Below are 57,671 nucleotides of genomic sequence, written 5' to 3' on the forward strand. Positions count from 1 at the left end.
GTCACCTGGTGCTCTCGTCGCTGTTCGAGAGCGCCGGTGACACCCTCTCGGCGCTCGACCACGCGGTGCGTGCGATCGACCTGTGCGACGACCAGACTCCCCCTCGCACCCGCGGGAACTACCTGCTGCGCCTGGCCGATGCCCTGGCCATGACGGGCTCGACCGACGAGGCCCGCGCGCGCTACGGCGAGGCCGAGATCCTCTTCGCCGAGCTCGGTGACCGGGAACGGCGTCTGAACGTCCTGAACAACCTCACCGTCCTCGAGTACGAGACGGGCGCGTCCTCGGCCGCGCTGGTCACGGCCGAACGGCTCTGGACGATGTCCGGTCCGGACGAGCTCAATGCGGCCTGCGCCGACACCATCGGGCGGGCTCGTCTCATGGCCGGAGACCTGGTCGGCGCCGAGGAGGCCGTACGGCTCGGGCTCGAGCTGTGGCGCCGGCACGGCGACGCCCAGGCCGCCACGCCGGCGGAGCTCGGCCTGACGCTCGCCGAGGTGCTCATCGCCGGAGGACGGCTCGACGAGGCGACCTCCGAGCTCGACTGGTGCCTGGAGGTGTGCCGGCAGCGGGACCTTCGTGGCATGCACGTCGAGACCCTCCGCGTGCGAGCCGAGCTTCTCGCCGCCCGACGGGACTTCGAGCGCGCGTACGCCACGCATCGCGAGTACCACACCGAGTCGGTGGCACTGCGCGTCCACCAGCTCGAGACCGGCACCCGCACCCGCCACGCCCTGTTCGAGACCGCGGAGGCGCGACGCGAGGCGAGCCGCTTCCGCATCCAGGCGCGTACGGACGCCCTGACCGGCCTGCCCAATCGTCGGCTCGTCAATGAGGAGCTCCCCGGCTCCTCCGGGACCTGCCGGACCGCCCGGGCTGCCTCGCCGCGGCCATCATCGACGTCGACCACTTCAAGGCGATCAACGATCGGTTCTCCCACCAGCTGGGCGACGAGGTCCTGCGACGTCTGGGGATGGTCCTCGCGCACGCAGTCAGTCCCGACGGCATCCGCCCGGATGCTGCCTGGCCGGAGCTCGCCGCCCGGCTCGGAGGCGAGGAATTCCTCGTCGTGATCTGTGCACGCTCCGCCGCCGACGCAGCGAACCGCATCGAGCGCCTCTGTACGGCGATCGCGAGCCACCCGTGGCGAGACCTCGTCCCGTCCCTCCAGGTCACGGTGAGTGCCGGGCTGGTGTTCGCGACCTCCGCGGACGACCAGGCCACGCTCCTGGGCCGCGCCGACGCGCACCTCTACTCCGCCAAGGAGCAGGGCAGGAATCGGATCGTCGCCGACGGCCTGCCACCGGCGGCGCGTGAGCACGGGCCGACGGTCGCAGGGTGAGGGCTCGGTCGGTAGACGCGCGGTGACCACCGATTCGCATCGATGCCGGCAAGAACCAGGGCCTCGCCGGGTGACGTCCCGCTGCGTGGTGGAGTCTCTCGACACCGTGCGGGTCAGTGATCAGATCACGCCGTGAGGAGTTCGGTGTGGTCGACCTCCTGTGTGGTGGGCGTGGCCGAGAGGCGTCACACCGTGTCCATCCCGACACGCTCGCCGACGGTCAGGTCACTCCGTCGGGCTCGACGAATGGTGGTCGCGGCGAGCTCCGTGATGTCCGTCTGGAATCGGGCGTCCTCAGCTGCCGCGACCATGGCCAGGGCGGCGTTCAGGACGCTTGTGTCGTGGTCCCAGGAGATCTGCACCAGCGCGCGCGACGCGTCCTTCGCGTCGCAACCCAGGCTGGACATGAGCAGACCCCTTGCCCGCTCGATCACCATCCGGTTGCCGATCGCATCACCTGGACCGGCGGCCCCCACCTCGAGAACACCCAGGCCAGCTCGCTCGACCTCGGCATGAAGCACTGCGCCGTCAACGGTTCCTTGTGCCCGCGGGAGTGTGCGTACGTGCTCGTCACGTCGCGCGCAGGGGCGTGTCGCCGGCAGTCGCGCATCCCACGGTGTCCTCACGGCGTGGGAGGCCCGGTGACGTCCTCGGTGGTCACTGTCGATGATCCCGCGGTCGGCTCCGCGACGTGCGTCCGGCGAGTCTGGGTGACCGTGCGGCGCCGGGGTGCGAACACGGCCAGCGTGAGAACGAGCCCTAGGACACCGGCCGCCATCAGGACGATCCCGACGACCTTGATGTCCAGTCCGGCGACCGTCGCGTGGACGGCGAACGTGAGGATTGCCCCGACTGCCAGCAGAAAGGTGCTGAAACCGATACCCATGATGTTCCTTCCTTCGGGGGAGTTGACCTCCCACCTGTACGTGCGCGTGCGGATCAGGCGCGTCGATCGTCGGATCCCGCGCCGGTCGACCATCGAGGTCCGATGACCGGATCAGGTGCGATCACCAGTAGTGGCGGCGACCACCAACCGCGCGGCCCATGCCGCCCAGGATCGCCAGAACGACACCGGCGACGACGAGGATCACGCCGATGGTCTCGAGGATGGGGATCGGAACGAGGAGCCCCACGATGAACAGGACGATGCCGAGAGTGATCATGACGCCTCCGTACTGTCGTGGCCCCGTGCGGGGCCGGTGCGATGACGGTGCTAGGGAATGGCGATGTGTACACCGAACAGGAGCAGGGGCCACAGGGCGATCGCCAGGAGCGCGGAGACGATGGCGCCAACGGAGCTCAGGTGGGCCAGGTATCCGTCATTGACGGCAACGACGACCCCGACGACCAGGTAGACCACTGGAAGGATCCGACGGCGCACGGGGTCACCGTCCCGTTGGCGGCGGAGCAGGGGTCCCGGAGAGCCGGACGATGGTGATCATGGTGTGGCCTTCCTCCGCTGCGCGAGAGGCTCCGCCACGAGTCCCGCCGGTCCGTCTCGAGACCGAGATGGACTTCACCATCGTAGATCTACGGTGTAGACCTCAGTGAACGCTGACCGAAGGGGTACTGTCAAGGCGTAGCGCTACACCGTCGTTCTACGGAGTAGTCAACCGATCGGCAGAATCAGCTGAACCCCGGGGGTAGAGGCGCACGTGACACCTCGCACCGTTCGACGGACCCGCGACTCCTCAGGCCTGAGCCGCGAGTCAATACTGCGCGCCGCGCTGGAGATCATCGACGAGGACGGCATCGACGGGCTCTCCATGCGCCGGCTCGGGCGTGTACTCGGCCGCGACCCGATGTCGCTCTACCGCCACGCGGCCAACAAGGCGGAGCTGCTCGACCTCGTCGCCGAAGCGGTCCTGGTGCACCTGTCCGTGGACACCACCGACACCGACTGGGCGGGTCAGCTCCGGACCGTCGCCCGCCAGTTCCGCGGTCTGGCGCTCGCCCACCCGAACGTTGTCCCGCTCCTGGTCACCCGGCCGCTGGCGACCCCGATCGCCATGCGACCGCTGGGCACCCTGCGACCACTGGAAGCCATCTTGGAGCTGCTCATTCGCGCCGGCTTCTCCGAGGTCGACGCCCTGCACGTCTATCGCTCGTTCTACGGCTTCATCCAGGGCCACGTCCTCAACGAGCTCCAGGAGATCGTCGAGAACCGCGAAGAGACCGACGACCTGCTCCGCCTGGGCCTGCACCGGTTGCCGATACACGAGTTCCCCCAGCTCCGCAGCCTCGCACCTGTCCTGGCCGCCTACGACGGGGCTACCGAGCTCGAACGAGGCATGGACATCCTGCTCACCGGCCTGCGCGCCCAGCTGCGCCCCACCACCCCTCCCCCGGCGTGAACGAACACCACATCGTCGCCACGGAGAGAACGAGCGGCGAGGCGGACAACAGGTCGCGCGGTCCTTCGGCGGTGGCACGCCTGGCACGGGCCTCCTGGTTCACTCGGACAGGCCCTCGACGGTGGCCCGCCCGCCCTGCGCCACCTTCGGCAGTCGATGTCGTCCAGCCCTGGTTGCCACGGTTCTGAGCGACGCGCACACTCGAGCCATGTCCCAGCTGGCCGAGCAAGAAGCCGTCGAGCAAGTCTTCGAGCGACTGACCAGTCGCTTCCCCGACGTGCCTGCGGAGACTGTCCGACAGACAGTGCACAAGGTCTACGACGAGCTCGACGGCCGTGTACGCGTCTACGTGCCCCTCCTGGTCGAGAACGCTGCCAGGAATGCTCTCGACACCGTCTCCGGGCGTGCGGGCGCGCCGACCTCGTAGGGCTGATGGCACCTGAGAGTGCGAACGACACACTGGCGGCCTGATGGTGGTGGTCGCGTCGTTGCCCGGCGGATACCCGCATCCCCGGGTGGCGGGCGCCGTGCTCGTTGCCGCCAGCTGCAGTGGAGGTGAGCCAATCGCTCCGTGGATGAGCGCGAGATCGTAGAAGCCGGTGCCAGCGAAGGCCGGGAAGCACACGGCCCGCCGGGCCTCCGGTGGACACGCCTACCGAGACCGTTGCCCCGGTTCGCCAGCGTCGGGCGCCTGACCCCTTGGCGATCTGCGGGCCCGGATCCGGCCGAACACCATCAGAGCCCCACCGGAGGTTTCTCCGGCGAGGCTCTGACCTGCTGCTATACCGTCGGGATGACAGGATTTGAACCTGCGACCCCTTGACCCCCAGTCAAGTGCGCTACCAAGCTGCGCCACATCCCGATGCCCCGTGGGGCCGTGCAAACTCTACCGCACGTGGACGGTCGACTCCGTCACCACTCTCGCGCGGACCAGCGCGTGCTCGTCGTCCGGCGCGCAGGCCTCGGAAGCGATCGCCGTGGGCGTCGCAGCGACCGGCAGGTGCGCTCGCCACGCCGTAGCGACCACCGTGAGGCAGCCGAGCGCGATCACGAACCCCGCGCTGAACATCTGCGGATAGGTCCACTCGGCAGCGAGCATCGCGAGCACGGCTGGGATGAAGAACCCGAGATAGGCCACGGAGTAGTACACCGCCGTCAGCCCGGCGAGATCGTCGGGTCCGGCGATGCGCTGCACCTCGCTGAGCCCGGAGACCAGAGCCAGCCCGTAGCCCATCCCGAGCACGGCTGCAGCCGCCAGCGTGAGCGGAAGGGTGAGCAGCTCCGATGCCATCGCACCGAGTCCCATTCCGGCCACGACAAGCACCAGAGCGACGACGGAGGCCCGCGCACTACGGCCCGTGTCGATCGCGCGACCGAGTACCTGGATCCCGATGCCGCACCCGAGGGTCAGCACCGTGAGCAGCGCGGACAGCGCGATCGGCATCCCGCCTGCATGGTCCTGCATGAGCCCCGGCAGGACGGCGTACGCGCTCCCCGCACACCCGAACACCCAGGGCGCGAGCGGCACGACGACCCGGAGGAACCGCCGGTGCCCTGCGGAGGGGATCGTGAGGTCGTCCCGCAGTCGCACCTGACTGCCGGACCCGCGAGGAACGCGCGTCTCGGGCACCGCCAGCAGCCATAGTCCTGTGATGACGGTCAGGACGACGTGCACCGCGTAGGCGGTCCCCGTCCGCCACGGACCCCACTGCGCGAGCGCGCCGGCGGCCCCCGCACCTGTCAGGAACCCGAGCGTCAGCGCCAACGACGCCCGGCGGGCACCCGCCGCCTGATCATCCTCTTTCGCGGACAGCTCCTTGATCCACGTCGTGCCCACGGCCATGACGAGCCCGAGCGCCAGCCCGCACAGGATCCGCCCGATGGCGAGCAGCATCGGCGACCCAGGTCCGAGCGCGAGGACCACCGAGCCGACGAGGCTCAGCGGCGCCGCGGGCAGCAGCAGCGGGCGTCTCCCGAAACGGTCGGACAGCGGCCCACCGACCAGCAGTGCGGGGATGATGCCCAGAACGTAGGCGCCGAGCAGGACGTCCACGGTCACGGCCGAGAAGTGACTCACCTGGCGGTACATCACCAGCAACGGCGTGAACTCGTTACCTCCCCACGCGATCGCGAACATCGAGGCGGCGATCGGCAGCCACAACCTCCGCTGCCGTGTCTGTGCGCTCACCGCACTCCTCCGACGGCTGCCGCGCGCTCCGGCAGGTGCGCATCGTGCAGGTGACGGCGCAGGCCCTCCTCGAACTGCTCGGTGGCGCCCGCCGCGACGAGGTCGGCGAGGCGTTGGTGGTCGTCGATGAAGGCCAGCGCGTGGTGCTCGTCGCGCCACAGCGAACGTGCGACCATCCGACGTTGTCGTTCACGGAGCGTGACGTAGAAGCTGGTGAGCAACGGGTTCTCCCCCGCCGCCACCACCGCCAGGTGGAACTCGACGTCATGTTCCGCGTAGGCGTCGAGGTTCCCCGCGTCGAGAGCCTCACGCTGGCGCTGCACCAGCGCGCTCAGACGTTCGGCCAGCCGCTCCCGACTCAGCGGATCGACGATCGACTGGATGGCGTGGATCTCCAAGAGCAGCCGGGCATCGACCACCGACTGCGCCTCTCCTGGGCCCACCGGAACGACGAGCGCCCCACGCTTCGGGTACAGGCGGAGCCAGCCCTGCGCCTCGAGACGCAGGAACGCCTCACGCACGGGAGTCCTGCTCAGCGAGAGCTGGCCGGCGATCTCACCTTCGCTGATCATGGTGCCCCCGGGGAGGCGGTCGTCCAGGATCAGGCTCTTGGTATATCGGTAGGCGACCTCTGCTGCTGCGGGGGTCGCTGCCGAACCGACGGGGTCGGGTAGATGCGTTGACGACATAGACACAAGATGAGTCTAAGCCGATGGCGACACCCCCATCGCCCACCCGGAGCGCGTCACGGCGCAGCCGGTCCCGAGGGCGTCAGCGCCGACGCTTCTCGCGCACCCGGATCGAGATCGAGATCGGTGTGCCCTCGAAGCCGAACGTCTCGCGCAGGCGCCTCTCGATGTACCGGCGGTAGCCGGCCTCGATGAACCCGGTGGCGAAGATGACGAACCTCGGCGGCCGCGTCGAGGCCTGGGTCGCGAACAGGATGCGTGGCTGCTTGCCCCCACGCAGCGGGTGCGGGTGGGCCGAGACGAGCTCCCCGAGGAACGCGTTGAGGCGTCCCGTCGGGATCCGCGTGCCCCAGGACTCGAGCGACCGATCCAGCGCAGGGACGAGCTTGTCGGTGTGCCACCCGGTCTTCGCCGAGAGGTTCACACGCGGCGCCCACTGCACCTGCACGAGGTCCTGCTCGATCTCGCGCTCGAGGAACGGTCGACGGTCCTCGTCCATGAGGTCCCACTTGTTGTACGCGATGACCAGGGCGCGCCCGGCGTCGACGACCTGACTGATCACGCGGGTGTCCTGCTCGGTCATCTTGGTGCTGGCGTCCACGAGCACCACCGCGACCTCGGCCTTCTCGATCGCGGCTTGGGTGCGCAGCGATGCGTAGAAGTCCGCTCCCGAGGTCTGGTGCACCCGTCGACGGATACCGGCCGTGTCGACGAACACCCACGGGCGCCCGCGCAGCATGACGAGCTCGTCCACCGGGTCGCGCGTCGTTCCGGCGACGTCATCGACCACGACCCGCTCGGCACCGAGGACCTTGTTGAGCAGCGACGACTTCCCGACGTTCGGTCGTCCGACGAGGGCGACCCGACGCGGGCCGCCCTGCGGGATCGGCAGGCCGTGCGCCGACTCGGTCGGCAGGGCGTCCATCGCGGCGTCGAGCAGGTCACCGGTCCCCCGGCCGTGCAGCGCGGACACGGGATAGGGCTGACCGAGCCCGAGACTCCAGAGCGCCGTCGCGTCGGCCTCGACCCGAGGACCGTCGACCTTGTTGGCGCACAGCACGACGGGCTTGCCGGACTTTCGCAGGAGCTTGACGACGCGCTCGTCCGTCGATGTCGGCCCGACGGTGGCGTCGACCACGAACAGCACCGCGTCCGCCAGGCTGATCGCGACCTCGGCCTGCTCGGCGACCCGTGCCTCGATGCCGGCGACGTCCACCTCCCAGCCGCCGGTGTCGACCAACGTGAAGTCGCGGCCGTTCCAGTTGCCCGGGTAGCTCACCCGGTCACGCGTGACACCCGGCTTGTCCTCGACGACCGCCTCGCGACGGCCGAGGATCCGGTTGACCAGCGTCGACTTGCCGACGTTGGGGCGTCCGACGACGGCGAGCACCGGGAGCGGCTTCGACCCGTCGTCTCCCCCGTCACCCTCCTCGTTCTCGCCGAGCAGCACGAGGTCCTCGTCGTCGAGCTCGTAGTCGGAGAGACCTGCCCGCAGGGCACGTTCGCGCTCCTCGTCCGTCACGCCGTCCTGCGGCTCCCAGCCGGGCCCGAGCCCGTCGTCGGCTGCGTCGCCCAGGTCGAGCTCGGGGGCATCCGGGTCCGGTGCGGTGTCGGCGGGCACGTCGTTCTCCACCGGGGCCGTGGGGAGAAGGTCGTTCCGGGGCGTCCGGGTTCGACGTCCGGTCAGTGGGGCTCATGCCCCTATCCTCCCAGCCCGATGCCTCCGTCGACGAACCGGCCGTCGTGCGGAGGCGTCAGGCGCTCGCCGAGGTGCCGCTGGCAGCGGGCCCGTCGGCCGGGAGGCTCAGCCCGGTGCGCGCCGACGCGGACGTCACCAGCTCGGCCAACGCCACCCGGATCGCATCGTTCGCGGCCTCGGTGGCGGCCTTGCCGGTCGACCCGTCGGTCCTCTCGATGATGATCGGTTGACCGAACTCCACGACGCACCGGCGACGCAGCCCAGGGATGTGACCGACACTCTCCCCGGTGCGCCGGGTGCCCAGCACCGCGACGGGCACCACGGGCGCCTGCGCACGAAGCGCCAGCCACGCCACCCCGGGGCGAGCCGCCGCCGCGTCGCCGCGTCCCCGGTTTCCCTCTGGGAACACCCCGACGACGCCGCCACGCCGCAGGACGGCCAGTGCCGCCTGCAACGCGCCACGACCCGAGTCCCGATCCACCGGGATCTGACCCGCTCCCCGGAGCACGGCGCCCACTGGGCCCCGGAAGGCCTCCGCCTTGACGAGCACGTGGGTGGGCCGAGGTGCCGCAGCCATGAGCAGCGGGCCGTCGATGACTCCGGTGTGGTTGGCCGCGAGGAGCACCGGACCGTCGGCCGGCACGTTCTCCACTCCCACGACCTCGGTGCTCCACAGGACGTGCGCCATGAACCAGGCGAGCCGTCTGCCCCATCGCGGCCCGCGCGTCCCCGGGTTCGTCGACGGGACCTGCGATCCACCGCGGGCCGGGGTTCTGCTCATCGGACCTCGGCAGCCTGGACGTCGGGCGAGTCGGTGCCGGCTGTGCTCACGCCGGTCGCACGACCGGTCACGGTCCCGATGATCTCGATCACCGCGGCGATCGTGCCATCGAGGTCGAGCGCCGAGGAGTCGAGCGTGACGACGCCGTCCGCCGCCTGATGGAACTGCACGACCGTCGAGTCGTCTGCGTCACGTCGCAGCACCTGGTCACGGGTGGAAGCCAGGGACTCCGCGTCGGCGTTCCCGTGGATCTCCCGTGCTCGGCGTGCGAGGCGCGCCTCCTCGCTCGCGGTGAGCAGCACGCGCACGTCCGCGTCGGGGGCGACCACGGTGGTGATGTCACGGCCCTCTGCCACGACGCCACGGCCGCCGGACACCGACCCGACGTGCCGCTCCGCCTCGATCAGGTCGCGCTGGCGTCGCCGGAGCTCCGCGCGGACGTCGAGGTTGGTCGCGACGGCGCTCACCGCCGCGGAGATCGCGGTCGCCCGGATCTCCTCGGCCACGTCGGTGCCGGCGACGACGACCGTCGGCGCGGACGGCTCGAGCCCTTGGACGAGCGGAAGGTCGCGGACGGCGGCCGTCACCGCCGCCTGGTCGGCGAGGTCGAGACCGAGGTGCAGGCACCACCACGTCGCCGCCCGGTACATGGCGCCGGTGTCGAGGTACGCGAGCCCGAGTCGGCTCGCTACCCCGCGTGAGACGCTCGACTTCCCGGAGCCGGACGGTCCGTCGATCGCGACCACGAGGGGCCGTGGCGCACCCGCACCCCGGCCGTCGCCCAGCGGGGCGGTGGGGCTGTTCTGTCCATGCTCGTCCGGCATCGTCATCCTCTGTTCGCCACTCGCCACCCGCGTGCGACGAGCTCTCGCTCGAGCGCCTCGGAACGGCCCATCAGGACCGAGATCATCGCGAGCCCCACCGGCTGCCGGGGCGAGTGCTCGAGCTGGAGGTCCTCGATGTTCACCCCGGCGTCACCGACGTCCGCGAACAGCCTCGCCAGCTCACCGGGAGCGTCCGGGACCAGCACCGTCACGACCTCGTAGTGCCGCGGGGCGCCGCCGTGCTTGCCGGGGATCCTCGCGACCCCCAGGTTCCCCGCGGTGACCGTGCGCGCCAGCGCTCCCAGCGCCCCGACCGCCGCGGTGCCGTGCGGGGCGGCTGCGTCGGCCTCGGCCAACGCGTCGATCACGACGTCCAGGTCGCTCCGCAGGTCCATCAGCACCGACCGCACCGCCGTGGCGTTCGCCGCGAGGATCGACGTCCACAACGGAGCGTCGCTCGAGGCGATCCGGGTGACGTCACGCAGACCCTGGCCCGAGAGGTCCAGCGCGGCTGCCGGTGCATCGGCCAGGCGCGCCGCGACCAGGCTCGCGATCACCTGCGGGACGTGGGAGACGACGGCGACCGCCGCGTCGTGCTCCCGCGCCTCCATCGTGACCGGCGTCGCGCCCAGGTCCACCGCGAGCTGGCGCACGGCCAGCACGGCGTCCTCCGACGAGTGCCCCGACCCGGCGATGACCCACGGGCGCCCGGCGAACAGGTCCGCCCGGGCCGCCGTCGGCCCAGACCGTTCTCGCCCGGCCATGGGGTGCGACCCGACGTAGCGCGACAGATCGGCGCCCGCGGCGACGAGCTCGTCGAGCACGGCGCCCTTGACGCTCGCGACGTCCGTCACGACGGCCTCCGGGTGCGCCGCGAGCTCCGCGATGACGACCTCGGCCGTCACGTCAGGGGGCGCCGCGACCACGATCAGTCGCATCGCCTCGTCGCGGTCCGACGGCAACCGGCCGGCGCCGACGTCACGCGCGAGGGCGAGTGCGGTCCGTGACGAGTCGTGCAGCACCACGTCGACGCCGCGGGTCGTGAGGGACAGCCCGATGCTCGCCCCCAGCAACCCGGTGCCGACGATGCGCACCGGCCCTGTCGTCGCGACCGGTGGGAGCGCCCCGAGGCTCATGCGCCGCCTCCTGCGACGCCGACCGTCGTGCTCACATCCCGACCTGTGCCATCAGCGTCCCGACCTCCGTCTTGCCCAGCACACGCGTGCGGCCCGACTTCAGGTCGCCGAGCCGGATCGGGCCGATCTGGGTCCGCACGAGCTGCATGACCGGGTGCCCGACCTCGTCGAAGAGCCGACGCACGATCCGGTTGCGACCCTCGTGGAGGACGACCTCGACGAGCGTTGCCTGCGGGGTCTGGTCGATCACCTTGTACGACGCGAAGCTCGCCGGCCCGTCCTCGAGCTCAACACCCCGCAGCAGCGCCTTGGCGGTCTGTGCCGAGACCCGGCCCTCGACGTGCGCCATGTACGTCTTGGCGACGCCGTGCGACGGGTGCGACAACCGGTTGGCCAGCTCGCCGTCGTTCGTGAGCAGGATCAGGCCCTCGGTGTCGGCATCCAGGCGTCCGACGTGGAACAGCCGCTCCTCGCGGTTCGCGACGAACTGCGCGAGCGACGGACGGCCCTCGGGGTCGTGCATCGTCGACACCACGCCGAGGGGCTTGTTCAGGGCGATCGTGATCACCGACGTGTCGAGCTGGACCCGCAGGCCGTCGACGTGGATCACCGCGCTGTTCGGGTCCACCCGCACACCGAGCTCGCGGACCAGGACGCCGTCGACGGTCACCCGCCCTGCGGTGATCAGGTCCTCCGCCGCCCGGCGCGAGCCGTACCCGGCGCTGGCGAGCACCTTCTGCAGCCGCACACCCTCCGGATCGTGCACGTCCCGCGGCGGGACAGCTGGTCCCGACCGCGCCGGTGCGGCCGGCCGACGACCCGTCGCGCGCGCCGGACGTGCCGCGCCGGTGCGGCCACGCGTGGCGCCGGCACCGCCACGCGCAGCACCCTGACGGGCACCACCGCGCCGGTCCCCCGACCCCTGCCTGTCGCTCCCGGACCGTCCGCTGCTCTCGCTCATCGCCTGTCTCCTTCTGCTGTGTCCACGCCGTCGAGCGCATCGATCTCGGGGAGGTACGGGGCCAGTGGCGGCAGCTCGTCGAGACTGCCGAGACCCATCCGCTCCAGGAAGTACCCGGTGGTGCCGTACAGCACCGCTCCGGTCGTGGCATCCGTGCCGACCTCGGCGACAAGCCCACGCGTCGTGAGCGTCCGGACGACGCCGTCGACGTTCACCCCGCGCACTCCGGAGACCTGACCGCGGGTCACGGGCTGCCGGTAGGTGATCACCGCGAGGGTCTCGAGAGCCGCCTGCGTCAGCCGGGCCGACTGCCCGTCAAGGACGAATCGTCCCACGACGGCGCCGTACGCGGGCGCCGAGTAGATCCGCCAGCCCGCACCCACCTGCCGCAGCTCGAAACCCCGGGGCCGTCCCGTGTCCCCCTGGTAGTCGCTGACGAGCTCGGCGAGCAGGCGCTCGACCTCGGCGGTCGGGAGCGCCAGCACGGTCGCGAGCTGCACCGCGGACACCGGCTCGTCGGCCACCATGAGGACGGCCTCGAGCGCGCCGAGGGCACCGCCCGGAAGGTCGGCCACGTCGAAGGCAAGCTCGTCCGGGACGGTGGCCTCCGGGTTCACCGGGTCGGGTGCTGCGGCGGACCCTGCTGCGTCGGGTCCGCCCGCGACGCCCTCCGTGTCCTGTGTCATACCGTCCCATCCTCCTCGTCGAAGTCGTCCGAGACGACCACGTCACCGTTCTCCGCACCCATCCACCGCACGGTGAGCTCGCCCAGCGGGACCATCTGGTCGAACGACACGACGCCCTCCCGGAACAGCTCGAGCAACGCGAGGAACCGTGCGACCACGACGAGCGTCGACTCGGCATCAGCGGTGAGGGCACGGAACGACGTGGCCGTGGTGTGCCTCAACCGGTCGACGAGCAGCGCCGCCTGCTCGCGGACGCTCACCGTCGTCGCGTGCAGGTGGCTGAGGTCGACGCCCGGGGGCAGCGGCTTCGGGGCGATGGCCTTCGCGGCGAGCTCGGCGAGCTGCGCCGGGCCGACCTGCCACACGAGCTCCGGCAGGAGGGCCGCGAGCTGCGGCTCGAGCGTGACGGCCCGTGGGTAGCGCCTGCCCTCGCTCACCAGCTTCTCCGCGATCGCCGCAGCGACCTCCTTGAACGCCCGGTACTGGAGCAGGCGCGCGAACAGCAGGTCCCGGGCCTCGAGCAGCTCGAGGTCCTCGGCGTCCTCGACGTCACCGGAGGGCAGCAGTCGCGCGGCCTTGAGGTCGAGCAGCGTGGCTGCGACCACCAGGAACTCGCTCGCCTGGCCCAGGTCCCAGCCGGATCGTCCGTCCGCGGTCGTCCCCGCCGCTCGGATGTAGGCGATGAACTCGTCCGTGACCTGGCCGAGCGCGACCTCGGTGATGTCCAGCTTGTGCTTGGTGATCAGCCCCAGCAGCAGGTCGAAGGGACCCGTGAAGTTCGCCAGATGGACCGAGAAGCCGGTGCTGCCGACCGGTGGGAGCGCGGTGCCGGTCTCGTCTGCGGGGGTCGTCGACGCCACGGGGGCGGCGTCAGGCCGCGTCGCCACGGGAGATGAGCTCGCGTGCGAGCTGGCGGTAGGCGACGGCGCCCGAGTGCGTCGGCGCGTACGTGGTGATCGGCTCGGCGGCGACGGACGCGTCGGGGAACTTCACGGTGCGCCCGATGACCGTGTGCAGCAGGGCGTCGCCGAACGCCTCGTTCACGCGGGCGATCACCTCGCGCGAGTGCAGGGTGCGAGGGTCGTACATCGTCGCGACGATGCCGTCGACCTGGAGCCTCGGGTTGAGACGATCCCGCACCTTCTCGATCGTCTCGACGAGCAGCGCGACACCACGAAGCGCGAAGAACTCGCACTCGAGCGGGATCAGGACGCCGTGCGCTGCGGTCAGGGCGTTGACCGTCAGAAGGCCGAGCGACGGCTGGCAGTCGACCAGCACGACGTCGTAGTCGTCGAGGACGGGACGCAGCACGCGTGCCAGCACCGACTCGCGCGCGACCTCGCCGACGAGCTGCACCTCGGCCGCCGAGAGGTCGATGTTCGCAGGGAGCACGTCGAGGTTCTCGAAAGCCGTGCGGCGGATGACCTCGTGAATCGTGGCCTTGCGCTCCATGAGCAGGTTGTAGACCGTGAGATCCAGCTCGTGCGCGCTGATCCCGAGCCCGACCGACGCGGCACCCTGGGGGTCGAAGTCGACGATCAGCACACGCCGGCCGTACTCCGCCAGCGCCGCACCCAGGTTGATCGTGGTCGTCGTCTTGCCGACGCCACCCTTCTGGTTGCACATGGCGATCACGCGCGCCGGGCCGTGGGACGCGAGCGGCGCAGGGTCAGGGAGGTCGGGGATGCGGCGACCGACCGGGTCAAGGCTCCGGGATGCCGTCGACGTCGCGTCGGGGGCGTTGCTGCTCACGCGGCCCAACCTACCGTAGCGAGGCGGCCGAACCCGGCACCTGGGCGGGTGTGGATGAGGTCCGACGGGCACCCGTCCGGCCGCGTCCCGGTCACCGGGTGCGACTAGCCCAGTGCCCGCGGGTGCGACGCCGCGTAGACCTCGCGCAGCGTGTCCACCGTCACCTGCGTGTAGATCTGCGTGGTCGTCACCGACGCGTGACCGAGCAGCTCCTGGACGACGCGCACGTCCGCACCCCCGGCCAGCAGGTGCGTCGCGAACGAGTGGCGCAGCGTGTGCGGCGAGACGTGCGCGGCGACCGGGAGGTCGGCCCGGACCGCCGAGGCCCGGAGCACGGCCCACGCGCTCTGGCGGGTGAGCCGCGCGCCGCGCGTGTTGAGGAACAGTGCCGGCGTCCCCCGACCACCGACGGCAAGCGCGGGCCGCGACCGCACCAGGTAGGCCTCGACCGCCTGCACGGCGAACGACCCGACCGGGACCACGCGCTCGCGACGACCCTTACCCATCAGCCGCACCGAGGCGCGCTCGGGATCGAGGTCGAGGTCGTCCACGTCGAGGCCCACGGCCTCCGAGATCCGGGCGCCCGTCGAGTACAGCAGCTCCAGGAGGGCGCGGTCACGCAAGGGCACGGGCCCGTCGCCGACGCTCGCCGCCTCGAGGAGGCGTTCCACCTCGTCCGTCGAGATCGCCTTCGGAAGACGCCGCGGCTGGCTCGGTGGGTGGACCGACCTGGCCGCGTCCTCACCGGCGAGGCCTTCCCGCGCACAGAAGCGGTGCCACCCGCGGACGGCGACGACAGCACGTGCCGCCGAGGACGCCGACAGCACCGCGGATCCGTCGGACCCCGTGCGCAGCACCAGCACGAAGTCCTCCACGTCACGCTCCGTGACGTCGGTCGGGCGCGTGCGGCCTGCGGCGTCGAGGTACCCGAGGTATCGCGTCAGGTCGCGCCGGTAGGCGTCCACGGTGTTCGGGGCGAGCCCGCGTTCGACGGCGAGGTGTGCGAGGTAGTCCCGCGCGGCGTCGTGCAGCAGGTTGCCCGTCACACCAGGTCTCTCGGGTCGGAACGCCAGGGTCAGAACGGGAGGAAGACGTCCACCGCGATCGCGACGGACAACAACGTCAGGTAGGTGATCGAGGCGTGGAAGACCTTCATCGCGCCGAGCTTGCCACGCGACGGGTCCTGGGCGCGGCGCAGCAGCCCGACGCACGAGCTGAGGAACCACAGACCGAGGGCCAGCGCGACGACGCCGTAGACCCACGTCATCCCGGCGACCGGGACCAGCGCCAACGAGCACGCGACCATGGCGACCGCGTAGGCGATCATCTCGCGGGCGACCTTCGTGTCGGCTGCTACGACCGGGAGCATCGGCACGCGTGCGTTGGCGTAGTCACGGCGGAACTTCATCGACAGCGGCCAGTAGTGCGGCGGGGTCCAGAAGAAGATGACACCGAACAGGACGATCGGCGTCCAGCTCACGCCCCCGGTCACGGCCGACCAGCCGATCAGCACCGGCATGCACCCCGCCGCACCGCCCCAGACGATGTTCTGCGGTGTCCGACGCTTGAGGATCATCGTGTAGCCGACGACGTAGATCGCCATCGCCACGAACGTGAGCCACGCCGACGCGGCGTTGACCAGCACCGCGAACCAGACGAGCGACCCGATCGCCAACGTGAACCCGAAGATCAGCGCGTTGCGCGGCGAGACCTCACCGGTGACGAGCGGGCGACGCTTCGTCCGGTTCATCACCTCGTCGATGTCGCGGTCGAGGTAGCAGTTCAGGACCCCGGAGGCACCCGCCGCGCCCGCTCCCCCGACCATCGTCGCCAGGACCAGACCGATCGGCGGGAAGCCCCGCTGCGCCAGCATCATCGTCGGCAGCGTGGTGACGAGCAGCAGCTCGATGACGCGCGGCTTGGTCAGCGCGACGTAGGCGCCGACGACGTGCCAGGCGTTGCGCGCCGCGCGGGTGAGCTCGGCACCGCGCCCGACGGCAGGCGACATCGCCCCGCTCACCTGGGAGAGATCGCTCGGCGATCGAGGGTCATCGAGCACGATCGGGCTGCTGCTGCGCACGCGAAGGGCACTTCCGTTCGTCATCCGGGCCGATGCCGCCGACACGTCAGACGCGCCCGCGGCGTGGGACGTCGAGCGCCATCGTACGGCTCCTCCGCACGATCGCGCCCAAGCGCTAGCGGATTCGACACCACCAAGACTGTGACTTTGGTCCCGAATATCCCCCTCAGCGCGACCCGTCAGCACCCGAGAACGGTGCTTCGGCACCCCCTCCGTCCACCGTCCGGTCGATGCGGCGAGCGACTGGGTGCACGTATAGGCTCGCTCGGTGGGTAGAGCGGCGCTCGCCACGCGGCCGCCGACCCCCTGCCGGACTCCACGATGGAGCCGTCGGACGCGATTCAGGCGAGGTCCCGGGACCCGACTCCCGGGCGGGAATGAGGTTCGGTGAACGCGCAAGCCCCCACGGCGACACGGATCGGTTGGAACGAGCTCGACCGACGCGCTGTCGACACTGTTCGTGTCCTGGCAGCCGATGCGGTCGAGAAGGTCGGCAACGGCCACCCCGGAACCGCGATCAGCCTCGCACCGGTCGCCTACCTGCTCTACCAGCGGACGATGCGCCTGGACCCGACGGACCCGACGTGGCTCGGTCGCGACCGGTTCGTGCTCTCGTGCGGCCACTCGAGCCTCACCCAGTACATCCAGCTCTACCTGTCCGGCTTCGGTCTCGAGCTCAGCGACCTCGAGGCGCTGCGCACCTGGGGATCGCTGACCCCCGGCCACCCCGAGTACGGCCACACCGCAGGCGTGGAGATCACGACCGGCCCGCTCGGTCAGGGCGTCGCGAGCGCCGTCGGCATGGCGATGGCCGCACGCCGCGAGCGTGGGCTGTTCGACCCTGAGGCGCAGCCGGGCACGAGCCCGTTCGACCACACCGTCTACGTGCTTGCCTCCGACGGCGACCTGCAGGAGGGCGTCTCGGGTGAGGCGTCCTCGATCGCCGGGACCCAGAAGCTCGGGAACCTCGTCGTCATCTGGGACGACAACCACATCTCGATCGAGGGCGACACCGACATCGCCTTCACCGAAGACGTCGTGGCCCGCTACGCGTCCTACGGCTGGCACGTCCAGTTCGTCGACTGGACCGCCGGACCGGACGGCTACGTCGAGGACGTCGATGCGCTCGACGCCGCGATCGCGGCCGCCGTCGCCGAGACGGACAAGCCGTCGTTCATCGCCCTGCGCACGATCATCGCCTGGCCGTCCCCGACCAAGCAGAACACGCACGGCTCGCACGGCTCGAAGCTCGGGACCGCGGAGGTCCGCGGTCTCAAGGAGGTGCTCGGATTCGACCCCGAGGCATCGTTCGACGTCGACCCCGAGGTGCTCGCCCACGCGCGCAAGGTCGTCGACCGCAGCGCCGCCGCGCGCGCCGAGTGGGAGGTCGGGTACCAGGCCTGGCGCACCGCCAACCCCGACCGCGCCGCCCTCCTCGACCGGCTGCAGGCTCGCGCGCTGCCGACAGGCTGGGAGGCGTCGCTCCCCGTCTTCCCGGCAGGTACCTCCGTCGCGACCCGTGCCGCGTCCGGTGAGGTCCTCAGCGCGCTGGGCGACGTCCTGCCCGAGCTCTGGGGCGGCTCGGCCGACCTCGCCGGCTCGAACAACACGACCATGAAGGGCCAGCCGTCCTTCATCCCTGCCGAGCGGTCGACGCACGAGTTCGCCGGGAACGAGTTCGGTCGCACGCTGCACTTCGGCATCCGCGAGCACGCCATGGGTGCGATCCTCTCGGGCATCGCGCTCCACGGCCCGACCCGTCCCTACGGCGGCACCTTCTTCACGTTCAGCGACTACATGCGCGGCTCCGTCCGGCTGGCCTCGCTGATGGGTGTCCCGGTCACGTACGTCTGGACCCACGACTCGATCGGCCTGGGCGAGGACGGACCCACCCACCAGCCGATCGAGCACCTGGCCGCCGTCCGCGCGATCCCGGGGCTCTCGATCGTCCGCCCCGCCGACGCGAACGAGACCGCCGAGGCGTGGAAGGCGATCCTCGAGCGCGACTCCGGCCCCGTCGGTCTGATCCTCACCCGCCAGAACGTGCCGACGTTCCCGCGCGGCGAGGACGGCTTCGCCCCGGCGAGCGGGCTCGCGAAGGGCGCCTACGTCCTGCTCGAGTCGAGCACGCCCGTGCCCGACGTGATCCTGCTGGCGACCGGTTCCGAGGTGCAGCTCGCCGTGAGCGCGCGCGCGACGCTCGAGGCCGACGGCATCGGGACGCGCGTGGTCTCCGTGCCGTGCCTCGAGTGGTTCGCCGAGCAGGACCAGGCCTACCAGGACGCGGTCCTGCCGCCCGCGGTCAAGGCGCGGGTGTCCGTCGAGGCCGGGCTCGCGCTGAGCTGGTACCGCCTGCTCGGCGACGCCGGTCGTGCGGTCTCCCTCGAGCACTACGGGGCCTCCGCCGACGCGAACCGCCTCTTCCAGGAGTTCGGCATCACCGCTGAGGCCGTCGAGGCCGCCGCGCGCGAGTCCCTCGCCGCCAGCCGGTAGTCGATCTCCGCAGACGAGCGCTGTGCCGGACCACCAGGTCCGGCACAGCCTCGTCATTCAGACTGCACCTCAGCGCCGCCTCAGTCACCGAGCACGGGAGGACCACCATGACCTCGAGCATCTCGACACCGCTGGACCGGCTCACGGCTGCCGGAGTCGCCGTCTGGCTCGACGACCTCTCGCGTGAGCGGCTGCGCACCGGGAACCTCGCCGACCTCGTGCGCACCCGCCACGTGGTCGGCGTGACCACGAACCCGACGATCTTCGCGTCCGCGCTCTCCTCGGGCGACGCCTACGACGAGCAGCTCGGCGAGCTCGCTCGTGCGGCCGTCGACGTCGAGGAGGCCGTGTTCACGATCACGACCGACGACGTCCGGCAGGCCTGCGACGTGCTCCGGCCGGTCTACGACGCGACCGGCACCGTAGATGGGCGGGTCTCGATCGAGGTCGACCCGCGACTTGCCCGGGACACCGAGGCGACCATCGCAACGGCGCGCAGGCTCTGGGCGACCGTCGACCGACCGAACCTGTTCATCAAGATCCCGGCGACGGTCGAGGGGCTTCCCGCCATCACGGCGGCCATCTCCGAGGGCATCAGCGTCAACGTCACGCTGATCTTCTCGATCGATCGGTACCGCGCGGTCGTCGACGCGTTCATGACGGGCCTCGAGGCAGCCAGGACCGCCGGCATCGACCTGGGCCCCGTCGCATCCGTCGCGTCGTTCTTCGTCTCCCGCGTCGACTCGGCGATCGACCCCCGGCTCGACGCGCTCGGTTCACCCGCCGCCGCCCAGCTGCGCGGGCGCGCCGCGATCGCGAACGCCCGCCTCGCGTACCAGGTGTTCGAGGAGAGCCTCGCCACCGACCGCTGGCGCTCGCTCGCCGCGTCCGGCGCCCTCCCCCAGCGTCCTCTCTGGGCATCGACAGGGGTCAAGGACCCCACCTACCCGGACACGCTCTACGTCGACGAGCTCGTGGTCCACCACGTCGTCAACACCATGCCGGCAGCGACCCTCGAGGCCGTCGCCGACCACGGTGCCGTCGACTCGCCCGACACCGTGACCGGCGCGTACGCCGACGCGACCGACGCCCTCGCCGGGCTGGCCGCGCTGGGGATCTCGATCGACGAGGTCACGGAACATCTCGAGATCGAGGGCGTTGAGAAGTTCGAGGCCAGCTGGGAGCAGCTGCTCTCGACCGTCTCCGCAGGGCTCGCCCGCCAGGGGCCTGCCTCGCGGTAGGTCCGCAACCCCAGCAGACCGGTCCCACCTCACGGTGCCCGTCTCTGCTCAGCACCGCCCGGGACGCCGCCGCGTCTGCACCGCCCGGGACGCCGCCGCGTCCCACCGACCACTTGGACCGCCCATGAGCCCCTCGAAGATCACTGCCGACCACAATCCCCTGCGCGACGTCCGCGACCGTCGCCTTCCGCGGATCGCCGGTCCGTGCGGTCTCGTGATCTTCGGCGTCACGGGTGACCTGGCACGCAAGAAGCTGATGCCGGCGGTCTACGACCTCACGAACCGGGGGCTGCTCCCCCAGGATTCGCCCTCACCGGCTTCGCGCGCCGCGACTGGGAGACGCAGGACTTCGCCCAGATCGTCCACGACTCCGTCAAGGAGCACGCGCGCACACCGTTCCGCGAGGCGACCTGGCGGCAGCTGGCGGAAGGGATCCGGTTCGTCCAGGGAAGCTTCGACGACCCGGAGGCCTTCGAGAAGCTGAGCTCGACGGTCCACGAGCTCGACGAGAAGCGTGGGACCGGAGGCAACCACGCCTTCTACCTCTCGGTGCCGCCGAGCGCCTTTCCACTCGTCTGCCGTCAGCTCGCCTCGTCGGGCCTGTCGCAGCCGAAGGAGAACACCTGGCGCCGTGTGGTGATCGAGAAGCCGTTCGGCCATGACCTGAAGAGCGCCGAGGAGCTGAACGACGTCGTGTCCGAGGTCTTCCCGCCCGACTCGGTCTTCCGGATCGACCACTACCTCGGCAAGGAGACCGTCCAGAACCTCCTTGCTCTGCGGTTCGCGAACCAGATGTTCGAGCCGATCTGGAACTCGAACTACGTGGACCACGTCCAGATCACCATGGCTGAGGACATCGGGATCGGCGGCCGGGCCGGCTACTACGACGGCATCGGTGCCGCGCGCGACGTCATCCAGAACCACCTGCTGCAGCTCCTCGCGCTCACCGCCATGGAGGAGCCCGTCTCGTTCGACCCGCGGGACCTCCGCGCGGAGAAGATCAAGGTGCTGTCGGCCGTCCGCGTGCCGAAGGACCTCGCGCGTCATACCTCACGCGGCCAGTACGCCGCCGGATGGCAGGGCGGCGAGGAGGTCTGCGGCTATCTCGACGAGGACGGCATCCCGGCGTCCTCGACGACCGAGACCTTCGCTGCGATCCGGGTCGACATCGACACCAGGCGATGGGCAGGCGTCCCCCTTCTACCTCCGGACCGGCAAGCGCCTCGGCCGACGGGTCACCGAGATCGCCGTCGTCTTCAAGCGCGCGCCGCACCTGCCGTTCGAGTCGACGGCCACCGAGGAGCTCGGCAAGAACGCCCTCGTCATCCGGGTGCAGCCCGACGAGGGCGTCACCCTCCGGTTCGGCGCCAAGGTCCCCGGCACGGCGATGGAGGTGCGCGACGTCACGATGGACTTCGGCTACGGTCACGCGTTCACCGAGTCCTCCCCCGAGGCATACGAACGCCTGATCCTCGACGTGCTTCTCGGCGACCCGCCGCTCTTCCCCCGCCACGAGGAGGTTCAGCTCTCGTGGAAGATCCTCGACCCGATCACCCAGTTCTGGGCCAGCAAGGGCAAGCCCGACACGTACCGGTCCGGTACCTGGGGACCCGAGTCGGCAGACGCGATGCTGGCACGCGACGGTCGCACCTGGCGGCGGCCATGACCGCACCCACCTTCCCGCACGTCCAGCGGCCCGGAACGGAGTCAGCGGCATGATCATCGACCTGCCCGGTACCACCACGAACGACGTCAACAAGCGGCTCGTCAAGCTGCGCGACGAGGGTGGTGCGGTCGCGCTCGGCCGTGTCCTCACCCTCGTGATCGATGTCGGCGACCGCGACGTCGAGGAGGCCGTGGCGGCCGCCAACGAGGCCAGCCACGAGCACCCGTGCCGCGTGATCGTGATCGCGCCGAGGTCGGCCGAGACCGGCCGCACGCTCAACGCCGAGATCCGACTCGGCGGGGACGCCGGTGCGAGCGAGGTCGTGGTGCTCCGGCCGTCCGGCGACCTCCCTGCGCACGGAGACACGCTGGTCATCCCGTTGCTGCTCCCGGACGCCCCGATCGTGATCTGGTGGCCGTACGAGTCTCCGGCGAACCCGTCGGAGAGCATGCTCGGGAAGATGGCACAACGGCGGATCACCGATGCGAGCGAGTGCGCCCATCCTTTCGAGACGCTCCGGCGCCTCAGCACGGTGTACACGGCCGGGGACACCGACCTCGCCTGGACCCGGATCACCCTCTGGCGGGGGCTGCTCGCCGCCGCGCTCGACCAGCCGCCGTACGAGCCCGTCCAGCGGGTGGTCGTGGCCGGCGAGAGCACGCACCCGTCAGTGGACATGATCGCCGCGTGGCTCGCGCAGGAGCTGCGCTGCCCGATCGAGATCCGTCGGGAGCCCGACGCTCCCGCGATCACCGAGGTGCGGCTGGAACGTCGATCCGGTGACATCGTGCTGTACCGTCCGGACGGCAAGACGGCGGCCCTGCGCCAGCCCGACCAGCCCGAGCACCGGATCGCGCTGCCCATCCGCCAGCTTCAGGAGTGCCTCGCCGAGGAGCTCCGTCGCCTCGACCCCGACGACGTCTACGGCGAGGTGCTGACCAAGGGGCTCGCAAGGCTCGACGCATGAGCACGTCGCGGGTCGTCGCCCACCCCGACGCGGACGCCGTCGCCCAGGTCACCGCGGCGCGGCTCGTCGTCAGGCTCGTCGACCTCCAGTCCGTCCGGACGCCGGTCCATGTGGTGCTCACCGGCGGGACGGTCGGCATCGGTGTCCTCGCCGCGCTCCGGGATCACCCGGGTCGGGACGCGATCGACTGGTCCGGGGTCCACCTGTGGTGGGGGGACGAGCGGTTCCTCCCCTCCGGCCACCCGGATCGCAACGAGACACAGGCGCGCGGCGCCCTGCTGGACGAGCTGGCGCCACTCCTCCCGGCCGCGAACGTCCACCCGTTCCCCGCTGCCGGGTCGGACGGGATCACGTCGGCGGAGGACGCCGCGGCCGCCTACGCGGCCGAGCTCGCCGCGCATGCGACCGTCGGGGCTCCGCGCCCCGCAGTCCCCCCGTTCGATGTCGTCCTGCTCGGCATGGGTCCGGACGGTCACGTCGCGTCGCTGTTCCCGGGGAACACGGCCGAGCTCGCCTCGGGTGCCACGGTCGTGGCTGTTCACGACGCGCCGAAGCCACCCCCGGACCGTGTATCGCTCACGAACGAGGCGATCTGCGTCGCCGAGGCCGTGTGGCTGGTCGTGGCAGGTGCCGAGAAGGCACCCTCGGTCGCGGCAGCACTCGCAGGCGCCGCGCTTCCGGCCGCTCGGGTGCGCGGCCAGGTCAGCACGCTGTGGCTGCTCGACGCGGCCGCTGCGGCCGAGATCGCCGTGCCGGCACCGTCCTCGACACCCTCACCGAGCTAGGCGCAGTCGTCCTGGTGACGGGGCCGAGCTCGCCGAGCAGACTACCTTCGTCGAGCCCCGGGCTCTCGCGGCGGGGTCGTCGCGAGTCTCAGTTGCCGCGGCGTGCTCGGAGCGCGGCGAGTGCCTCGTCCAGGATGTCGACACCGTCCTGGTCGCTCCGACGCTCCTTGACGTAGGCCAGGTGCGTCTTGTACGGCTCGTTCTTGACCGGCTCCGGCGGGTTCAGCTGCTCCTGACCGGCGGGGAAGCCGCACCGCGGGCAGTCCCACGTCGCGGGTGCGTCGTCGCGCGCCTCCGCGGCGAAGCTGGGGCGCGTCTCGTGCCCGTTCGCGCACCAGTAGGAGATCGAGACCCGCGGGGCCGTGTCCCCGCGCTCGGCCTCGCCCATGGGTCCGGCACCGACGCGGGATCCTCTGATCGCACTGCCACTAGCCACGATGATCCTCCGAAGTCACGGCGCGACGCGCTCGAGAAGCCCGAGCAGGATGATGATGACCGCCCACACGAGCGCGACGATGACGGTCAGTCGATTCAGGTTGCGCTCGGCCACGCCGGAGCTCCCGATGTTGCTCGTGACACCGCCGCCGAACATGTCGGAGAGACCGCCGCCCTTGCCCTTGTGGAGCAGGACCAACGGGATCAGCAGCAGGCTGGTGAGGCAGAGCAGCGTCAGAAGGGTGATACGCAGGGCAGACACGGTCTGAATCGATCCTCACGGGACGGGAGCGACCGCGGTGAGCGGTCGCAGTCAAGGGTAGGCGACGTGGAGCCGATCCGGCCAACGAACCGCGACTCCCGACGGACCGGTGTCGTCCCGGTGCCCAGGTGGCACCGGGACGACACCGTCGATCACTGCCTTGCCAGGTCAACGACCTGGCCGGCGAGGCCGGTACCTCAGAGACCCACCTGGTGGGACTGGTACCGGGCGATCGCCGCGAACTCCTCGGCGTCCAGGCTCGCACCGCCGACGAGGGCGCCGTCGACGTCCGGCTGCGCCATGATCGACGCCACGTTGCCCGACTTCACCGAACCGCCGTAGAGGACGCGGACACCGTCGGCGAGCTCCTGGCTGTACAGCTCGGCGAGCTTGCCTCGGATGGCCGCACAGACCTCCTGCGCGTCCTGCGGAGTCGCGACCTCACCGGTCCCGATCGCCCACACCGGCTCGTACGCGATCACGACGCTGGCGGCCTTGTCGGCCGGTAGTCCCGCGAGCGATCCCTCGAGCTGGGCGAGCGTGTACTCGACCTGCTGGCCCGCCTTCCGGACGTCGAGGCCCTCGCCGACGCACACGATCGGCACGATGCCCTCGCTGAACGCTGAGGCAGCCTTGGCCGCCACTGTCGCGTCGTCCTCGGCGTGGTACTCGCGACGCTCCGAGTGCCCGACGACGGCGTAGGTCACCCCGAGCTTCGCCAGCATCGCCGGCGAGATCTCGCCGGTGTACGCGCCACCGGCGTGCGCCGAGACGTCCTGCGCCCCGTAGACGATCTCCAGCTTGTCGGCGTCGATCAACGTCTGCACGCTGCGCAGGTCCGTGAACGGCGGGATGACCGCGACCTCCACGGAGCTGAAGTCGTGCTTGGCGTCCTTGAGCGTCCAGGCGAGCTTCTGCACCAGCTGGATCGCCTGGTGATGGTCAAGGTTCATCTTCCAGTTGCCCGCCATCAGCGGGATACGGCTCGTTGCCACGTCAGTCCTTCGTTCGGGTGGAGGAAGCGGTGAGGTGAGCCGTCGCTCAGCGGTCGAGGACGGCGATGCCGGGAAGGGTCTTGCCCTCGAGGTACTCGAGGCTGGCGCCCCCACCGGTGGAGATGTGGCCGAACTTGCTCTCGTCGAAGCCCAGCAGGCGCACGGCCGCGGCAGAGTCGCCGCCACCGACGATGCTGAAGCCCTCGGTGTCGACCAAGGCCTGGGCGACCGCGCGGGTGCCGCCGGCGAACGCAGCGAACTCGAAGACGCCCATCGGTCCGTTCCAGACGATCGTCTTGGCGTCCAGGATCTTGCTCGCGAACAGCTTCTGCGAGTCGGGGCCGATGTCGAGGCCGATCTTCCCGTCGGGGATCGCGTCGGCTGCGACGACCGCGTGCGGTGCGTCTGCGGCGAATGCGTCCGCTGCGACGATGTCCGTGGGGAGGACGATCTCGACGCCCCTCTCCGCTGCCAGCGCGAGGTAGCCCTTCACCGTCTCGATCTGGTCGGACTCGAGCAGCGAGTTGCCGACCGAGTGGCCCTGCGCGGCGAGGAACGTGAAGACCATCCCGCCCCCGACGAGGAGCCGGTCAGCCTTGCCGATGAGGTTCTCGATGACGCCGAGCTTGTCGGAGACCTTCGAACCCCCGAGAACCACGACGTACGGGCGCTCCGGGTCCTCGGTCGCCCGCTTGAGCGACTCGACCTCCTTGAGCACGAGGCTGCCCACCGCTGCCGGGAGCTTGAGCGCGATGTCGTACACGGATGCCTGCTTGCGGTGCACGACGCCGAAGCCGTCCGACACGTACACGTCGGCCAGAGCGGCGAGGTCGTCGGCGAGCGCGCCGCGCTCCGCCTCGTCCTTGGACGTCTCCCGCGGGTCGAACCGGATGTTCTCGAGCATCGCGACCTCGCCGGCGGACAGCGCCGCGACGGTCGCCTTGGCGGAGTCGCCCACGGTGTCCGCGGCCAGGTGGACCGGGACCTCGAGGAGCTCTCCGAGACGCACGGCGACGGGCGCGAGCGAGTACTTCGCCTCGGGTGCGCCCTTCGGGCGGCCCAGGTGCGCCGCCACGACGACCTTGGCCCCTGCGGAGAGCAGTGCCTTGATCGTCGGCACGGCGGCCCGGACCCGGCCGTCGTCGGTGATGGTCGTGCCGTCGAGAGGCACGTTGAGGTCGGAGCGAACGAGCACCGTCTTGCCGCTCAGGTCGCCGAGGTCGTCGATCGTCTTCATGCTGCACATCCTCGCTGTGAGGTCGTTCGGGGGTGACATGACGGAGTCCACGGGCCCCGGACGACCCGGAGGTCGCGCGGGGCCCGTGGACTCACGTCAACTTCTTGCAGGTGCGACGAAGGTCAGAGACGCTCGCCGACGTACGTCGTCAGCTTGACGAGCGAGTTGGAGTAGCCCCACTCGTTGTCGTACCACGCCACGACCTTGACCATGTTGCCGATGACCTTGGTGAGGCCGGCGTCGAAGATGCTCGAGGCCGGGTCCGTCACGATGTCGGTCGACACGATCGGGTCCTCGGTGTAGGTGAGGATGCCCTTGAGGCCCTCGGTCTCCGAGGCAGCCTTGATCGCCGCGTTGATCTCCTCGACCGTGGTCTCGCGCGAGGCCGTGAAGGTCAGGTCGGTGGCCGAGCCGGTCGGGGTCGGCACGCGCATCGCGAAGCCGTCGAGCTTGCCCTTGAGCTGCGGGAGAACCAGGGCGACCGCCTTGGCCGCACCGGTCGAGGTCGGGACGATGTTGATCGCCGCCGCACGCGCACGACGCAGGTCGCGGTGCGGACCGTCCTGCAGGTTCTGGTCACCCGTGTAGGCGTGGATCGTCGTCATCAGGCCACGCTCGATGCCGACCGTCTCGTCGAGGACCTTGGCCATCGGCGCGAGGCAGTTCGTCGTGCAGGACGCGTTCGAGATGACGTGCTGCGTCGCGGCGTCGTACGTGGTGTGGTTCACGCCGACGACGAAGGTGGCGTCCTCGTTCTTCGCCGGAGCGGAGATGATGACCTTCTTGGCACCGGCGTCGATGTGCGCCTTCGCCTTGGTCGCGTCCGTGAAGAAGCCGGTCGACTCGATCACGATGTCGGCACCCAGAGCGGCCCACGGCAGGTTCGCCGGCTCGCGCTCGGCGAGCACCTTGAACGTCATGCCACCTGCGGTGATCGAGTCCTCGTCGTACGAGACCTCGCCGGCAAGCCGACCCAGCACGGAGTCGTACTTGAGCAGGTGCGCCAGCGTCTTGTTGTCCGTGAGGTCGTTGACCCCGACGATCTCGATGTCTGCTCCGGACGCCAGGATGGCGCGGAAGAAGTTACGTCCGATCCGACCGAAGCCGTTGATTCCGACGCGGATGGTCACAGAGCCCTCCTCGGCACGCGCCGACAGCGTCGGCGCACACATTTACGTTGATGGTGAGCACGCACGCCGATGTGCGCTACCGAGGCCTTGCCGAGAGCACGACGCGATGTCGGTCCCAGGACCACCGGCATTGCCGAGCCTATACCCGAAGGGGGTGCTCCTGCGGGACCAAGGTCGTCTTGCGGACAGTCCGTCAGAGGTCGAGCAGGTCCGGGCTGAGACCGGCTTCCGTGTCCGGAATGCCCAGCTCGTTCGCCCTCTTGTCCGCGGTCGCGAGGAGCCGTCGGATCCGCCCGGCGACGGCGTCCTTGGTCAGTGCCGGTTCGGCCAGCTTCCCCAGCTCCTCCAGTGACGCCTGCTTGTGCGCGAGACGCAGCTCGCCCGCCTCGCGCAGGTGCTCGGGCAGGTCCGGGCCCAGGATCTCGAACGCGCGCTCGACCCGCGCTCCGGCGGCAACGGCCGCGCGCGCCGACCTGCGCAGATTCGCGTCGTCGAAGTTCGCCAGTCGGTTCGCGGTGCCGCGCACCTCGCGGCGCATGCGCCGCTCCTCCCAGACCATCATGGCGTCGTGCGCACCCAGCCGGGTCAGCATCGCCGCGATCGCGTCGCCGTCCCGGATCACCACCCGGTCGACACCGCGGACCTCTCGTGCCTTCGCGGAGATGCCGAGCCGACGAGCGGCTCCGACCAGGGCAAGGGCGGCCTCCGGGCCCGGACAGGTGACCTCGAGAGCGGCCGACCTCCCCGGCTCGGTCAGGGACCCGTGCGCGAGGAAGGCGCCACGCCACGCGGCCTCGGCCTCCCCCACCCCGGCGGACACCACCTGGGGGGCAGTCCTCGAACGGGCCGACCGCGGTTGTCCAGGAGGCCGGTCTGCCGCGCCAACGACTCACCGTCCTTGACCACGCGGACGACGTAGCGACTCCCCTTGCGGAGCCCGCCCGCGGAGACGACCACGACGTCGCTCGAGTGCCCGTACACCTCAGCGATCGCCTGCCGCAGCCGGCGCGCGGCGATGCCCGTGTCGAGCTCCGCCTCGATGACGATCCGGCCCGAGATGATGTGCAGGCCACCGGCGAACCGCAGCGTGGCCGACACCTCCGCCTTACGGCACGAGGTCTTGTCGACAGTCAGCCGTGCGAGCTCGTCCTTCACCTGTGCCGTCAGAGCCATGGCGACATCCTGCCACTACCTCGAGGGTGTTCCGACGTCGCCGAAGAAGTCCTCGAAGACGTCCCGGTACGCCGCCGCAAGCCGCAGCGGGTCGTGACGCGCCGACCCGTCACCCGTTCTGACCTGCCGCAACAAGAGCCTCGCGCCCATCGACTCCGCCTGGTCGATCACCGGTCCGACGTCCGGCACGGAGCTCGGGTCGGCGACGACGGCATCGATCCGCAGCTCCGGTGCGTGCTGGGCGAGCGCGCGCAGGTGGTCGGCGGCCCCCATCCCTGCGGTCTCCCCCATCTCCGGTGAGAGGTTGAGCGTGACGAGCCGACGTGCACGGGTCTCGTGGAGCGCGGCAGAGAGCTCAGGGACCAGGAGGTGCGGAAGGACCGACGTGTACCAGGACCCGGGTCCGAGGATGATCCAGTCGGCGGCCCGCACCGCCTCGATCGCCTGCGGGCATGCCGGCGGACGGTCCGGGAGCAGCCGGATGTGCTGGATGCGCGAGCGGGTGACCGCGACGGTGCTCTGCCCGCGGACGGTCTGCGTGGCTCCGTCCGCGTCGACGACGTCCGCCTCGATCTCGAGCGGGACTGCGGCCATCGGCAGGACCCGGCCGCGTGACCCGAGCAGGCGGCCCACCAGGTCGAGGCCCTCGACCGTGTCCCCCAGCAGCTCCCACAGGGCGACGATCAGGAGATTGCCGACGGCGTGCTGGTCGAGGCCTCCGGACGAGCTGAACCGGTGCTGGAGCAGGTCACGCCAGGTTCGGCCCCACTCCGAGTCGTCGCACAGCGCCGACAGCGCCATCCGCAGGTCGCCCGGCGGAAGCACCGCGAGCTCCGACCGGAGCCGTCCGGACGAACCTCCGTCGTCGGCGACCGTGACCACCGCCGTGATGGCCTCGGTCATGAGCCGGAGTGCCGAGAGCGTGGCCGACAGGCCGTGACCGCCGCCCAGGGCGACGACCGCCGGCCCCGTGGGACTCCCCGGTCTCATTCCTTGCCGAGGTCCCGAGCCGCGACGGTGACCCGTTGACCTCGCTCTCGCAGTCGGGCTGCGATCGCCTCGCTGATGGCGACCGATCGGTGCTTGCCGCCGGTGCACCCGACGGCGATCGTCACGTACCGCTTCTCCTCGTTGAGGTACCCGGCGAGCACCGGTTCGAGCGCGTCCACGTAGCGCTCCACGAACTCGCGGGCGCCCGGCAGTCCGAGGACGTAGTCTCGCACCGCGTCGTCGCGACCGGTGAGGTGGCGGAGCTCAGTGATCCAGTAGGGGTTCGTGAGGAATCGCACGTCCACCACATGGTCCGCGTCGAGCGGGATCCCGTACTTGAACCCGAACGAGACGACGTTGATGCGCAGCGCGTCGTCGCCGCCGTCGGCGAACGCCGCCCGGACCTCCCGCGCGAGATCGTGCACGTTCAGCGCCGAGGTGTCGATCAGGACGTCTGCCCGCTCGCGGATCGACGCGAGCAGCGCGCGCTCTGCGGTGATGCCCTCGAGAACCCGCCCGTCACCCTGGAGCGGGTGCGGCCGGCGCACCTGCTCGAACCTCCGGACGAGCACCTCGTCGGATGCGTCGAGGAAGAGCACGCGGTACGCGAAACCTGAGTCCCGCAAGGACTCCAGCACGCCCGACATGTCGGCAAAGAACTCGCGACCCCGGACGTCGACCACGGCGGCGAGCTTGAGCGCCTCGGGACGCGTCGCTCGTGGCCCGGAGTGCGTCACCATCCCCACGAGGTGCGAGAGGAGCTGCACGGGAAGGTTGTCCACCACGTACCAGTCGAGATCCTCGAGCACCGCCGCAGCCCTCGTGCGACCGGCACCGGACATCCCGGTGATGATCAGAAGCTCGGGCATGTCCAGTCGCGGTGCGGCCGTGGTCGCCTCGAGCTGAGGGATTCCTGACGGCACCGTGATGGGCGACGGTTCTTCGCTCATGGCCCCAGCATGCCAGGTCATGACGGCGGACCGGACGCAGGTGCGAGCGCGGCGTGGACCGCTGCCGCGGTCTTCGACCCCATGCCCGGAACCGCGGCGAGCTCCTCGACGGAGGCGGCACGCAGGCGGGCGATCGACCCGAACGCCTTCAGCAGCGCAGCAGAGCGCGTCGGCCCGAGCCCAGGCACGTCGTCCAGCGCCGACACCGTCATCCCTTTGCTGCGCCTCTTGCGGTGCGCCGAGATCGCGAACCGGTGCGCCTCGTCGCGGACCCGCTGCAGCAGGTACAGGCCTTCGGAGCTGCGCTGAAGGATCACCGGGTAGTCCTCGGCCGGCAGCCAGACCTCTTCGAGCCTCTTCGCCAGCCCGCAGAGCGCAACGTCCGTCACGCCGAGTGACGCCAGGGCTTCGGCGGCGGCGGCGACCTGGGGTGGTCCGCCGTCGACCACGACGAGGTTCGGAGGGTAGGCGAACCGGGGCGGTCGCGCGGCCGTCGGGTCGATGGGACCGGACCGCAGCGGTGCCGGCTCGAGGGCAGCCGCGTCCTCCGCACCGGTCTCCTCGTCCTTGGAGACCGTGCGGCCGTCGACGTGCCGCGCGAACCGCCGGGTGATCACCTCACGCATCGCCGCGGTGTCATCCGTCGCGCCGTCGCCGTCCGTTCCCCGCACCGTGAACACCCGGTACTCGCTCTTGCGTGGCAACCCGTCCTCGAACACCACCATCGAGGCCGACTGGTACGTGCCCTGCGTGTGGGACACGTCGTAGCACTCGATCCGAAGCGGTGCCGTCGGGAGGTCGAGCGCCTCCTGGATCTCCCGCAGCGCCTGGCTCCGGGTGGTGAGGTCGCCCGCCCGGCGTGTGCGGTGCAGCGCGAGGGCCTGCTCGGCGTTGCGCCGCACCGTCTCCGCCAGCTCGCGCTTGTCACCCCGCCGGGGAACACGCACGTCGACCTTCGCGCCACGCAGCCCCGACAGCCAGGACTGCACCTGCGCGACGTCCGACGGGAGCACCGGGACCAGGACCTCGCGCGGTACCGCCCCCGAGACGACGGTGCCCGCCGGGCGATCGCCTCGCATCCCCCCGGACCGTCCCGGCGGCGGGACATCCGTCGCTTCCTCGCCGTAGACCTGCTGGAGGAGGTGCTCGACCAGATCGGCGTCCGTGAGCTCCTCGACCTTCTCGACCACCCAGCCCCGTTGGCCACGGATCCGTCCGTCGCGGACGTGGAAGACCTGCACAGCCGCCTCGAGCTCGTCGCCGACGAGCGCGAAGATGTCGGCGTCGGTGCCGTCCTGGAGCACGACCGCATTGCGCTCGGTCGCGCGCTCGAGCGCCGCGATGTCGTCGCGCAGACGGGCGGCCTTCTCGTACTCCTGCGCCGCCGCGGCGGCGCGCATGCGCGTATCGAGTCGACGGACGAACTTCGCGGTGTCCCCGGCCATGAAGTCGCAGAAGTCTGCCGCGAGGGCACGATGGTCCTCCGGGGTGATCCGTCCGACGCACGGCGCTGAGCACTTCTCGATGTAGCCGAGCAGGCATGGTCGCCCGACCTGCGCGGCCCGCCGGTAGACCCCGGCTGAGCAGGTCCGCACCGGAAAGACCCGGAGCAGCAGGTCGACGGTCTCGCGGATCGCCCAGGCGTGCCCGTAGGGGCCGAAGTAGCGGGTCCCGGGGCGCTTCGCGCCGCGCATCACCTGGACCCGCGGGATCTCCTCCGCCATCGTGACGGCGAGGTACGGGTACGACTTGTCGTCGCGGTACTTCACGTTGAACCGCGGATCGAATTCCTTGATCCACGAGTACTCGAGGGCGAGGGCCTCGACCTCGGTCCCGACGACGGTCCACTCGACCGACGCTGCCGACGTGACCATCGACTGCGTCCTCGGGTGGAGCGCGGCAAGATCCTGGAAGTAGCTCGACAGCCGTGGGCGCAGGCTCTTCGCCTTGCCGACGTAGATCACGCGCCCGTGCTCGTCGCGGAACCTGTAGACCCCCGGTTGCTCGGGGATCTCCCCCGGTGCCGGCCGGTACGTGGCGGGATCAGCCATGCCGTCGAGCCTAGTTCAGCCCACCGACGCGGCTTGCGCGCCTGTGCCCTGTGCTGTCGCTACGGTGAGACATGGGCATCCTCCACACCTACACCGCCGACGTGACCTGGACCGGCGCCGGGGAGACGGGCACGTCCTCGTACCGCGCGTACAGCCGCGACCACGAGATCCGGTTCGACGGCAAGCCTGCGGTGCTCGGCTCGGCTGATCCGGCCTTCCGCGGTGACCCGCACCGCCACAGCCCGGAGGACCTGTTCGTGGCGGCGCTCTCGCAGTGCCACATGCTGTGGTTCCTTCACCTGGCGGCCGAGGCAGGTGTCGTAGTCGTCGGCTACTCCGACGCGGCCACGGCGACGATGCGGGTCGAGGCGCACGGGGCCGGTCAGTTCACCGAGGTCGTCCTTCACCCCGTCGTCACTGTCTCCGGCACCGGCACGGCGGTCGACGCGACGTCCGACGGCCACCTGATGGCGCTGCACCACCGCGCCCACGAGTACTGCTTCATCTCGCGGTCCGTCAGCGTCCCGGTGCGCATCGACCCCGCACCCGTCCGCGTCGCGACCGGTCCGGTCAGCTGAGCCGCGACCGCCAGGTCGACCAGACGGTCCCGGAGGACCGCCCGACTGCGACGACGGTCGAGCCCGGCCGACGCGGTGGTCAGGCGCTCGCACGCTCCAGGTCCAGCTCGAGGACGTCGGCGAGGAAGAGACCCGTGTAGCTTCCCGGCACGGTCGCGACGTGCTCTGGTGTGCCCTCGGCGATCACTCGCCCGCCACCGCTCCCACCCTCAGGCCCCATGTCGATGACCCAGTCGGCGTTCTTGACCACGTCGAGGTTGTGCTCGATCACGATCACGCTGTTGCCCTTGTCGACCAACGACTGCAGCACCCCGAGGAGCTTCCTGATGTCCTCGAAGTGCAGGCCCGTCGTCGGCTCGTCGAGGACGTAGATGGTGCGCCCCGTCGACCGCTTCTGCAGCTCCGCGGCGAGCTTGACCCGCTGGGCCTCGCCCCCTGAGAGCGTCGGAGCAGGCTGACCGAGCCGGACATACCCGAGCCCGACGTCGACGAGCGTCCGGAGATGGCGCGCGATCGCCGGTACCGCCGCGAAGAACTCGGCGGCCTCCTCGATGGGCATGTTGAGGACGTCGGCGACGGTCTTCCCCTTGAAGTGCACCTCGAGCGTCTCCCGGTTGTACCGGGCGCCGTGGCACACCTCGCACGGGACGTAGACGTCCGGGAGGAAGTTCATCTCGATCTTCAAGGTGCCGTCGCCGGAGCATGCCTCGCAACGACCGCCCTTGACGTTGAACGAGAACCGTCCTGGCAGGTAGCCACGGACCTTCGCCTCGGTCGTCTCGGCGAACAGCTTGCGGACGTGGTCCCAGACCCCCGTGTAGGTGGCAGGGTTCGAGCGCGGGGTCCGGCCGATGGGCCCCTGGTCGACATGCACCACCTTGTCGAGGTGCTCGAGGCCGGTCACTCTCTTGTGCCGACCGGCGACCTGGCGCGCACCGTTGAGCTCGTTGGCGAGCACCGTGTACAGGATGCTGTTCACCAGGGTCGACTTCCCGGATCCCGAGACGCCGGTCACGGCGATCAGGGTGCCCAGCGGGAAGCTCACGTCGATGCCGTCGAGGTTGTGCTCGCGCGCCCCGATGACCGTGAGCATGCGGTCCGGGTCGACCGGGCGACGCTGCGAGGGCATCGGGATCGAGCGTCGGCCGGAGAGGTACGCACCGGTCACCGACTCCTGCGACGCGAGCAGGCCCGCCAGGTCGCCGGAGTGCACCACGCGGCCCCCGTGCTCGCCTGCACCCGGACCGATGTCGACGATCCAGTCGGCGGTACGGATGGTGTCCTCGTCGTGCTCGACGACGATCAGCGTGTTCCCCAGGTCGCGCAGGCGCGTCAACGTCTCGATCAGGCGCCGGTTGTCCCGCTGGTGGAGGCCGATGCTCGGCTCGTCGAGCACGTACAGCACCCCGACCAGCCCCGAGCCGATCTGCGTGGCGAGCCGGATGCGCTGCGCCTCGCCGCCGCTCAACGTCCCGGCGGGTCTCATCAGCGACAGGTAGTCGAGCCCGACGTCCAGCAGGAAGCCGAGGCGGGCTTGGATCTCCTTGAGCACCTGCGCGGCGATCGTGCGTTCGCGCTCGCCGAGCTCGAGCGCGTCCAGGAAGTCGCGTGCCTCGCGGAGCGGGAGCTCGCACACCTCCGCGATCGACTTGCCGCCGACCCGCACCGCCAGCACCTCGGGCTTCAGTCGCGTGCCCTCGCACACGGGGCACGGCACCTCGCGCATGAAGGCCTCGTACTTCTCCTTCGACCAGTCCGACTCGGTCTCGCCGTGCCGACGCTCGAGGAAGGTCACGACGCCCTCGAACCCGGTGGAGTACTGCCGCTCCCGTCCCCACCGGTTCCGGTAACGCACCTTCACCTCATGGTTCTCACCGAACAGCACCGCGTTCTTGGCACGCTCGGGCAGGGCCCGCCAGGGCACATCCATCGAGAACCCCAGGTCACCGGCGAGCGCCGAGAGCACGCGGGTGAAGTACTCGGAGGAGATCTGCGACCACGGCGCCACGGCGCCGTCGGCGAGGGAGAGGTCCTCGTCCGGGATCACGAGCTCGGGGTCCACCTCGAGCCGGCTACCGATGCCGGTGCACTCGGGGCAGGCGCCGTAGGGCGCATTGAACGAGAACGTGCGCGGCTCGATCTCCTCGAGGCTGAGCTGGTGGTCGTTCGGGCACGCACGGTGCTCGGAGAACCGACGCTCACGCGCGAGGTCGTCGATGTCCGCGTCGACGAGCTCGGCAACGAGGAGCCCACCGGCCAGGCCGAGCGCCGTCTCGACGGAGTCGGTCAGGCGGCGCTGCACGCCGTCGCGCGCGACGAGACGATCCACGACGACCTCGATGTCGTGCTTGAGCTTCTTCTCGAGCGTCGGTGGCTCGCTGAGCTGGACGACCTCACCGTCGACCCGCGCGCGGGCGAACCCCTTCGACTGGAGCTCCTTGAAGAGGTCGGCGTACTCGCCCTTCCGTCCGCGCACGACCGGGGCGAGGATCTGGAACCGCGTGCCCTCGGGCAGCTCGAGCAGGCGGTCGACGATCTGCTGCGGCGTCTGCGCGGTGACCCGCTCACCGCAGACGGGGCAGTACTGGGTCCCCGCTCGTGCGAACAGGAGCCGAAGGTAGTCGTACACCTCGGTGATCGTCCCGACGGTCGATCGAGGGTTGCGGTTCGTCGACTTCTGGTCGATCGACACCGCTGGTGACAAGCCCTCGATGAAGTCGACGTCAGGCTTGTCCATCTGCCCGAGGAACTGCCGTGCATACGCCGACAGCGACTCGACGTAGCGCCGCTGACCTTCCGCGAAGATCGTGTCGAAGGCGAGCGACGACTTCCCGGACCCGGACAGGCCCGTGAAGACGATCAGCCGGTCACGGGGAAGGTCGAGGTCGACGTTGCGCAGGTTGTGCTCGCGAGCACCCTGAACCACCAGACGATCATTCACCCGGCCATGGTAGGTCAGAGGACCGACAGTCGTACACCTGTTCGACGAGGCGGCCTGTCGACATGCACCTCAGTCGTCCGTGCTGCCCGCGCGGAGAGGGCCGCCTCCGGGTGCCTCCGTCACGACCGGGCCGAGCATCGCGTTCGCCACCGTCGCGTGCGCGGACTCCCCGTCCGACGGGTGGAAGATCCCGGCGAGGACGTCGCGGTACAGACGACCGAGCTCGTTCCCGGAGAAGTACGAGGACCCGCCCGCGACGCGCAGCGCGTGGTCGACGACGACGCGAGCGTTCTCGGTCGCCCGCACCTTGAGGCCGACGAGCAGGGGGAACCATCGAGACCCGTGGTCGACGAGTGCGTCGACGTCCCGGGCGAGCGCGGTCACCTGCGGCTCGATGCCGTCCTGTGCGATCGCGGCATCGGCTACCCGCCAGCGGATGTCCGGGTCCTGTGCGTAGGTCCGTCCCGCGCCCTTCATCGACGTCCGACGGTGCGCGGCCGCCACGGCCAGCTCGACGGCGCGGCGACCGACTCCGGTGTAGACCGCCGCCAGGAGGATCTCGAACACCGCGAACAACGCGAAGATGAAGGGGTCCCGGCTCGGCCCCACGGGCAGACGTCGGTACACGCGCCCGCGTGGGGCCTCGACGCCGTCGAGCACCGTCGTGCAGCTCTGCGTGGCGCGCATCCCGAGCGTGTCCCAGTCGTCGCCGACATGGATCCCGGGAGCAGATCGATCAACCACCGCATGGACGAGAAGCGGGTTCCCGGGGTCGGTGTCGTCGCGCCCGAAGACCGCCAGCCGGGTCCACACCGGCGACAGCGACGTGAAGATCTTCGTCCCGTCGAACCGGTAGCCGCCGTCCGGCGTCGGGACCGCGCGGGTCTTCGAGTCGAACATCACCAGGTCGTTGCCCGCCTCCGAGTTCCCGAACGCGAACACCTCGCCGCGCGCCGCGTCCTCGAGCACGAACGCGAGCGACTCGTCACCGCGCGCCGCGAGGACGGCGGCGATACCGGTGACCACGAGGTGCATGTTCACCGCGAGTGCGGTCGCCGGCGCCGCAGCGGCCAGTCGCGCCTGCTGCTCGGCGACCTGCGCCAGTCCCATCCCGGCGCCGCCGAGCCGTTCCGGCACGAAGGCCCGCAGGTAGCCGAGCTCGGCAAGGTCGGCGAGGTCGTCATGAGGGAATCCGTTGTCACGGTCGTACCCGGGCGCCCGGGCAGAGATCCGCGCCAGCAGGTCGTCGGGAAGAACGAGCGCCGTCATCGCACGCGCCTCCGGACGCGGGGACGCACGCAGGTGATCACCGTCATGACGACACTCTCTCACCGCCGCTGCGAGCCGTCCTGGTGTCGCTGCCGGCCGGTAGGGCTTCCGGATGCGCAAGGATGCTGCCATGCCGACCTTCGCCGTCCAGTACACCTACGACGCACGCCGAGACCTGCAGGACACCGTCCGGCCCGAGCATCGCGCCTACCTCGGCCGGCTCGCCGCCGACGGGAGCCTGCTCGGCTCCGGGCCGTACACCGAGGGTGCCCCGGGTGCGCTCCTCGTGTTCCGCGCACGCGACCGCGACGAGCTCGACGACCTGCTCGCCGGAGACCCGTTCGCCCGCGCCGGTGTGATCTCCACGACGACCGTGCGCACCTGGGACATCGTGCTGGGACCGTGGGCCGAGCCGCGCTGAGGCGCTCGCGCACCGAGGCACTCCTGCACTGACGCGCTGAGGAACTGGCCGCGGCGTGCGGCGGCTACCGTCTGCGCACGCGTCGCGCCCGTGACGCGCTGGCCACCGCGGTCGCGACGAGGACCCCGACGATCACCAGCAACGACGTGCTGACCGGGACGAGGGGCGCCCAGCGCACCGGCTGACCACCGTTGATGAACGGCAGCTGGTTGTCGTGCAGCGACTGAAGCACGAGCTTGACCCCGATGAAGCCCAGAAGCACCGAGAGGCCGGCGTTCAGGTAGACGACCCGGGTGAGCAGGTCGCCGAGGAGGAAGTAGAGCTGGCGGAGCCCCATGAGGGCGAAGACGTTCGCCATCAGAACCAGGTACGGCTCGGTCGTGAGGCCGAAGACGGCCGGGATCGAGTCGAACGCGAACAGCAGATCCGTGAAGCCGATCGCGACGAGAACGACCAGCATCGGCGTCACCACCCGGACACCGTCGATCCGCACGCTCAGGTGCACACCGTGGAACTCCTCCGTGGTGCGGATCCTGCGCTGCACCAGCCGCAGGACGCTCGGGGGGCGGTACTCCTCGGACTCGGCGCCGGCACCACGAGCCATCTGGACCGCGGTGTACACGAGGAACGCGCCGAACAGGTAGAAGACCCAGCTGAAGGAGGCGATCACCGCTGACCCCGCCGCGATGAAGGCGCCGCGCAGGACGAGCGCGAGGATGATCCCGATGAGGAGCGCCGACTGCTGATAGGCACGCGGCACCGCGAACCTGGCCATGATGATGAGGAAGACGACGAGGTTGTCCACCGACAGGGAGTACTCGGTCAACCACCCGGCGTAGAACTCCCCCGCGTGTCTCGACCCGAACATGAGCCACACCATCAGCCCGAAGGCGACGGCCAGGCCGACGTACAGACCGAGGTAGCGCAGGCTCTCCCGCGTCGACGGGACGTGCGGGCGTCGCCCGACGACCGTGACGTCCACCAGGAGGACGAGTCCCGCGATGCCGAGCGACGTGATCCACAGGAGCGGGGTGACGGTCACCGGCGGCTCGTGTCGGTGACGGCCGGATCGGTCGAGCGCACCTCCGCGGTCCTTCCGACCTGACGCGCGCGTCGGCCGGTCGTGATCACACTGGCCACCGTTGCGACGGTCAACGTGCCCAGGATCACGATCATCGACAGCCAGATCGGGATCTCGGGTGCCCACGCCACGGCGGCTCCGCCGTTGATGAAGGGCACCTCGTTGGTGTGCAACGCCTCGAGCACGAGCTTGATCCCGATGAAGCCGAGGATCACCGCCAGACCCTCCGACAGGAACACCAACCGCTGGAGCAGTCCGCCCAGGAGGAAGTACAGCTGTCTCAGCCCAAGGAGCGCGAGCGCGTTCGTGGCGAACACGATGTACGGCTCCTTCGTCAGGCCGTAGACGGCCGGGATCGAGTCGAGCGCGAACAGGACATCTGTGCTGCCGATCGCCACCATGACGATCAGCATCGGGGTGAGCAGTCGCCGCCCGTGCAGCGCGATCGTGAGCCGGTCGCCGTGGTACTCGTTCGTCGTCGGGAGCAGCCGTCGCATCAGGCGTACGAGCGCGGGGTCCTTGTAGTCGGCGGGCCTCTCCTGATCGTGGTCCTCCCGCGCGAGGGTCACCGCTGTATACAGGAGGAAGGCGCCGAAGAGGTAGAAGACCCACGAGAACTGCGCGATCGCCGCGGCCCCGAGGAAGATGAACACGCCACGGAGGACGAGGGCGATGGCCACACCGACGAGCAGCACCTTCTGCTGGTACTCCCTGGGCACTGCGAACCTCGTCATGATGATGAGGAAGACGAACAGGTTGTCGACCGAGAGGCTCTTCTCCATCACGTAGCCGGCGAAGTACTCGGCGCCGTGTCCCCAGCCCCAGACGATCCCCAGCCCCACGCCGAACACCAGCGCCAGGCCGACGTAGACCGCGCTCCACGACGCCGACTCGCGGAACGACGGCGCGTGTGGAGTTCGGACGTGGGTGTAGAAGTCGAAGACCAGGAGGGCGGCGATGCCGACGACGGTCGCCACCCAGATCCACAATGGAACGCTCATGTGTCAACCTCCGGTACCGATGACGGTGTACCGGAGGTCTCCGCCGCCAGGACGTTCAGGTCCGGACCGATGGTGCCGGGATGGTCGCGGGACCATCCGTGATGACGACACCACCGCGGGGGCGTACTCCCCTCCAACAGGTCGAGCGTACCGGACGCGCGCGCTCGCATCCTGCCGCGCGCGCCGATCGCGTCACGCCGTGGCGGCTTGCATCTGCCGAAGCTCCTTCTTGAGTCCCGCGATCTCGTCCCGGAGCCGCGCTGCCAGCTCGAACTGGAGCTCACCGGCAGCTGCGTGCATCTGGTCGCTCAGCTCCTGGATGAGGGACGCCAGCTCGCCGGCCGCCGCACCGGCCAGACGCGACCGGGATCCGCTCTCCGGAGCACCACCCGGCACGGGGGCCTTGCCGCGAGCCGGCTTCCGGTACCCGCCCGCCAGCAGCTCCTGGGTGTCGATGTCCTCCCGTGCGAGCATGTCCGTCACGTCGCTGATCCGCTTGCGCAGAGGCGTCGGGTCGATGTTGTTCTCCAGGTTGTACGCCACCTGCTTCGCCCGGCGACGCGTGGTCTCGTCGATCGCGTGCGCCATCGCCGGGGTGATCCGGTCGGCGTACATGTGAACCTGGCCGGAGACGTTGCGGGCGGCACGTCCGATGGTCTGGATCAACGAGGTCCCCGACCGCAGGAAGCCCTCCTTGTCGGCGTCGAGGATGCTCACCAGCGAGACCTCCGGGAGGTCGAGCCCCTCGCGGAGGAGGTTGATGCCGACGAGGACGTCGTACTCCCCCAGCCGGAGCTCCCGAAGGAGCTCGACGCGGCGCAGCGTGTCGACCTCGGAGTGGAGGTAGCGGACCCGCACGCCGCGCTCCAGCAGGTAGTCCGTCAGGTCTTCGGACATCTTCTTGGTGAGCGTGGTGACGAGCACGCGCTCGTTCCGCGCGGTTCTCAGCCGGATCTCCTCGAGGAGGTCGTCGATCTGTCCGGTCGTCGGCTTCACGACGATCTCTGGGTCGACCAGCCCCGTGGGGCGGATGATCTGCTCGACGACCCCGTCCGACATGCTCAGCTCGTAGTTGCCGGGCGTCGCCGAGAGGTACACCGTCTGGCCGATGCGTTCGACGAACTCCTCCCACCGGAGCGGTCGGTTGTCCATCGCGCTGGGCAGACGGAAGCCGTGGTCGACGAGGTTCCGCTTTCGCGACATGTCGCCCTCATACATCGCCCCGATCTGCGGGACCGTGACGTGCGACTCGTCGATGACGAGCAGGAAGTCCTCCGGGAAGTAGTCGAGGAGCGTGTTCGGCGCGGTGCCGGGTGCGCGTCCGTCGATGTGACGCGAGTAGTTCTCGATCCCCGAGCAGGAGCCGATCTGGCGCATCATCTCGATGTCGTACGTCGTCCGCATCCGGAGCCGCTGCGCCTCCAGCAGCTTCCCTTGCCGCTCGAACTCGGCCAACCGGTCCGCGAGCTCGGCCTCGATCGACGAGACCGCGCGCTCCATCCGCTCGGGCCCGGCGACGTAGTGGGTGGCCGGGAACACGTAGACGTCCGGGACGGTCTGCACGACGTTTCCCGTGAGCGGGTGCAACGTCTGGATCGTCTCGATCTCGTCCCCGAAGAACTCGATCCGGATCGCCAGCTCCTCATAGACCGGGATGATCTCGACCGTGTCGCCGCGCACACGAAAGGTTCCCCGGGTGAAGGCCATGTCGTTCCGGGTGTACTGCATCGCGACGAACTGGCGGAGCAGGTCGTCACGCTCGATCTGGTCCCCGACCGACAGGCGCACCATCCTGTCGACGTACTCCTGCGGCGTGCCGAGGCCGTAGATGCAGGACACCGAGGCCACGACCACGACGTCGCGCCGGGTCAGCAACGAGCTGGTCGCGGAGTGGCGTAGCCGTTCGACCTCGTCGTTGATCGACGAGTCCTTCTCGATGTAGGTGTCCGTCTGAGCGATGTACGCCTCAGGCTGGTAGTAGTCGTAGTACGAGACGAAGTACTCGACGGCGTTGTTCGGCAGGAGCTCGCGGAACTCCGTCGCCAGCTGAGCGGCGAGCGTCTTGTTGGGTGCCATCACGAGCGTGGGACGCTGGACCTGCTCGATCAGCCACGCTGTGGTCGCCGACTTCCCGGTGCCCGTCGCCCCGAGCAGGACGACGTCCTTCTCCCCCGCGTTGATGCGACGAGCGAGGTCGGCGATCGCCGTCGGCTGGTCACCCGAGGGCGTGTAGTCCGAGACGACCTCGAACGGGGCCACGGTCCGCTGCAGATCGGTGACAGGGCGCATGACTCAACGGTACGTGGGTGCACCGACAGGTTCGGCCCGAGGTGGCGCTCCGGGCTCCGCCCAGCACCATCAGCCCAGCTCGGCGGCCTCCTCGGCCCGACGCTCGTCCGCGAGCCGTGACCAGAGGGCGTCGACCTGCGCACGCAGGGCATCTGCCGAGCCGGACCCGTCGAGCACGACGTCAGCGGCTGCGAGTCGGTCGTCGTCCGCTGCCTGCGCGCCCACGCGCCGACGCGCATCCTCCTCCGTGGCGCCGCGGAGCCGCATCAGCCGCTCGATGCGCTGCTCCGCAGGCGTGTGGACCACCACGACCAGGTGGAACGTGTCGGCCTGCCCCGTCTCGACCAGCAGCGGGATGTCGTGGACGATCACGGCGCCCGGATCGGCCGCCGCAGCGGCGGCCTCACGCTCCGCCGCCATCCGACTGATCTCCGGGTGGACGATCCGGTTCAGCCGCGCCAACGCGTCACGGTCCGCGAACACGATCGACGCCAGCGCCGGTCGGTCCAGCGAACCGTCCGGGGCGAGGACATCCGGCCCGAACGCCTCCTCGATCTCGTCGAGACCGATAGTGCCCGGCGCGACCGCCGCGCGAGCAAGGTCGTCGTGATCGATCACCACGGCACCGAGCTCGACGAACCGTGCCGAAGCCGTCGACTTCCCCGAGGCGATCCCGCCGGTCAGACCGATGCGCTGCATCCCCCCATCCTGCCCGACCACAGGGCGCCCGACACCTGGAGGACCCCGAGCACCACCCGGAGGCGTCCCGCGCTCGACCTCGCCGTCATGCCTGGGTCACTCCGGGTCGGAGGCGTCCAGCGGCGCATGGTGGTCGTAGCCTGCCGCCCCGAGACGCCAGTACCCGGAGACCTCCACCCGGTCGGCGCCGAGCCCGAGCTCACGTCTGAGGTAGCGCCGGACGCCCACGAGGCTTCCTGCCTCGCCGCCGAACCACGCGAAGCACCCGTCCGGCAACGGGCCGTGCTCGCGCACTGCGGTCTCGAGCCGTGTCGACGATTCCGCGGGCGGCGCTGCGTCCTGGGTCAGCCAGTGGACGACGACGCTCTGGCGTCGAGCCAGGGGGTAGTCCTGCACGGTGGAGTCGGCCACCGCGGCGAGCACCGTCACCGGCACCGCCGGGTCCACGAGCTCCAACCAGCGCGCCACCGCAGGGAGACCCGACTCGTCGCAGCCAAGGAGGAACGACGTCGCGTCGGGCGGCACGAGCTTCGAGCTGCGCGGTCCGGCAACCGTCACCGGATCGCCCACCTTGGCCCGGCTCGCCCATGCGGAGATGGGTCCGTCCGTCCCGTGGAGCGCGATGTCGAGGTCGAGCTCGGGCGCGCCCGTGCCGCCTGCCTGCCGATAGGCCCTCGGCGTGTAGTCGCGCACGACCACGTCGTCCGGCCGCAGGGAGGTGGTTGCCCCGCCCGCCTCCGCGGCGTCGAGTACGAGCGTGGCGGGGATGCTCAGCTTGAGGTGGTCGGTCGGGCCGAGGCTGACGAAGCCGTCGAGGTCCTCGCCGGCGAGCGTGAGGCGCACGATCGTCGGGGTGAGCGGTGTCACCCTGCTGACCTGGCAGGAGCGCACCGCGGGGACGTGCGGGACCTTGGCCCGGCCGGCTCGTCGAGGTGTCGTCGGGCTCGGGGCGTCGTTCAGAGACATGCGGGCGATCCTAGGGCCGCCGTCTGACGGGAAGGTGAACACGACGGACGGGCCGGTCACCCGAAGGTGACCGGCCCGTCCGTCGTGCTCGTGCGCTCTGCTGAACGCCTCAGTTGCCGGTGAGCTTCTCCCGCAGTGCGGCGAGCGCCTCGTCCGAGGCGAGCGTCCCGGTGGCCTCCTCGACCGGCGGAGCCGACGAGTAGGTCGACGCCACAGCGCCGGTCTCGACGCCGTTGGCAGCGTCCGCGTCGGCCTTGCTGGCCTCGGCGACCTGCTTGCGGTGCGCCTCCCAGCGCTCGTGGGCCTGCGCGTACTGCGCCTCCCACACCTCGCGCTGCGCCTCGAAGCCCTCGAGCCACTCGTTCGTGGCCGGGTCGAAGCCCTCGGGGTACTTGTAGTTGCCCTGCTCGTCGTACTCGGCGGCCATGCCGTACAGCGCCGGGTCGAAGTCCTCGCTCGTGAGGTCGACACCCTCGTTTGCCTGCTTCAGCGACAGCGAGATCCGCCGGCGCTCGAGGTCGATGTCGATGACCTTGACGAAGACGTCGTCGCCCACCTGCACGACCTGCTCCGGGATCTCGACGTGGCGAACGGCGAGCTCGGAGATGTGCACCAGGCCCTCGATGCCGTCCTCGACGCGCACGAACGCACCGAACGGGACGAGCTTGGTGACCTTGCCGGGGACGACCTGCCCGATGGCGTGCGTCCGGGCGAAGGCCTGCCACGGGTCTTCCTGCGTCGCCTTGAGCGACAGCGAGACACGCTCGCGGTCGAAGTCGACGTCGAGGACCTCGACGGTGACCTCCTGGCCCACCTCGACGACCTCGCTCGGGTGGTCGATGTGCTTCCAGGAGAGCTCGGACACGTGCACGAGCCCGTCCACGCCGCCCAGGTCCACGAAGGCACCGAAGTTGACGATCGAGGACACGACACCGGGCCGGACCTGGCCCTTCTGCAGGGTCTGCAGGAAGGTCGACCGCACCTCGGACTGCGTCTGCTCGAGCCACGCACGGCGCGACAGGACGACGTTGTTGCGGTTCTTGTCGAGCTCGATGATCTTGGCCTCGATCTCCTTGCCGACGTACGGCTGGAGGTCGCGGACGCGACGCATCTCGACGAGCGACGCCGGCAGGAAGCCGCGCAGACCGATGTCGAGGATCAGGCCGCCCTTGACGACCTCGATGACCGTGCCGGTGACGACACCGTCCTCTTCCTTGATCTTCTCGATCGTGCCCCAGGCGCGCTCGTACTGCGCACGCTTCTTGGACAGGATGAGGCGCCCTTCCTTGTCCTCCTTCTGGAGGACGAGGGCCTCGACCACGTCACCGACCGTGACGACCTCTCCGGGGTCCACGTCGTGCTTGATGGACAGCTCGCGGGAAGGGATGACGCCTTCGGTCTTGTAGCCGATGTCGAGAAGGACCTCGTCGCGGTCCACCTTGACGATGGTTCCCTCGACGATGTCGCCATCGTTGAAGTACTTGATGGTGGCGTCGATCGCGGCGAGGAAGTCCTCCGCGGTACCGATGTCGTTGATCGCGACCTGCGGCGTGGCGGGCTTCGCGGGGGTGGAGATGGTCATTGAGTCTTGGGCTCCGATGCGGACAGGGACTAGGACGGTGAGGGTTGCGGATCTCGAGAACGGCACGGACCGCCAGCGAGGGCGACGCCCTCCCACGCACCGATCTCGGCCGGATCCGTGGACCAGGAAGAGGGCAGCCGTGAGACGTGCGACACCGCCGACTATCCTATCGGCGGCGCAGCAGGCGGGTCAAAGCGGGTCCCCGGTCGGGACCGGGCCGTCCTCCGCAGCACTCCCCTGCCGGTTTGCCAGACTGTCCCGGTGACCGACGACGACCGTGGACGACTTGCACGTGCCGGCTACCTGGACGTGCCCGACGCGACCGGCGGCAGAGCCGGCCGATCCTGGTGGGACGCGAACGCCGCAGACTACCTGGCCGAGCACGGCGACTTCCTCGGCGACGTCGACTTCTGCTGGTGCCCCGAGGGCCTGCGGGAGGTCGATGCGCAGCTCCTCGGTGCCACCGGCGACGTCGCGCGCCGTCGGGTCCTCGAGGTCGGTGCGGGCGCCGCCCAGTGCTCGCGATGGTTGCGTCACCAGTCGCCGGGCGGCGCCGGGGAGATCGTCGCCACGGACGTCTCCGCCGGCATGCTGGCCAGCGCAGCCGCGATCGACCGGCGCACGGGGCGTGCGACCCCTGCCGTGCAGGCGGACGCCCGGCACCTTCCGTTCGCGGACGCCAGCTTCGACGTCGCGTTCACCGCGTTCGGTGCGCTCCCGTTCCTCCCCGACGCCGACCGGGTCCACCGTGAGGTCGCGCGGGTTCTCCGTCCCGGTGGTCGCTGGGTCTTCTCCGTGACCCACCCGATCCGGTGGGCGTTCCCCGACGACCCCGGGACCGGCGGGCTGACGGCGAACCGCTCGTACTTCGACCGGCGCCCGTACGTCGAGCTCGACGACGCCGGCCGGGTCCTCTACGCGGAGTACCACCGGACGCTGGGCGACCACGTCGCCGAGGTCGCCTCCGCCGGGTTCATGATCGACCGGGTCGTCGAGCCGGCGTGGCCGGACGGTCACGACCAGGTCTGGGGAGGCTGGGGCCCCGTGCGCGGAGCGCTCCTCCCTGGGACGGCGATCTTCGTGACGCATCTCGTCGGGGCGCCGTAGCCGCACCCGGATCGACCCGCACCTGCCCGACTGCGAGGGGTCAGTGGCCCGCGTCGTGCCAGGTGCTCCCGACCCCGACCGACACGTCGAGCGGGACCGACAGCTCCGCGGCCGAGCCCATCTGGGTGCGGACGATCTCCTCGACCTCGTCCCGCTCGCCCGGGCCGACCTCGAGCACGAGCTCGTCGTGCACCTGGAGCAGCAGGCGCGAGGCGAGCCCGCGAGCGGCCAGCTCGCGTTCGACCCCGAGCATCGCGACCTTGATGAGGTCGGCGGCACTTCCCTGGATGGGGGCGTTGAGCGCCATCCGCTCCGCCATCTCGCGACGTTGACGGTTGTCGCTCGTGAGGTCCGGCAGGTACCGGCGGCGCCCGAGGATCGTCGCGGTGTACCCCGTCGCGCGCGCCTCCTCGACGACACCGGTCAGGTACTCGCGCACTCCACCGAACCGGGAGAAGTAGTCCGCCATGAGCGCGGAGGCCTCGCCGACGTCGATCCCGAGCTGCTTCGAGAGACCGAACGACGACAGCCCGTACGCCAGACCGTAGGACATCGCCTTGATCTTCGAGCGCATCGCCGGCGTGACGTCGCCGGTCGGCACGCCGAAGACCCGTGACGCGACATAGCTGTGGAGGTCCTCGCCCGACCGGAACGCCGAGATCAGCCCCTCGTCCCCGGAGAGGTGCGCCATGATGCGCATCTCGATCTGGCTGTAGTCGGCCGTCAGCAGGGTCTCGTAGCCGTCGCCGACGACAAAGGCGCGACGGATCCGACGCCCGGCCTCGGTGCGGATCGGGATGTTCTGAAGGTTGGGATCGGTCGAGGACAGCCGACCGGTGGCCGCGATCGTCTGCTGGAACGTCGTGTGGATCCGCCCGTCGTCGGCGACCGAGCGAAGCAGGCCGTCCACCGTCTGGCGCAGGCGGATCGCGTCCCGGTGCTCGAGGAGATGCTGGAGGAACGGGTGCTCGGTGCGCGCGTAGAGCTCGGTGAGCGCTGCGGCGTCGGTGGTGTATCCCGTCTTGATCTTCTTGGTCCTCGGCATGCCGAGCTGGTCGAAGAGCACCTCCTGCAGCTGCTTCGGTGAGCCCAGGTTCACCTCGCGGTCGATCACCGCGTACGCCTGCGAGGCGGCGGCCGTGACCTGGCCGTCGAAGTGCGACTCGAGCTCACGCAGGTAGTCGACGTCGGCAGCGATGCCACGCTTCTCCATCCGCGCGAGCACGTACACGAGCGGGAGCTCGAGCTCGTCCATCAGCAGGCGACCGCCACGGTCGACGAGATCCGCGCCGAGGACCTCGGCGAGCTCGACGACCGTGTTCGCCCGGGCCTCTGCCTTCTGGTCGACATCGGCGCCGTCGAGCTCGAGATCCAGCGCCCCCTGCGAGCCCGTCGCCGACACGGCGTCGTCCGCCCGCAGCTCCCGGTGCAGGTACCGGACCGAGAGGTCGGCGAGGTCGTAGGTGCGCTGGTCGGGGTGGCACAGGTAGGCCGCGAGCTCGGTGTCGATCACCACACCGTCGAGCACCATCCCCCGTCCGGACAGCGCGTGCCACGCGGCCTTCGTGCCGTGGACCACCTTGTGCGCCGTGTCGGCTGCGAGCCAGTCGGCCAGTGCCGCCTCGTCCACGGGCGCGACGGTCGTGAGGTCCACGGTCACGGCGTGCCCGGCGTCGTCGGAGACCGCGACGCCCCAGGCGTCCCCGCCCGCCGGCGCGGAGATCCCGCGGACGTCGAGCCCCAGACGCCTGCCGGCCCGATGCGCCAACCACGGCCCCAGCTCCCCGCGGGCGAGGACGTCGTGGGTGAGCTCGGGTCCCGCCGCCTCGGGTGCCTGGTCCGACGGGAGCATCGCGAAGAGCCGGTCGCGCAGCGTCCGGAACTGCAACGCGTCGAACACCCGGTGCATCGCCTCGCGGTCCCACGGCTGCACCGCGAGGTCCTCGGGCCTGACGGGCAGCTCGACGTCGGTCAGGAGCGCGTTGAGCCGACGGTTCAGCCGTACCTGGTCGAGGTGCGCACGCAGAGACTCGCCCGCCTTGCCGGTGATCCGATCTGCCTCGGCGAGGATCGTGTCCAGGTCCCCGTGCGCCGCGATCCACTTCGCCGCGGTCTTCGGGCCGACACCGGGGACGCCGGGCAGGTTGTCGCTCGTCTCCCCCACCAGTGCTGCGAGCTCGGGGTACTGCTCCGGCGCGACGCCGTACTTCGCCTGCACGGCCTCCGGGGTCATGCGTGCGAGCTCCGACACCCCTCGCACCGGGTACAGGACGGTCACGGTCTCACGGACGAGCTGGAAGCAGTCGCGGTCTCCCGAGCAGATCAGGACGTCCATGCCTGCGTCGCGTCCCTGGGTCGCGAGGGTGGCCAGGATGTCGTCCGCCTCGAAGTTGTCCTTCTCGAGGTGCGGGATCCGCAGGCTGCCGAGCACCTCCTGGATCAGGGGGACCTGCCCTCGGAAGGCCGGGGGCGTCTCGTCGCGCGTGCCCTTGTACTCCGCGTACTCCTCGGTGCGGAACGTGGCGTGACCCGCGTCGAACGCGACCGCGACGTGCGTCGGCTTCTCCTCGGCGATGAGCTTCGTCAACATCGACGTGAAGCCGTAGACGGCGTTCGTCGGTTCGCCCGTGGTCGTCGCGAAGTTCTCGACGGGCAGGGCGAAGAACGCCCTGAAGGCCATCGAGTGGCCGTCGATCAGCAGCAGGCGGGGCCGGGTTCGCTCGTCGTCGCTCACGGTGTCAACCTATCTGCCATGACTGACGCGAGCCCGACCAGCCCCGACACGACCTCCGTTCCCGTCCGACTCGTCGACCGGCTCGGCATCCACCTCGTCGAGGTGAGTGCGCAGCGGGCAGTCGGCACGATGCCCGTGGAGGGCAACACCCAGCCGTACGGTCTCCTGCACGGCGGTGCCACAGCCGCACTTGCCGAGACACTGGGGTCCTACGCCGCAGCCGCGCATGCCGGCCCAGGGCGGCATGCCGTGGGGATCGAGCTCAGTGCGACGCACCACCGGTCGGCGCGCGCAGGAATCGTGACCGGGACCGCCACGGCGATCCACCTCGGTCGCAGCACCGCGACCTACGAGATCGTCGTGCTCGACCCCGAGTCGAGGCGGCTCTGCACGGCTCGCCTCACGTGCATGCTGATCGACGACCGCACCGACTGATCGCGGACGGCCGGCTCTGGCGGGACGGCCGCGCTGCTCTCGGTGGCCAGCATCGCCGAACGCACCTGACGGCGCCGCGCGATGAGGTCCTCCAGACCACGGGCGTTCGCCCGGCGCTCCACGGTCGTGCGTGCCCCTTCGCTCGCGAGGCGACGCTGGAGAGCCTGTGTCGTCACCACCCGATGTGCTGCTGCAGGGGCGAAACCGAGCCGGGCGAGGAAGCGCTGCATCCCCCGCGCACCAGGCAACGGTGCCGAGTACACGTCCGTCGCGCCGTGCTGCTCGGCGACGGCGAGGGCACTGGCGATGAGCGCGTGCCCGACCCCGCGCCGGCGGTGCTCCTTGTCCACGTACACCGCTTCGACGTGCAGCGCGACCTGGTCGGTGAACGGCGTCGGACCCACGACACGCCCGAGGAGAAGCCCGGAGACATGACCGTCGAGCGCTCCGACGAGGATCTGGCCACCAGGGCTGGCGATGAGCGCGGCGAGCTGGGTGTGGAGTCGCGTCGCGTCGTCCGAGCACAGCTGCGAACCGGCCCCCGACTCCGCCCGCGCCGCCAGGCACAACGACACCAGGGCGGGAAGATCCTCTGCACCTGCCTGCCATGCCTGCACTCCAGGACGCACGTGCACGAGCCTCCTCAGCGAGACATGATCTGTTGTCCTGACGGACGATACGCCTTGCAGGCGGGTCCGGTCGATCAATGAACGGGTAATCGCAAATCGGACAGTTCGGACAGTAGCGGAATGGTGCGGTCCAGGAGATCGCCCGACCGGGTGAGACGCCGACGGGCCGCGCGCTACCGACCTGCAACGCGCCGAAACGCACCCGACACATTGCCCCTCTACTGTCCGTTTCACGCCCGAGCCCCTATTGTCCATTCCACCTCGTAGGGCAGTGCCGCCGGAACGACGGCTCTGCTCTGCTGTCCGTGCAGTCCCGTCCCCGACGACGAGCCACCCGAACGGAGGTCCCGCGTGCGTCTCGCACAGGTGAAGGACCAGACCCCCCATCGATGGGTGAGACGGCTGCTCGCCGTCGCCCTGACCGTGATCGCCCTCCCGACCATCTGGGCGGGCCCCGCGTCCGCAGCCACGTCCGAACCCTGCGTCGCCGACGCGACCCAGGGCTGCCTCGAGGGGTTCCTGCGGTCCCCGGAAGGGCAGCCCCTCGTCGGGGTGGTCCTCAAGGTCACCGACCCCTCGGGCAAGACGACGAGCGTCACCTCGGGCGACAACGGCAGCTGGTCCGCACCGGTCCCGGCAGACGGGGAGTACACGGTCCAGCTCGACGTGAGCACGTTGCCCGCAGGGCAGAAGGCCACGCCGGACAAGAATCCGCTCAAGACGCAGGCACGCGTCGGGTCCACGACCTCGCTGCTGTTCAGCCTCACGGCCGGCGGGGCGTCTGCGACCGCGGCACCGACGGGCACGGCGAGCCCGTCCACCGACTCGGAGGGCAACGCCACGTCCTCCGGTGGCGTGAGCTGGAACCGCGTCGTGCAGCAGGCGACGAGCGGGCTCATCTTCGGCCTGCTGCTCGCGCTCGCGTCGATCGGCCTGTCGCTGATCTACGGGACCACGGGGCTCAGCAACTTCGCACACGGCGAGCAGGTCACCCTCGGAGGGATCCTCGCCTACGTCTTCTGCCAGCTCGTCGGGCTCCCACTGGTGCTCTCGGCGATCATCGCCGTGATCCTCGCGGCGGCGAGCGGCTGGGCCCAGGACGCATGGATCTGGCACCCGCTCCGCAAGCGCCGCATCGGCCCGACGCAGCAGATGATCGTCACCATCGGGTTGTCGATGGCGCTGCAGTACGGGTTCCAGTTCTTCTTCGGTGGTGACAAGCTCCGCATCGTCACGACGACGCCGGAGGTCATCACCGTCGGACCCGTCACGTTCACCAGGACGACCCTGATCTCGGTCGTCATCGCGATCGTCGCCCTCGGGGCCGTCTCGTACTTCCTGCTCGCCACCCGGATCGGCCGGGCGACCCGCGCCGTGTCCGACAGCCCGGCCCTCGCGGCGGCGTCGGGCATCAGCGTGGAGAGCATCATCCGCATCGTCTGGACGCTCGGGGCCGGGCTCGCCGGGCTCGGCGGTGTCCTCATGGGGCTGTACCTCAACGCGACGAACTGGAACATGGGTGGCGCGATGCTTCTCCTCATGTTCTCGGCCGTGACGCTCGGCGGTCTCGGGGCGGCCTTCGGCGCCCTGGCCGGGTCACTCGTGATCGGGCTCGTCGTCGAGATGTCGAGCCTCGTGATCCCCAACGACATGCGCTACGCCGGCGCACTTCTCATCCTCATCCTGGTGCTCCTCTTCAGGCCCCAGGGAATCCTCGGCCGTGCCGAGCGGATCGGCTAAGGGAGACCCATGGACTGGACACGGATCCTCACCAACGTCCTGGGCGAGATGATCGCCCCGACCACCGCGGCCTACGCGTTGGCTGCCGTCGGACTCAACATCCACTTCGGCCTCACAGGACTGCTCAACATGGGCCAGGCCGGCTTCATGCTGCTCGGGGCGTACGGCTTCGCGATCGCGACGATCGCGGGGTGGCCGCTCTGGGCCGCCGTCCTCGTCGCGATCGCCGCGTCCGCGCTCTTCGCCCTGCTGCTCGGCATCCCCACCCTCAAGCTGAGGGGCGACTACCTCGCGATCGTCACGATCGCCGCTGCGGAGATCGTCCGGCTCATCGGGCGTTCGACGGCGCTGACCTCGATCACCGGGGCGTCCTCCGGGCTCCGCGGCGACAGCTACAAGACGACGTTCCAGAACCTCTCGCCGTTCCCTGCCGGGACGACGACGATCGGCCCGTTCAGCTACTCGAACAACTTCTCGAACAGCTGGTGGATCCGGCTCGTCGGCTGGGCCCTGGTCCTGCTCGCGTGCCTGTTCGTCTACCTGCTGATCCGGAGCCCGTGGGGCCGGGTCCTCAAGGGCATCCGCGAGGACGAGGAGGCCGTGCGCTCGCTGGGCAAGAACGTCTTCGCGTACAAGATGCAGTCGCTCGTCCTCGGTGGCGTGATCGGTGCGATCGCGGGGATCATCTACGTGATGCCTCGAGCGGTCCAGCCCGACTCGATGGGCCGCCCGATGACGTTCTTCGTCTGGACGATCCTCTTGCTGGGCGGTGCCGCGACCGTGTTCGGGCCCGTCCTCGGGTCGATCATCTTCTGGGCCGGACTGATGCTCATCAAGTCGGTCATGCGTGACGGGATCCCCGACACGTTCATCTCGTCCGGCCAGATCGAGCAGCTCGGCTGGGTCATCGTCGGCGTCACGCTGATGCTGCTGGTGATCTTCCGACCACAAGGGGTCCTGGGGGACAAGAAGGAGCTGGCGATCAATGTCCGCTGACACCACGCCCACCGACTTCAAGAGCACGGCTGCGCGGGACCTCCAGTTCGTCGAGCGTGTGCCCGGCGCCACGAAGCCCGACCCGATCCTGGTCGCCGACTCCGTCACACGGCACTTCGGTGGCATCGCCGCCGTCGACGTCGCCCACCTCGAGGTGCAGCGGAACGCGATCACGGCGCTGATCGGCCCGAACGGGGCCGGCAAGACCACGCTGTTCAACCTCATCACCGGGTTCGATCGCCCGAGCTCCGGACGCTGGACCTTCGAGGGCAAGTCGCTCGCCGGTGTCTCCGCCGCACGGGTCGCCCGGTCCGGGATGGTGCGCACCTTCCAGCTGACGAAGGCGCTCAACCGGATGACCGTGATCGAGAACATGCGCCTGGGCGCCACGCACCAACCCGGTGAGAACCTGTTCGCCGCCCTCGTGCCGCCGCTGTGGCAGCCCCGGGAGAAGGAGATCACCGAGCAGGCCGAGGAGCTCCTGGCTCGCTTCAAGCTCCTGGAGAAGCGCGACGACTTCGCCGGGAGTCTTTCCGGCGGTCAGCGCAAGCTCCTCGAGATGGCGCGGGCCCTCATGAGCAAGCCGACCATGATCATGCTCGACGAGCCGATGGCCGGCGTGAACCCGGCCCTGACCCAGTCGCTGCTCGGGCACATCCAGGCGCTGCGCGACGACGGCACCACCGTGCTGTTCGTCGAGCACGACATGCACATGGTGCGGCACATCAGCGACTGGGTGGTCGTCATGGCCGAGGGACAGATCGTGGCCGAGGGCCCGCCCGACTCCGTGATGAAGGACCCCGCCGTGATCGACGCCTACCTGGGTGCCCACCACGACACCGACCTCGGTGACGACTCGCTCCTCGAGGACGAGCCGACCACCGCGACCACAGGGAAGGACGCACCGTGACCGCGACCCCTCAGAGCGCCCCCGACAGCTCGACGACGGACACGCACCGGGGCGCGCCGACAGGTGAGCCGTTGCTCGTCGCCGACAACCTCATCGCCGGCTACCTCCCCGGCGTCGACATCCTCAACGGGTGCAACCTCGTGGTGCACCCCGGCGAGCTCGTCGGCATCATCGGGCCGAACGGCGCCGGCAAGTCGACGCTCCTCAAGGCGCTGTTCGGCCTCGTCACGGTGCGATCCGGCGCCGTCACGCTCAAGGGCGAGGACATCACCAACCACCGTGCCGACTCGCTCGTTCGACGCGGCGTCGGATTCGTCCCGCAGAACAACAACGTGTTCCCCTCGCTCACGATCGAGGAGAACCTGCAGATGGGCGTGTACCAGGCGCCCCGCACATTCGAGTCACGGTTCGAGTTCATCGTCGACCTGTTCCCGGTCCTCGGGCAGCGGCGCAAGCAGCGGGCGGGATCGCTCTCCGGCGGTGAGCGTCAGATGGTCGCGATGGCCCGGGCCCTCATGATGGACCCGTCCGTGCTCCTCCTCGACGAGCCCTCCGCCGGCCTCTCGCCGGTGCGCCAGGACGAGACGTTCATCCGGACGCGGAAGATCAACAAGGCCGGCGTCTCGATCATCATCGTCGAGCAGAACGCCCGTCGTGCCCTTCAGATCTGCGACCGGGGGTACGTGCTGGACCAGGGGCGCAACGCGTACTCGGGCCCCGGCCGTGAGCTCATGAACGACCCCAAGGTGATCGAGCTCTACCTGGGGACGCTGGCGACCGACGTGGAGAACGCCAGCGGCGCCGCCTGAGACCACGCCAGCCCCCTCCAGAGCCCATGCCTGCCGCAACCGCGGGCATGGGCTCTGTCGTGCGTGGGCGACGTCGCAGAGCGCCTCGTCGCGCACGGAGGACGCCGACCGCCGTGGGGGCCGGTCACGTAGCCGGTGAGCGCATCGGGGTCGGGGAGTGTGGTGGTTCGGCAACGAGCAGGTAGCCGGTCCCGCAGTCGAACCCGACACCGGCCGGCTCCCGGCCGGTGGCGCTGATGGCGAACCCGACAGCCAGGTGCAGCGCCAGGGACGTGGGACTGGCGCCACTCACCACGCTTCGCAACCGATGGCCGTTCTCCCACAGGTGGTCTCTGAGGGGCGTGAGGATGCGTGCCTCACCCGGCGGCAGCCCAGGTCCGGGATCCACCCTGCCGTCCCCACGCGCGCCGAGGCCCGGTGGGGCTCTCCCCCACCGGGCCTCGGCGTTGTCGTGCAGGTGTGTCAGGACCTCAGGTCCGCAAGGTGATCAGCTCTGGCCGAAGACCGACTTGACGAACTTGTACGAGTTGTCCTCCTGGAACTGGTACACACCGATGTAGGCGGACGACGGGTCGTTCTTGGCGTTGAACGGGCCGACGCCTGCCTGACCCACGTACTTGATGTCCTTGCCTGCATCGAGGAGCGCGACGCAGTCCTTGAACGACTTGCACTCGGTCCCGCCGTCGGCACCGGAGACCGCGGCCATGTTGGCCTGGATCGTGACGCCGTCGGTGCCCTTGCCCTTGACCGCTGCGAGGGCCGCGAGGGTCACCGCGTCGTAGTTCTCCGGGGCGTAGGAGTAGTCCGTGAGGGTCGAGTCCATGCTCTTGAGGCGAGCCTGGAACTCGGTGGTCGGGAACGCACCCGGGATGGTGCCCTGGGCGCCCTTGAGGGTGCCGGCCGGGAAGTCCTTCGAGTAGTTCGAGGTGTTCCCGTCGACGAGGTACAGCTTCGACGCGTCGAAGCCCTTGGCGACGAGGTCAGGGATGATCTGCTTCGTCTGGTCGAACGCGATGATCGCGATGGCGTCCGGCTTGGTGTCCAGCACCGCGGTCACGTCGTTCTTGAAGTCGCTCGCGGCCGGGTCGAACTCCTGGCCCTTCTTGCCGTACGTGACCGTCACGCCGGCGGCCTCGACCGTCTTCTCGACGACGTCGCGCAGCGACGTGCCGTAGTCGTCGTTGAAGACGAGGATCCCGAGCTTCTTGATGCCGTCGTTGACGATCAGGTTGCCGAGGGCCGAACCCTGGACGGTGTCCGGCGGCGCCGTCCGGAAGTAGAACGGCGAGTACCCGCTGAGCTTCGTCGACGTGTTGGCGCCCGAGATCTCGACGATCTTGGCCGCGGCGACGTCATCCACCACGTTCAGCGTCACGGCTGATGAGGCCGCACCGATGATGACCTGCGCCTTCTTCGAGATCAGGTCGGCGATCGACTGCGTCGCGACCTCGGCGTGGTCGGCGTCGGACGAGTCGGCGTGCTCGACGACGACCGGCTTCCCCATGACCCCGCCGGCGTCGTTGATGTCCTTGATCGCCAAGTTGACGCCGGCGATCTCGGGCGGGCCGAGGAACGCGAGCGAGCCGGTCTGCGGAAGGAGCGTGCCGATGACGAGAGCGTCGCCGCTACCGGCTGCGGCACTGCCCCCGCTGGAGGGTGAGGTGGTCGAGCTGCTGCTCGAGCAGGCGCTCAGTGCCAGGGCGAGGGCACCGACGAGTGCAGCGCCGCGCGCCGCGTGAGTGGTACGAATCATGCGTGGGTACTCCTTATGTATGAGTACGACGACCCCATGGGCAGTGAGACGCCCCACAGGGGTGGAATGCATGCAACGTACCGACGATTTATGTCATCTGTGTGACAGGCAAGAGTCAGGCTCAGGTCGTTGTCAATCCGTGACAATGTCGCAACGTGAGACGACCTGTCCCGATGGTCGGTCAGGCGGAGCCGCCACCGACCTGCTCGATGACGGCGTCCGCCACCTCGCGCATCGTGAGACGACGATCCATCGACGTCTTCTGGATCCAACGGAACGACTCGGGCTCGCTGAGCCCCATCTTCGTCATCAGCAGGCCCTTGGCACGGTCCACCCGCTTGCGCGTCTCGAAGCGCTCGGCGAGGTCGGCGACCTCGGACTCGAGCGCCGAGATCTGCGCGTACCGCGAGATCGCGATCTCCACGGCCGGCAGGAGGTCCGCCGGGCTGAACGGCTTGACCACGTAGGCCATCGCGCCGGCGTCGCGCGCCCGCTCGACGAGCTCGCGCTGCGAGAACGCCGTCAGCAGGACGACCGGCGCGAGATGCGCCTTGCCGATCCGCTCCGCGGCCGAGATGCCGTCGAGCAGGGGCATCTTGACGTCCATGACGACGACGTCCGGCTTGAGCTCGGTGGTCAGCGCGACGGCCTGCTCGCCGTCACCCGCCTCACCGACGACATCGAAGCCCGCATCGCGCAGCGTCTCGACCACGTCCATGCGGATGAGGGCCTCGTCCTCGGCCACGACGGCACGCCGTGCCGGTCGCCCGGCCGGCGCGTCCTGCTGGACGGCCACGGTGGTGGGGAGGTCAAGGAGCTCCGGCTGGGAGCCGGCGGCGGGAGTCACATCGCTGTCTGTCACGG

The 57,671-nt window shown here is 70.0% G+C and carries 51 protein-coding genes, 1 tRNA gene and 3 pseudogenes (2 of these 55 only partly in view); 17 read left to right on the plus strand and 38 right to left on the minus strand.

Annotated features, from left to right (window positions below):
- Positions 1–683: pseudogene (locus LJB74_RS20040) on the plus strand (tetratricopeptide repeat protein); its annotated part reaches 100 nt to the left of the window's first position; the annotation flags it as partial.
- Positions 684–919: 236 nt separating this feature from the next.
- Positions 920–1,342 (plus strand): GGDEF domain-containing protein, encoded by a 423-nt coding sequence (locus tag LJB74_RS20045; protein ID WP_259310429.1) that lies wholly within the window; start codon positions 920–922, stop codon positions 1,340–1,342.
- 185 nt (positions 1,343–1,527) lie between these two features.
- On the opposite strand, the gene LJB74_RS20050 is transcribed toward LJB74_RS20045, so the two are convergent.
- The 4 genes from LJB74_RS20050 to LJB74_RS20065 all read right to left on the minus strand — a co-directional run bounded on the left by LJB74_RS20050 (position 1,528) and on the right by LJB74_RS20065 (position 2,723).
- Positions 1,528–1,863, minus strand: coding sequence for an ANTAR domain-containing protein (locus LJB74_RS20050; RefSeq protein WP_259310168.1), 336 nt, complete (start codon positions 1,861–1,863; stop codon positions 1,528–1,530).
- A gap of 101 nt (positions 1,864–1,964) precedes the next feature.
- On the minus strand, positions 1,965–2,228 hold the full coding sequence (locus LJB74_RS20055; protein WP_259310169.1) for a DUF6458 family protein: 264 nt from the start codon (positions 2,226–2,228) through the stop codon (positions 1,965–1,967).
- Positions 2,229–2,349: 121 nt separating this feature from the next.
- Positions 2,350–2,505 carry a DUF6131 family protein gene (locus LJB74_RS20060; RefSeq protein ID WP_259310170.1) on the minus strand — a complete coding sequence of 52 codons (156 nt, stop codon included), beginning with the start codon at positions 2,503–2,505 and terminating at the stop codon, positions 2,350–2,352.
- Positions 2,506–2,555: 50 nt separating this feature from the next.
- The gene (locus LJB74_RS20065) at positions 2,556–2,723 is read right to left on the minus strand and encodes a hypothetical protein (RefSeq protein WP_259310171.1); all 168 of its coding nucleotides are present in this window, start codon (positions 2,721–2,723) and stop codon (positions 2,556–2,558) included.
- 274 nt (positions 2,724–2,997) lie between these two features.
- On the opposite strand from LJB74_RS20065, the gene LJB74_RS20070 reads away from it, so the two are divergent.
- Positions 2,998–3,696: a TetR/AcrR family transcriptional regulator C-terminal domain-containing protein gene (locus tag LJB74_RS20070; protein WP_259310172.1), complete on the plus strand. Its 699-nt coding sequence runs from the start codon at positions 2,998–3,000 to the stop codon at positions 3,694–3,696.
- A gap of 208 nt (positions 3,697–3,904) precedes the next feature.
- Positions 3,905–4,123, plus strand: coding sequence for a three-helix bundle dimerization domain-containing protein (locus tag LJB74_RS20075; RefSeq protein WP_259310173.1), 219 nt, complete (start codon positions 3,905–3,907; stop codon positions 4,121–4,123).
- 361 nt (positions 4,124–4,484) lie between these two features.
- Here the strand turns inward: LJB74_RS20075 and LJB74_RS20080 are convergent.
- The 13 genes from LJB74_RS20080 to LJB74_RS20140 form a co-directional block, all read right to left on the minus strand.
- Positions 4,485–4,558, minus strand: a tRNA-Pro gene (locus tag LJB74_RS20080).
- A 24-nt stretch (positions 4,559–4,582) separates the two neighbouring features.
- Positions 4,583–5,884 (minus strand): MFS transporter, encoded by a 1,302-nt coding sequence (locus LJB74_RS20085; RefSeq protein ID WP_259310174.1) that lies wholly within the window; start codon positions 5,882–5,884, stop codon positions 4,583–4,585.
- Positions 5,881–6,573 carry a GntR family transcriptional regulator gene (locus LJB74_RS20090; protein WP_259310430.1) on the minus strand — a complete coding sequence of 231 codons (693 nt, stop codon included), beginning with the start codon at positions 6,571–6,573 and terminating at the stop codon, positions 5,881–5,883. The genes LJB74_RS20085 and LJB74_RS20090 overlap by 4 nt, the downstream gene beginning before the upstream one ends.
- Positions 6,574–6,655: 82 nt before the next feature.
- A complete protein-coding gene (der, locus tag LJB74_RS20095; protein ID WP_396125242.1) occupies positions 6,656–8,149 on the minus strand; it encodes a ribosome biogenesis GTPase Der in 1,494 nt (497 codons plus the stop codon).
- 178 nt (positions 8,150–8,327) lie between these two features.
- The gene (locus LJB74_RS20100; protein WP_259310175.1) at positions 8,328–9,053 is read right to left on the minus strand and encodes a 1-acyl-sn-glycerol-3-phosphate acyltransferase; all 726 of its coding nucleotides are present in this window, start codon (positions 9,051–9,053) and stop codon (positions 8,328–8,330) included.
- On the minus strand, positions 9,050–9,877 hold the full coding sequence (cmk, locus tag LJB74_RS20105; RefSeq protein ID WP_259310176.1) for a (d)CMP kinase: 828 nt from the start codon (positions 9,875–9,877) through the stop codon (positions 9,050–9,052). Before cmk ends, LJB74_RS20100 begins: the two co-directional genes overlap by 4 nt.
- Before the next feature lie 2 nt (positions 9,878–9,879).
- Positions 9,880–11,013 (minus strand): prephenate dehydrogenase, encoded by a 1,134-nt coding sequence (locus LJB74_RS20110; RefSeq protein ID WP_259310177.1) that lies wholly within the window; start codon positions 11,011–11,013, stop codon positions 9,880–9,882.
- Between the two features lie 31 nt (positions 11,014–11,044).
- Positions 11,045–11,974: a pseudouridine synthase gene (locus LJB74_RS20115; protein ID WP_259310178.1), complete on the minus strand. Its 930-nt coding sequence runs from the start codon at positions 11,972–11,974 to the stop codon at positions 11,045–11,047.
- Positions 11,971–12,660 carry an SMC-Scp complex subunit ScpB gene (gene scpB, locus LJB74_RS20120; RefSeq protein ID WP_259310179.1) on the minus strand — a complete coding sequence of 230 codons (690 nt, stop codon included), beginning with the start codon at positions 12,658–12,660 and terminating at the stop codon, positions 11,971–11,973. Before scpB ends, LJB74_RS20115 begins: the two co-directional genes overlap by 4 nt.
- A complete protein-coding gene (locus LJB74_RS20125; RefSeq protein ID WP_259310180.1) occupies positions 12,657–13,520 on the minus strand; it encodes a ScpA family protein in 864 nt (287 codons plus the stop codon). Before LJB74_RS20125 ends, scpB begins: the two co-directional genes overlap by 4 nt.
- A gap of 10 nt (positions 13,521–13,530) precedes the next feature.
- The gene (locus tag LJB74_RS20130; RefSeq protein WP_396125207.1) at positions 13,531–14,484 is read right to left on the minus strand and encodes a ParA family protein; all 954 of its coding nucleotides are present in this window, start codon (positions 14,482–14,484) and stop codon (positions 13,531–13,533) included.
- Between the two features lie 32 nt (positions 14,485–14,516).
- Complete coding sequence (locus tag LJB74_RS20135) at positions 14,517–15,458, minus strand: site-specific tyrosine recombinase XerD (RefSeq protein WP_259310181.1); 942 nt, start codon at positions 15,456–15,458, stop codon at positions 14,517–14,519.
- Between the two features lie 29 nt (positions 15,459–15,487).
- On the minus strand, positions 15,488–16,420 hold the full coding sequence (locus LJB74_RS20140) for a heme o synthase (RefSeq protein ID WP_259310433.1): 933 nt from the start codon (positions 16,418–16,420) through the stop codon (positions 15,488–15,490).
- 459 nt (positions 16,421–16,879) lie between these two features.
- Here LJB74_RS20140 and tkt point away from each other — a divergent pair, with 459 nt between their 5' ends.
- The 5 genes and pseudogenes from tkt to pgl all read left to right on the plus strand — a co-directional run bounded on the left by tkt (position 16,880) and on the right by pgl (position 23,644).
- Positions 16,880–18,985 carry a transketolase gene (gene tkt, locus LJB74_RS20145; protein WP_259310182.1) on the plus strand — a complete coding sequence of 702 codons (2,106 nt, stop codon included), beginning with the start codon at positions 16,880–16,882 and terminating at the stop codon, positions 18,983–18,985.
- Between the two features lie 107 nt (positions 18,986–19,092).
- Positions 19,093–20,226, plus strand: coding sequence for a transaldolase (gene tal, locus LJB74_RS20150; protein ID WP_259310183.1), 1,134 nt, complete (start codon positions 19,093–19,095; stop codon positions 20,224–20,226).
- Between the two features lie 124 nt (positions 20,227–20,350).
- Positions 20,351–21,892, plus strand: a pseudogene (gene zwf, locus LJB74_RS20155) (glucose-6-phosphate dehydrogenase).
- A 49-nt stretch (positions 21,893–21,941) separates the two neighbouring features.
- Complete coding sequence (opcA, locus tag LJB74_RS20160; protein WP_259310184.1) at positions 21,942–22,859, plus strand: glucose-6-phosphate dehydrogenase assembly protein OpcA; 918 nt, start codon at positions 21,942–21,944, stop codon at positions 22,857–22,859.
- Positions 22,856–23,644 (plus strand): 6-phosphogluconolactonase, encoded by a 789-nt coding sequence (gene pgl / locus LJB74_RS20165; RefSeq protein WP_259310185.1) that lies wholly within the window; start codon positions 22,856–22,858, stop codon positions 23,642–23,644. The genes opcA and pgl overlap by 4 nt, the downstream gene beginning before the upstream one ends.
- 88 nt (positions 23,645–23,732) lie before the next feature.
- On the opposite strand, the gene LJB74_RS20170 is transcribed toward pgl, so the two are convergent.
- From LJB74_RS20170 to uvrC, 9 genes and pseudogenes are all read right to left on the minus strand, one after another.
- Positions 23,733–24,080, minus strand: a complete 348-nt coding sequence (locus LJB74_RS20170) for an RNA polymerase-binding protein RbpA (protein ID WP_259310186.1) — start codon at positions 24,078–24,080, stop codon at positions 23,733–23,735.
- A gap of 15 nt (positions 24,081–24,095) precedes the next feature.
- Entirely contained in the window at positions 24,096–24,341 is a 246-nt protein-coding gene (gene secG, locus LJB74_RS20175) for a preprotein translocase subunit SecG (RefSeq protein WP_259310187.1), read from the minus strand.
- A 197-nt stretch (positions 24,342–24,538) separates the two neighbouring features.
- Entirely contained in the window at positions 24,539–25,312 is a 774-nt protein-coding gene (gene tpiA, locus LJB74_RS20180) for a triose-phosphate isomerase (protein ID WP_259310434.1), read from the minus strand.
- 70 nt (positions 25,313–25,382) lie between these two features.
- Positions 25,383–26,573, minus strand: a complete 1,191-nt coding sequence (locus LJB74_RS20185; RefSeq protein ID WP_259310188.1) for a phosphoglycerate kinase — start codon at positions 26,571–26,573, stop codon at positions 25,383–25,385.
- A gap of 122 nt (positions 26,574–26,695) precedes the next feature.
- Entirely contained in the window at positions 26,696–27,703 is a 1,008-nt protein-coding gene (gap, locus tag LJB74_RS20190) for a type I glyceraldehyde-3-phosphate dehydrogenase (protein WP_259310189.1), read from the minus strand.
- 193 nt (positions 27,704–27,896) lie between these two features.
- Positions 27,897–28,876, minus strand: a pseudogene (whiA, locus tag LJB74_RS20195) (DNA-binding protein WhiA).
- A gap of 15 nt (positions 28,877–28,891) precedes the next feature.
- A complete protein-coding gene (gene yvcK, locus LJB74_RS20200; protein ID WP_259310190.1) occupies positions 28,892–29,866 on the minus strand; it encodes a uridine diphosphate-N-acetylglucosamine-binding protein YvcK in 975 nt (324 codons plus the stop codon).
- Positions 29,863–30,816: an RNase adapter RapZ gene (gene rapZ, locus LJB74_RS20205; RefSeq protein WP_259310191.1), complete on the minus strand. Its 954-nt coding sequence runs from the start codon at positions 30,814–30,816 to the stop codon at positions 29,863–29,865. Before rapZ ends, yvcK begins: the two co-directional genes overlap by 4 nt.
- A gap of 17 nt (positions 30,817–30,833) precedes the next feature.
- Positions 30,834–32,867 (minus strand): excinuclease ABC subunit UvrC, encoded by a 2,034-nt coding sequence (uvrC, locus tag LJB74_RS20210; protein WP_259310192.1) that lies wholly within the window; start codon positions 32,865–32,867, stop codon positions 30,834–30,836.
- Positions 32,868–32,938: 71 nt separating this feature from the next.
- On the opposite strand from uvrC, the gene LJB74_RS20215 reads away from it, so the two are divergent.
- Entirely contained in the window at positions 32,939–33,445 is a 507-nt protein-coding gene (locus LJB74_RS20215; protein WP_259310193.1) for an OsmC family protein, read from the plus strand.
- Between the two features lie 79 nt (positions 33,446–33,524).
- Here the strand turns inward: LJB74_RS20215 and uvrA are convergent, their stop codons facing one another.
- Both uvrA and LJB74_RS20225 read right to left on the minus strand, forming a co-directional pair.
- The gene (gene uvrA, locus LJB74_RS20220) at positions 33,525–36,386 is read right to left on the minus strand and encodes an excinuclease ABC subunit UvrA (protein ID WP_259310194.1); all 2,862 of its coding nucleotides are present in this window, start codon (positions 36,384–36,386) and stop codon (positions 33,525–33,527) included.
- 69 nt (positions 36,387–36,455) lie between these two features.
- Positions 36,456–37,655 (minus strand): acyl-CoA dehydrogenase family protein, encoded by a 1,200-nt coding sequence (locus LJB74_RS20225; protein WP_259310195.1) that lies wholly within the window; start codon positions 37,653–37,655, stop codon positions 36,456–36,458.
- Positions 37,656–37,785: 130 nt separating this feature from the next.
- On the opposite strand from LJB74_RS20225, the gene LJB74_RS20230 reads away from it, so the two are divergent.
- Positions 37,786–38,076, plus strand: a complete 291-nt coding sequence (locus LJB74_RS20230; RefSeq protein WP_259310196.1) for a YciI family protein — start codon at positions 37,786–37,788, stop codon at positions 38,074–38,076.
- Positions 38,077–38,140: 64 nt separating this feature from the next.
- Here the strand turns inward: LJB74_RS20230 and LJB74_RS20235 are convergent, their stop codons facing one another.
- From LJB74_RS20235 to rpsA, 6 genes are all read right to left on the minus strand, one after another.
- Positions 38,141–39,118 (minus strand): TerC/Alx family metal homeostasis membrane protein, encoded by a 978-nt coding sequence (locus tag LJB74_RS20235; RefSeq protein WP_259310197.1) that lies wholly within the window; start codon positions 39,116–39,118, stop codon positions 38,141–38,143.
- Complete coding sequence (locus tag LJB74_RS20240; protein ID WP_259310198.1) at positions 39,115–40,158, minus strand: TerC family protein; 1,044 nt, start codon at positions 40,156–40,158, stop codon at positions 39,115–39,117. Before LJB74_RS20240 ends, LJB74_RS20235 begins: the two co-directional genes overlap by 4 nt.
- A 192-nt stretch (positions 40,159–40,350) precedes the next feature.
- Positions 40,351–42,447 carry an excinuclease ABC subunit UvrB gene (gene uvrB, locus LJB74_RS20245; RefSeq protein ID WP_259310199.1) on the minus strand — a complete coding sequence of 699 codons (2,097 nt, stop codon included), beginning with the start codon at positions 42,445–42,447 and terminating at the stop codon, positions 40,351–40,353.
- A 69-nt stretch (positions 42,448–42,516) separates the two neighbouring features.
- Entirely contained in the window at positions 42,517–43,146 is a 630-nt protein-coding gene (coaE, locus tag LJB74_RS20250) for a dephospho-CoA kinase (RefSeq protein WP_259310200.1), read from the minus strand.
- A gap of 96 nt (positions 43,147–43,242) precedes the next feature.
- A complete protein-coding gene (locus tag LJB74_RS20255; RefSeq protein ID WP_259310201.1) occupies positions 43,243–44,112 on the minus strand; it encodes a siderophore-interacting protein in 870 nt (289 codons plus the stop codon).
- 109 nt (positions 44,113–44,221) lie between these two features.
- Positions 44,222–45,694: a 30S ribosomal protein S1 gene (rpsA, locus tag LJB74_RS20260; protein WP_259310202.1), complete on the minus strand. Its 1,473-nt coding sequence runs from the start codon at positions 45,692–45,694 to the stop codon at positions 44,222–44,224.
- Between the two features lie 261 nt (positions 45,695–45,955).
- Between rpsA and LJB74_RS20265 the strand changes: the two genes are divergently transcribed.
- Positions 45,956–46,801 (plus strand): class I SAM-dependent methyltransferase, encoded by an 846-nt coding sequence (locus LJB74_RS20265; protein WP_259310203.1) that lies wholly within the window; start codon positions 45,956–45,958, stop codon positions 46,799–46,801.
- Between the two features lie 40 nt (positions 46,802–46,841).
- On the opposite strand, the gene polA is transcribed toward LJB74_RS20265, so the two are convergent.
- The gene (gene polA / locus LJB74_RS20270; protein WP_396125243.1) at positions 46,842–49,481 is read right to left on the minus strand and encodes a DNA polymerase I; all 2,640 of its coding nucleotides are present in this window, start codon (positions 49,479–49,481) and stop codon (positions 46,842–46,844) included.
- A gap of 72 nt (positions 49,482–49,553) precedes the next feature.
- Here polA and LJB74_RS20275 point away from each other — a divergent pair, with 72 nt between their 5' ends.
- Complete coding sequence (locus tag LJB74_RS20275) at positions 49,554–49,970, plus strand: PaaI family thioesterase (RefSeq protein ID WP_259310205.1); 417 nt, start codon at positions 49,554–49,556, stop codon at positions 49,968–49,970.
- Here LJB74_RS20275 and LJB74_RS20280 read toward each other — a convergent pair.
- The gene (locus LJB74_RS20280) at positions 49,883–50,599 is read right to left on the minus strand and encodes a GNAT family N-acetyltransferase (protein WP_259310206.1); all 717 of its coding nucleotides are present in this window, start codon (positions 50,597–50,599) and stop codon (positions 49,883–49,885) included. The two genes, LJB74_RS20275 and LJB74_RS20280, sit on opposite strands and share 88 nt — an antisense overlap.
- Before the next feature lie 351 nt (positions 50,600–50,950).
- On the opposite strand from LJB74_RS20280, the gene LJB74_RS20285 reads away from it, so the two are divergent.
- From LJB74_RS20285 to LJB74_RS20300, 4 genes are read left to right on the plus strand one after another with little or no spacing between them, the layout of a single operon-like run.
- Complete coding sequence (locus tag LJB74_RS20285) at positions 50,951–52,339, plus strand: branched-chain amino acid ABC transporter permease (RefSeq protein ID WP_259310207.1); 1,389 nt, start codon at positions 50,951–50,953, stop codon at positions 52,337–52,339.
- A gap of 9 nt (positions 52,340–52,348) precedes the next feature.
- Positions 52,349–53,335, plus strand: coding sequence for a branched-chain amino acid ABC transporter permease (locus LJB74_RS20290; RefSeq protein WP_259310208.1), 987 nt, complete (start codon positions 52,349–52,351; stop codon positions 53,333–53,335).
- A complete protein-coding gene (locus tag LJB74_RS20295; protein ID WP_259310209.1) occupies positions 53,325–54,245 on the plus strand; it encodes an ABC transporter ATP-binding protein in 921 nt (306 codons plus the stop codon). Before LJB74_RS20290 ends, LJB74_RS20295 begins: the two co-directional genes overlap by 11 nt.
- Positions 54,242–55,054 (plus strand): ABC transporter ATP-binding protein, encoded by an 813-nt coding sequence (locus LJB74_RS20300; RefSeq protein WP_396125208.1) that lies wholly within the window; start codon positions 54,242–54,244, stop codon positions 55,052–55,054. Before LJB74_RS20295 ends, LJB74_RS20300 begins: the two co-directional genes overlap by 4 nt.
- Positions 55,055–55,541: 487 nt before the next feature.
- Here LJB74_RS20300 and LJB74_RS20305 read toward each other — a convergent pair whose 3' ends face one another.
- Both LJB74_RS20305 and LJB74_RS20310 read right to left on the minus strand, forming a co-directional pair.
- Positions 55,542–56,807: an ABC transporter substrate-binding protein gene (locus LJB74_RS20305; RefSeq protein ID WP_259310210.1), complete on the minus strand. Its 1,266-nt coding sequence runs from the start codon at positions 56,805–56,807 to the stop codon at positions 55,542–55,544.
- Between the two features lie 181 nt (positions 56,808–56,988).
- Positions 56,989–57,671, minus strand: the 3' portion of a protein-coding gene (locus LJB74_RS20310) for an ANTAR domain-containing response regulator (protein ID WP_396125244.1). Its footprint extends 7 nt past the window's final position; the window shows 683 of its 690 coding nt (coding positions 8–690); the start codon falls outside the window, past its right edge — the gene reads right to left on this strand; it ends in the stop codon at positions 56,989–56,991.

Source organism: Cellulomonas sp. P24 (assembly GCF_024704385.1).
Taxonomy (GTDB): domain Bacteria; phylum Actinomycetota; class Actinomycetes; order Actinomycetales; family Cellulomonadaceae; genus JAJDFX01.

Excerpts from the sequence above, each read along its gene's own strand:
- LJB74_RS20055 (WP_259310169.1), bottom strand. The coding sequence starts at position 2,228 with ATGGGTATCGGTTTCAGCACCTTTCTGCTGGCAGTCGGGGCAATCCTC.
- LJB74_RS20060 (WP_259310170.1), bottom strand. The coding sequence starts at position 2,505 with ATGATCACTCTCGGCATCGTCCTGTTCATCGTGGGGCTCCTCGTTCCG.
- LJB74_RS20075 (WP_259310173.1), top strand. The coding sequence starts at position 3,905 with ATGTCCCAGCTGGCCGAGCAAGAAGCCGTCGAGCAAGTCTTCGAGCGA.
- LJB74_RS20090 (WP_259310430.1), bottom strand. The coding sequence starts at position 6,573 with ATGTCGTCAACGCATCTACCCGACCCCGTCGGTTCGGCAGCGACCCCC.
- LJB74_RS20100 (WP_259310175.1), bottom strand. The coding sequence starts at position 9,053 with ATGAGCAGAACCCCGGCCCGCGGTGGATCGCAGGTCCCGTCGACGAAC.
- cmk (WP_259310176.1), bottom strand. The coding sequence starts at position 9,877 with ATGCCGGACGAGCATGGACAGAACAGCCCCACCGCCCCGCTGGGCGAC.
- LJB74_RS20110 (WP_259310177.1), bottom strand. The coding sequence starts at position 11,013 with ATGAGCCTCGGGGCGCTCCCACCGGTCGCGACGACAGGGCCGGTGCGC.
- LJB74_RS20115 (WP_259310178.1), bottom strand. The coding sequence starts at position 11,974 with ATGAGCGAGAGCAGCGGACGGTCCGGGAGCGACAGGCAGGGGTCGGGG.
- scpB (WP_259310179.1), bottom strand. The coding sequence starts at position 12,660 with ATGACACAGGACACGGAGGGCGTCGCGGGCGGACCCGACGCAGCAGGG.
- LJB74_RS20140 (WP_259310433.1), bottom strand. The coding sequence starts at position 16,420 with ATGTCGCCTGCCGTCGGGCGCGGTGCCGAGCTCACCCGCGCGGCGCGC.
- tal (WP_259310183.1), top strand. The coding sequence starts at position 19,093 with ATGACCTCGAGCATCTCGACACCGCTGGACCGGCTCACGGCTGCCGGA.
- opcA (WP_259310184.1), top strand. The coding sequence starts at position 21,942 with ATGATCATCGACCTGCCCGGTACCACCACGAACGACGTCAACAAGCGG.
- pgl (WP_259310185.1), top strand. The coding sequence starts at position 22,856 with ATGAGCACGTCGCGGGTCGTCGCCCACCCCGACGCGGACGCCGTCGCC.
- tpiA (WP_259310434.1), bottom strand. The coding sequence starts at position 25,312 with ATGGCGGGCAACTGGAAGATGAACCTTGACCATCACCAGGCGATCCAG.
- LJB74_RS20185 (WP_259310188.1), bottom strand. The coding sequence starts at position 26,573 with ATGAAGACGATCGACGACCTCGGCGACCTGAGCGGCAAGACGGTGCTC.
- yvcK (WP_259310190.1), bottom strand. The coding sequence starts at position 29,866 with ATGAGACCGGGGAGTCCCACGGGGCCGGCGGTCGTCGCCCTGGGCGGC.
- rapZ (WP_259310191.1), bottom strand. The coding sequence starts at position 30,816 with ATGAGCGAAGAACCGTCGCCCATCACGGTGCCGTCAGGAATCCCTCAG.
- uvrC (WP_259310192.1), bottom strand. The coding sequence starts at position 32,867 with ATGGCTGATCCCGCCACGTACCGGCCGGCACCGGGGGAGATCCCCGAG.
- LJB74_RS20215 (WP_259310193.1), top strand. The coding sequence starts at position 32,939 with ATGGGCATCCTCCACACCTACACCGCCGACGTGACCTGGACCGGCGCC.
- LJB74_RS20225 (WP_259310195.1), bottom strand. The coding sequence starts at position 37,655 with ATGACGGCGCTCGTTCTTCCCGACGACCTGCTGGCGCGGATCTCTGCC.
- LJB74_RS20230 (WP_259310196.1), top strand. The coding sequence starts at position 37,786 with ATGCCGACCTTCGCCGTCCAGTACACCTACGACGCACGCCGAGACCTG.
- LJB74_RS20240 (WP_259310198.1), bottom strand. The coding sequence starts at position 40,158 with ATGAGCGTTCCATTGTGGATCTGGGTGGCGACCGTCGTCGGCATCGCC.
- uvrB (WP_259310199.1), bottom strand. The coding sequence starts at position 42,447 with ATGCGCCCTGTCACCGATCTGCAGCGGACCGTGGCCCCGTTCGAGGTC.
- coaE (WP_259310200.1), bottom strand. The coding sequence starts at position 43,146 with ATGCAGCGCATCGGTCTGACCGGCGGGATCGCCTCGGGGAAGTCGACG.
- LJB74_RS20255 (WP_259310201.1), bottom strand. The coding sequence starts at position 44,112 with ATGTCTCTGAACGACGCCCCGAGCCCGACGACACCTCGACGAGCCGGC.
- rpsA (WP_259310202.1), bottom strand. The coding sequence starts at position 45,694 with ATGACCATCTCCACCCCCGCGAAGCCCGCCACGCCGCAGGTCGCGATC.
- polA (WP_396125243.1), bottom strand. The coding sequence starts at position 49,481 with ATGGCCTTCAGGGCGTTCTTCGCCCTGCCCGTCGAGAACTTCGCGACG.
- LJB74_RS20275 (WP_259310205.1), top strand. The coding sequence starts at position 49,554 with ATGACTGACGCGAGCCCGACCAGCCCCGACACGACCTCCGTTCCCGTC.
- LJB74_RS20290 (WP_259310208.1), top strand. The coding sequence starts at position 52,349 with ATGGACTGGACACGGATCCTCACCAACGTCCTGGGCGAGATGATCGCC.
- LJB74_RS20295 (WP_259310209.1), top strand. The coding sequence starts at position 53,325 with ATGTCCGCTGACACCACGCCCACCGACTTCAAGAGCACGGCTGCGCGG.
- LJB74_RS20305 (WP_259310210.1), bottom strand. The coding sequence starts at position 56,807 with ATGATTCGTACCACTCACGCGGCGCGCGGCGCTGCACTCGTCGGTGCC.